Source organism: Streptomyces sp. S186, assembly GCF_051603415.1.
GTDB lineage: Bacteria > Actinomycetota > Actinomycetes > Streptomycetales > Streptomycetaceae > Streptomyces.
The window spans coordinates 624,056-680,750 of record NZ_CP193932.1 but is presented as its reverse complement, the minus strand read 5'-3'; the positions used below and the strand labels follow the sequence as shown (position 1 = coordinate 680,750).

Genomic DNA, 56,695 nt, shown 5'->3' with positions numbered 1-56,695 from the left:
GACCTCGTCCACACCGCGTTCTCCGGCACCCACCAGGACGCCATCAGCAAGGGCTTCGCCCACCACGCCCGGCGCGCCGCCGAGTTGGGCGTCCCCGAGGCCGAGGCGCCCTGGGACGTGCCGTACCTGCCCGTCGACCCGGCCGACCTCGGGCGCACTTACGAGGCGGTCATCCGCGTCAACAGCCAGTCCGGCAAGGGCGGGATCGCCCACCTCCTGCACGCACACCACGGGCTGGACCTGCCCGCCGGCCTGCGGCCGGACTTCTCCCGCGCCGTGCAGCGCGCGACCGACGACAGCGGGCAGGAGGTCACCCCGAAGGACCTGTGGGAGCTGTTCCGCGCCACCTATCTCGACCCGGGCGTGGACGGGCCGCTGACCCTCGGTGCCTGGAGCGCCGGCGAGCCGTCGCCGGGGGAGCACCTCGTCCGCTGCGAACTGGGCACGGTGGAGGACCTGCGGACGTACGAGGGGCGCGGCAACGGGCCGCTGGCCGCGTTCGCCGACGCGCTGGCCACGGCCGGCCACCGGGTGGACATCACCGCCTACGCCGAACACGCCACCGCCACCGGGCCGGACAGCGCCGCCGTCGCCTACGTCCGCTGCCGGATCGGACGGGACACCTACTGGGGCGCGGGCCAGGACACCTCCGTGCTGACCGCGTCGGTGCGGGCCGTCCTGGCGGCCGTCAACCGGGCGGCGCGCCGGTAGCGCCACCAGGCCCGCGAGGCCGTCCGACGGTGCGGTCGGGCGGCCTGGCGCGGTGGCCGAAATGCGCCGTACCCGTACAACCTCCGGGTCAACAGGAGCGTCTCGTCTACGCCCTATGGTGGGATTTCGGTCGAGTGCGGGCCCCCGGTCCGCCCCGGGCGCACCACGGCACCCCCTGTATCGCCACCCGGGAAACGGCCCTGCGCACGTACCAGGGGCATGGGCCCGGGGCGCGGGACATCCGGGGCGGAAGGAGCCTTCCGGGGCCGGTGGGCAGGACGGCTGAAACGGCCGAACCTCGTAGTGCCGCGTCCGCAACCGCGGAGATTTCTGCGAGCCTGGGCGGCACACCGGAGTTCCGGCTGGTCACACAGGCCGCCGGGGCAGCGTCGCACCGGGCGCGCGGCCTCGTTAGCGGGGTGTTAGTGCCTCGTTAGCGGACCGGCAGTGCCCGGGAGCACGCTGGAAGAGCAACGGACGGACCGTACGCACCCACCTATACGAGGGTACCCACCTACCAGACGAGGGGGACTCATGTCGCTCACCAGCAAGACCCTCGGCCGCGGCCGCCGTGTCGCCGCCGGATCGCTCATCGCCGTCACGGCGCTGACGCTCTCCGCCTGCCAGAACGGCACGGACAGCGCTTCGTCGTCCCGCTCCTCGTCGGCCGCCGCGCCCGCCACGTCCGGCGCCAACGGCGCGCCGTCGAACGGAGGCGGCAGCGCGCAGTCGGCGGGGAACGCTCCCCGGCCGTCCGGCGTCGCCAAGCCCTCCGCCGGCCGTTCCGGCGTCCCCAACGCCAACCAGGCCAACCCCTCGGCCATGACCGCCTCGGACCGCTGCACCGCGGACAACATGTCGCTGCGCCTGGGCCGCACCGACATCGGCGCGGGCAACATCCGGGTGCCGCTGGTCTTCACCAACAAGGGCAAGAAGACGTGCTCGCTGCGCGGCTTCCCCGGTGTCTCGCTGATCCAGCGCGACGGCTCCGCGGTCGGCACGCCCGCCTCCCGCGAGGGCGGCGCCGGCGGCAGCGTGCGGCTGAAGCCCGGACAGAGCGCGCACGCCGTGCTGCACACCGTCAACGAGGGCGTCTCCGACATCCCGTGCTGGAAGAACTCGCAGCTCGTCTTCGTCTACCCGCCCGGCTCCAAGGAGTCGATGACCACCAACAGCGGCGGGCTGCGGGTGTGCGGCGGCACGTTCACCGTCACCGCCGTGGAGACCGGGGTGCCGTCCTGACGGCGGCTCCTCCTCGGGCCGTGGGGCCGTTCCGGTGCTGGTGCGTCACCGGAACGGCCCTTGTCGGCTCTCCTCGCCTCCCCGGCGGTGTTACGAAGAGGGATGGACGCCCGGCCGAACGTTTCGGCTGCCCACCTCCCCGAGGAGGCCCCACCCCATGGATGCCGCACCCGCCACCGCGACCGGGGACTCGCCGCCCGCCGCGAAGGACGAAGAGCCCCCGATCCACGTCCTCTGGATCAACGCCGGCCTGAGCTGCGACGGCGACTCGGTGGCGCTGACCGCCGCGACCCAGCCGAGTATCGAGGAGATCGCGCTCAGCGTGCTCCCGGGCCTGCCCAAGGTCCAGGTCCACTGGCCGCTCATCGACTTCGAATGCGGCCCGGTTCAGGGCGCCGACACGTTCATCGAGTGGTTCTTCAAGGGCGAACGCGGCGAGATCGACCCGTTCGTCCTGGTCATCGAGGGTTCCGTCCCCAACGAGGCGATCAAGCCGGAGGGCTACTGGTGCGGCTTCGGCGACGACCCCGCCACCGGGCAGCCGATCACCACCAGTGAGTGGATCGACCGGCTGGCGCCCAAGGCGCTCGCCGTCGTCGCCATCGGCACCTGCGCCACCTACGGCGGCATCCACGCCATGGCCGGCAACCCCACCGGCGCCATGGGCGTGCCCGACTACCTGGGGTGGGACTGGAAGTCCAGGGCGGGCATCCCGATCGTGTGCGTGCCGGGCTGCCCGATCAAGCCGGACAACTTCGCCGAGACGCTGGTCTACCTGCTCTACCAGGCGGCCGGCGCGGCCCCGATGATCCCGCTGGACGACCAGCTGCGGCCCACCTGGCTCTTCGGCGAGACCGTGCACGAGGGCTGCGACCGGGCCGGCTACTACGAACAGGGCGAGTTCGCCACCAGTTACGACTCGCCCACGTGTCTGGTGAAGGTCGGCTGCTGGGGTCCCGTGGTCAAATGCAATGTGCCCAAGCGGGGCTGGATGGACGGCATCGGTGGCTGTCCGAACGTCGGCGGGATCTGCATCGCCTGCACCATGCCCGGCTTCCCCGACAAGTTCATGCCGTTCATGGACGAGCCGCCCGGCGCCAAGCTCTCCAGCACCGCCAGCTCCGCGTACGGCACCGTCGTCCGCCGACTGCGCGACATCACGGCCCGCACCGTCGACCACGAACCCCGGTGGCGGCACCGCGGCGAGAAGCTGACCACCGGCTACCGCCGCCCCTGGTGACCACACCGCTCCTTGACGCTCCGTCAGATCACCGCTCCGGCAAGCGAAGAAGGGCATGGCACAGACAATGGCAGCGAAGACCAAGACGGCCGGCGACGGCAGCGGTCTGACGGAGATGTCCTGGGACCCGATCACCCGGATCGTGGGCAGCCTGGGCATCCACACCAAGATCGACTTCAGGCAGAAGCGGGTCGCGGAGTGCTACAGCACCTCGTCCGTCTTCCGCGGCTACAGCGTCTTCATGCGCGGAAAGGACCCGCGCGACGCGCACTTCATCACCAGCCGGATCTGCGGCATCTGCGGCGACAACCACGCCACCTGCTCCGTCTACACCCAGAACATGGCCTACGGGGTGAAGCCCCCGCACCTCGGCGAATGGATCATCAACCTCGGCGAGTCCGCGGAGTACATGTTCGACCACAACATCTTCCAGGAGAACCTGGTCGGGGTCGACTACTGCGAGAAGATGGTCCGCGAGACCAACCCGGGCGTCTGGGAGCTGGCACAGCGCACCGAGGCCCCGCACGCCGGCGACCACGGCTACCGCACCATCGCCGACATCATGACCGCCCTCAACCCCATCGAGGGAGAGTTCTACCGCGAGGCCCTCCAGGTCAGCCGCTACACCCGGGAGATGTTCTGCCTGATGGAGGGCCGCCATGTGCACCCCTCCACGCTCTACGCGGGCGGCGTCGGCACCGTCGCCAGCGTCCAGCTCTTCACCGACTACCTCAGCCGGCTGATGCGCTACGTCGAGTTCATGAAGCGCGTGGTGCCGCTCCACGACGACCTCTTCGACTTCTTCTACGAGGCGCTGCCCGGCTACGAGGAGGTCGGCCGGCGCCGGGTGCTGCTCGGCTGCTGGGGCGCCCTCAACGACCCCGAGCACTGCGACTTCACCTACCGCAACATGTCGGACTGGGGCCGGAAGATGTTCGTCACCCCGGGCATCATCGTCGACGGCAAGCTCGTCACCAACGACCTCACCGAGATCAACCTCGGCATCCGCATCCTGCTCGGCAGCTCCTACTACCAGGACTGGGAGGGCCAGGAGAAGTTCGTCACCCACGACCCGCTCGGCAACCCCGTCGACGCCCGCCACCCCTGGAACCAGCACACCATCCCCGCCCCGCAGAAGCGGGACTTCAACGACAAGTACAGCTGGGTGATGTCGCCGCGCTGGTTCGACGGCAAGGAGCACCTGGCGCTGGACACCGGCGGCGGCCCGCTCGCCCGCCTGTGGTCCACCGCGCTCAACGGCCTGGTCGACACCCCGTACGTCAAGGCCACCGGCAACAGCGTCGTCATCGACCTCCCGCGCAGCATGACCAGGCCCGAGACCCGCTTCGAATGGCAGATCCCGAAGTGGAGCAACGCCCTGGAACGCAACCGCGCCCGCACCTACTTCCAGGCGTACGCGGCGGCCATGGCGCTGCACTTCGCCGAGCAGGGACTGGAGGAGGTCCGCGCCGGGCGCACCCAGACCTGGGAGAAGTTCGAGGTGCCCGACGAGTCCATCGGCTGCGGCTTCACCGAGGCGGTGCGCGGCGTCCTCTCCCACCACATGGTCATCCGCGACGGGAAGATCGCCAACTACCACCCGTACCCGCCGACGCCCTGGAACGCCAGCACCCGTGACTCCTACGACACCCCCGGCCCCTACGAGGACGCCGTCCAGAACACCCCGATCTTCGAGGAGAACACCCCGGAGAACTTCAAGGGCATCGACATCATGCGGACGGTGCGCAGCTTCGACCCGTGCCTGCCCTGCGGCGTCCACATGTACGGCGGCGGCCGGACCCTGAAGACCCTGCACGTCCCCACCGGGCTGAGCGGGCTGGCCGGATGACCGCGCCGGACGCTGCCCCGGACGCCGAACTGACCGGCCGCCGGGTCGAGGAACTGCTGGCCCGGCTCACCGAGCACGGCGACGCCGCCACCGCCGCGGCCGCCGAGGAACTCGTCCGGGTCCTGATGGACTTCTACGGCGCGGGACTCACCCGCATCATGCACCTGGTCGAACGGCGCACCGGCACCGAGGGGCCACGCCCGGCGCTGCTGGGCGACGCGCTGGTCAGCAGCCTGCTGGTGCTGCACGACCTGCACCCGGAGGACGCCGCCACCCGCGTCGGGCGGGCCCTGGCGAGCGTTCGGGCCCAGGACGCCGTCGAGGTCGCGGAGTTCGCGCCGGATACCGGGGCGCTGCGGCTGCGGGAGAGCGGATCCGGCGGCTGCTGCGGCGGCGGTGCCACCGACCGGCGCGCGGTGGAGGGCGCGCTGTCCTGCTTCGCGCCGGAGGTGACCTCCGTCGAGTGGGAGGCGTACCGCGCCGCGCCGGCGCCGCCGCTGCTGCAGATCTCCCGCCGACCGCCGACCGCCGCCACGGCCTCGTGAACGCCCGGCCGCCCGCCGCCGCCCACCGCGGCCTGCGGCGCTTCCGGGCCCCCGCGCCCCCGCCGCCCGAACGCTGCGAACTGTGCGGCACCGAACTCACCGGCCGGCACCGGCACCTGGTCGACACCAGGAACCGCGGGCTGGCCTGCGCCTGCCCGCCCTGCGCGCTGCTCTTCGAGCGGCCCGGTGCCGGCGCCGGGCAGTTCCGCACCGTCCCCGACCGCTGTCTGACCGACCCCGGCCACCGCCTCGACGACGCGATCTGGGACCGGCTGCGGATCCCCGTGGGCGTCGCCTTCCTGCTGGACAACTCCGCGCTGGGCCGGGTGGTGGCGCTCTACCCCAGCCCGGCCGGCGCCACCGAGAGCGAACTCGACCCGGCCGCCTGGCAGTCCGTGCGCGACGCCACCCGCCTGGCCGGGCTGCTCGCCCCCGACGTCGAGGCCCTGCTGCTGCACCGCGGCGCCGGCCGCACCGACTGCCACCTGATCCCGGTCGACCTCGCCTACGAACTCACCGGCCGGCTGCGGCTGTTGTGGCGCGGCTTCGACGGCGGCGCCGAGGCCCGCGCGGCGCTCGCGGACTTCTTCGCCGAGATCGCCCGCCGCGCCCGGGAACCCCGGGAGGAGGCCCACCGGCCGTGACCGAGCTGTCCTTCGTCTGCACCGGCGTCCGCGCCGACCGCTACGCCGCCGCCCCCACCCTCCTGTTCCGGCTGCGGATCACCGCCGCCGACCGGGCCAGGGTGCACGCCCTGGCACTCCGCTGCCAGCTGCGCATCGAACCGGCCCGGCGCGACCACGACCCCGAGGAGGCCGCCGCGCTGGCCGACCTCTTCGGCGCCCGGTCCCGCTGGGGCAGCACCCTCAAACCCCTGCAGTTCGCCCAGGTCTCGCTCGTCGTCCCCGGTTTCACCGGCGAGACCGAGGTGGACCTGCCGGTGCCGTGCGGCTACGACCTGGAGGTGGCCGCCGGCCGCTATCTCCACGCGCTGCGCGACGGCGAGGTGCCGCTGCTGCTGCTCTTCTCCGGCACCGTCTTCGCCGGCCCGGGCGGCTTCCAGGTCTTCCCGGTGCCCTGGCACAAGGAGGCCGAGTGCCGGCTCCCGACCGCCGTGTGGCGGGAGATGACCGACACCCACTTCCCCGGCTGCGGCTGGCTGCGGCTCCCACGGGAGACCCTGGACGCCCTGCTGGCGTTCCGCTCCCGGCACGCCCTGCCGTCCTGGGAAGCCACCGTCCGGGCGCTGCTGGCCGCCGCGGACGGCACAGGCCCCGCCGCCCGGGGCTTCCCCGCCGTCGCCCGCCCCGCCACCGAGAGGACCGCGCCGTGACGACGCCCGCGCCCACCGACATCCTGACGGAACGGTTCGCCGCCGCCCGGCAGGTCGCGGACGCCGTGCTGTTCGAGGGCTACGTCCTCTACCCCTACCGGGCCTCGGCCGCCAAGAACCGGCTGCGCTGGCAGTTCGGCGTCCTCGTCCCGCCCCGCTGGGGCGCCGACCGCGCCGAGCACTCCCACCAGCGCACCGAATGCCTCATGGAGCCCCGCTCCGGCGCCCGGCTCACCGCCGAACTGCGGTTCCTGCGCACCCGGCGCCGCACCGTCCAACTCCTCGGCCCCGACGGGGAGTTCACGACCGTAGCGGAACTGGAACTGCCCGACCGGGTGCTGGTCCCCTGGGACGAGGGCACCGAGGAGCGCTGCCCGGTCGACGTCCCCGTGGCCGAGCTGGCGGGCGACGGCGTCACCGTCCCGTTCACCCGGCCCGCCGGCGAGGAGACCGAGCCGGTGCACGACGCGGACGGGCGGCCGGTGGGCCGGCTGGTGCGCCGCCGCGAGGAGATCAGCGGCGAACTCCGGCTGACCGCACGGGAGATCGACGGCCCGTACACGGTGCTGAAACTGACAGCGACGGTGGAGAACACCAGCACCTGGACCCCGGACCCGGCGGCCGCCGACCGGGACGCGGCCCTGCCCCGCTCACTGGTCGGCGCGCACCTCCTCCTCGGCCTGAGCGCCGGCCGGTTCCTCTCCCAGGCCGACCCGCCCGAATGGGCCCGGGGCGCGGTCGCCGGCTGCCGCAACGAGCACACCTGGCCGGTACTGGCCGGCCCGCCCGGCAACGCCGAGGTGGTGCTGTCCGCCCCGATCATCCTGGAGGACCACCCCGCCCTCGCCCCCGAGAGCCCCGGCGCCCTCTACGACGCCCTGGAGATCGACGAGATCCTCGCCCTGCGCACCGCCACCCTCACCGACCGGGAAAAGCGCGAGGCCCGCGGCACCGACCCCCGGGCCGCCGAGGTGATCGACCTCGCCGACGGGATGCCCCCCGAGGTGCTGGAGCGGCTGCACGGCGCCGTACGGGCCCTGCGCGAGGTCACCGGCCCGGACCCGGAACCGGCCCGTCCCGACACCCCCTGGTGGGACCCGGGCGGCGACCGTGACGTGGACCCGCTGACCGACCGGATCACCCTCGACGGCCGCCCGGTCGGCGCCGGCAGCCGGGTGGCCCTGCGCCCCGGCCGCCGCCGCACCGACGCCCAGGACCTCTTCCTGCACGGACGCACCGCCGTCGTCGAGGCCGTGCTGCACGACGTCGACGGCGGGGTGCACCTCGCGGTCACCGTCGAGGGCGACCCGGGCGCCGACATCCGGCGCGAACAGGGCCGCTTCCTCTACTTCCAACCCGACGAACTCGCGCCCCTGGAGGACGAGTGAGCAGCCAGCCGCCCGGCCGCACAGTGCTTTTCCCGCCCGGCCCCCTTGTGTCTCTCCCGCCCGACCGCACTGTGTCTCTCCCACCCGACCGCACCCTGATTGCCGGCGTCGGCAACGTTTTCCTCGGCGACGACGGCTTCGGCGTCGAGACCGTCCGCGCGCTCGGGGCGCACCCCCTGCCCGACCGCGTGGAACTGGTCGACGCCGGCGTCCGCGGCGTCCACCTCGCCTACCGGATGCTGGACGGCTATACGACGGTGCTGCTGGTGGACGCCGCGGCGCGCGGCGGCGAACCCGGCTCGCTCTACCTCCTCGACGCCACCGACCCCGCCGACGCCACCGCCCGCCCCGGCAACACCCCGATCGACGCCCACCACATGACCCCGGACGCCGTCCTGGCCCTGCTGGACACGCTCAGCGCCGGCACCGGCGCCCGCCGCCCGGAACGCGTCCTGGTCGTCGGCTGCGAACCCGCCGACACCACCGAGGGCATGGGCCTGAGCGCACCCGTCGCCGCCGCCGTCGACGAGGCCGTCCGGCTCGTGCTGCGGCTGGTCGGCGCGGACGCACCCGAGCCGGCCGCCGCCGGCCCGTCACCCGCCACCAGTGAGAGGAACCCGACATCATGTTGAAGCTCGTCCTCGGCGGCGCCCTGGCCGCCGCCCTCGCCCTCGCCCTGCGCAACCTGCCCGACCTCAGGCGCTATCTGCGGATGCGCGCCATGTGACGCGCCGCCCCAAGGGCGGCCATGGGCGGCGGGCGCGCTGCACCGAACGTGTACGCCGCCGTGCCGCCCCGGCGAGGCACCCCGGACGCCCCGGTGCCGCCCCGTCTAATGAAGCCAGCGGCAACCGGTCGTCACACCCGAGAGAGACGGACCGATGCACGAGATGTCCATCGCGCTGGCGGTCATCGACCAGGTGGAGAGCGCGGTCCGGCCGGCCGGCGCGACCGCGGTCCGCAGCGTCCGCCTGGAGATCGGCGAACTGGCCGGCGTGGTCCCCGACGCCCTGGCCTTCTCCTTCCGGCTCGCCTGCGAGGGCACAGCGCTGGCCGGCGCCGAGCTGCGCACCGAACCCGTCCCGGCCCGCGCCCGCTGCGGATCCTGCGAGGGCACCTGGCCGACGGGCATGCCGCCGAGCCTGAGCTGCCCCGGGTGCGGCGGGGCGGGCGTCGAGCTGCTCTCCGGCCGCGAACTGCGGATCGCCGACGTCAGCTGGCACGACGACGCCCCGGTACCCACACCGACGCACGAGGAGCGCTGATCCCATGTGCCGTGTCCTTGACCTGCAGCAGGCGGTGCTCGCCAAGAACGACGCCTGCGCCCACACCCTGCGCGAGGAACTGGCGGCCCGCGGCACCGCGGTCGTCAACCTGCTCTCCAGCCCCGGCAGCGGCAAGACCGCCTTACTGGAACGGGAGTTGACGCTGGCGCGGGAGCGCGGGGTGCCGGTCGCGGCGCTCACCGCCGACCTGGCCACCGAGAACGACGCGGTACGGCTGGCCCGCTCCGGAGTCCCCGTCAAACAGGTGCTCACCGACGGGCTGTGCCACCTGGAGGCCGAGATGCTCGGCGGCCATCTGGACGGCTGGCTCCCCACCGGCACCCGGCTGCTGTTCGTCGAGAACGTCGGGAACCTCGTCTGCCCGGCCTCCTACGACCTGGGGGAGACCCTGCGGGTGGTGCTGGCCTCGGTGACCGAGGGCGAGGACAAACCGCTGAAGTACCCCACCGCGTTCGGGCTGGCCCACCTGGTCCTGATCACCAAGTCCGACATCGCCGCGGCGGTGGACTTCGACGAGGCGGCGTTCCGCGGCAACGTGGAACGCGTCAACCCCGGCGCCGAGGTCGTCCGCACCTCGGTCCGCGGCGGCGAGGGCGTCGGCGCGCTGCTGGACCGGGCGCTGGCGGCCCGGGAGGGCGGGCCGGCGCACATCCCGGTGATGACCCGCCGGTCGCACCACGTCCACGACGGCCCGGCGGACCGGGCCGGCGACCGCGGCACGGTGGGGTCGAGCCGCTCATGACCGGCGGGCAGCCCGGTGCCGGCGCCGCTCCGCACGCCGAGGAGGCGCCGACCGCCACCGCGGACCCCGCAACGGCCCCCGGACCGGACGGTGCCCGCCGCCGGATCACCGTCCGCGGCATCGTCCAGGGCGTGGGCTTCCGCCCGTTCGTCCACGCCCTCGCCACGGAGTCGGGCCTGTCCGGACACGTCAGCAACACCGGCGAGGGCGTGGTCACCGAGGTCGAGGGGCCGCCCGCCGCACTGCGCCGCTTCGAGGCGCGGCTGAGTGCCGAGGCGCCGCCGCTGGCGGTCGTGGAGACGGTGGACGGCGAGGACATCCCGGTCGCCGGCGGCACCGGCTTCACCATCCTGCCCTCCCGCACCGGCGGCCCCGCCCGCACCCTGGTCGCCCCGGACGCCGCCACCTGCGACGCCTGCGTGGCCGAGCTGACCGACCCCGCCGACCGCCGCTACCGCCACCCCTTCATCACCTGCACGCACTGCGGACCGCGCTTCACCATCGTCCGCGCGCTGCCCTACGACCGCGCCCACACCACCATGGCCGGCTTCCCGATGTGCCCGCGCTGCGCGGCCGAGTACGCCGACCCGGCCGACCGGCGGTTCCACGCCCAGCCCGTCGCCTGCCACGACTGCGGGCCCCGGCTGCGCCTGCTGGCCGACGACCCGGACGCGCCCGGCGGTCCGCCGCGCCCGGTGCCCGGCGACCCGGTGGCCGGCGCCCGGCGGCTGCTCGCCGCGGGCGCGATCGTCGCCGTCAAGGGGCTCGGCGGCTACCACCTGGTGTGCGACGCCGGCGACGACCGCGCGGTGGCCGAGCTGCGCCGCCGGAAGGCCCGCGGCGAGCAGCCGTTCGCGCTGATGGCCCGTCAACTCGACGAGGTGGCAGGGCTGGTGGAGATCGGACCGGCGGAGCGGGCGCTGCTCACCGGTCCGGTGCGGCCGATCGTGCTGCTGCGCCGGCGGCCCGGTGGGCCCGGGCCCGGGGCGCCCACCGTCTCCGAGGCCGTCGCCCCCGGCTGCCCCGACCTGGGGGTGATGCTGCCCTACACCCCGCTGCACCACCTGCTCTTCGGCCTGCCGGGCGACCCCGAGGGCCCCCGGCTGCTGGTGATGACCAGCGGCAACGTGTCCGGCGACCCGCTCGTCACCGACGACACGGACGCCCTTACGCGGCTGGCGCACCTGACGGACGCCTGGCTCGCCCACGACCGGGCGATCGAGGTGCCCTGCGACGACTCGGTGGTCCGGGTCAGCGACGGCGAACCGCTGTACGTCCGGCGCTCGCGCGGCTGCGCCCCGTACCCGGTGCCGCTGCCGGTGCCGGTCCGGCCCGCGCTGGCCACCGGCGGCGACCTGAAGACCGTGCTGTGCCTGGGGGAGGGGCGCCGGGCCTGGCTCTCGGCGCACATCGGCGACATGGACGACCTGGCCACCCAGCTGGCGTTCGAGCGGGCCGGCGAACACCTGGAGACCCTCACCGGAGTCCGGCCGCGGCTGCTCGCCACCGACCGGCACCCCGGCTACCGCACCGGCCAGTGGGCCCGCCGGCACACCCGCGGCCGGCCGCTGGTCCGGGTCCAGCACCACCACGCGCATATCGCCGCCGCCATGGCCGAACACGGCCTGGACGGCCGGCAGCCGGTGATCGGCGTCGCCTTCGACGGCACCGGCTACGGCGACGACGGCGCCATCTGGGGCGGCGAGGTCCTGCTCGCCGACTACGCCGGCTACCGCCGCTTCGCCCACCTCGGCTACGTCCCGCTGCCCGGCGGCGACACCTCCGTCCGCCGTCCCTACCGGATGGCCCTGGCCCACCTGCGCGCCGCGGGCCTCCCCTGGACCGCCGAGCTGCCCCCCGTCGCCGCCTGCCCGCCCGACGAACTTCGGCTGCTGGCACGGCAGTTGGAGCGCGACATCAACTGCGCGCCGACCTCCAGCATGGGCCGGCTCTTCGACGCGGTCTCCTCGCTCGCCGGGATCTGCCACCACGCCGGCTACGAGGCCCAGGCCGCCGCCGCGCTGGAGGCCGCCGCCCGCGCCGGCGGCGACCACGGGCCCGGCTACGCCTTCGCGGTGCGCACCGACGCCCCCACCGCCGGCGGCGCGCTGGTCGCCGACCCCGCACCCGTCCTGGCCGCGGCCGCCGAGGACGTCCGCGCCGGCGCCCGCCCGGAACGGGTCGCGGCCCGGTTCCACGCCGCGGTCGCCGGGCTGGTCCGGCGGGTGTGCGGACTGGCCCGGGAGCGCACCGGCCTGTCGACCGTGGCGCTGACCGGCGGGGTCTTCGTCAACACCCTGCTGGCCGAGTCCGCCGCCCGGACGCTGCGCGAGGACGGCTTCACCGTGCTGCGGCACCGCCTGGTCCCGCCCAACGACGGCGGACTGGCCCTCGGTCAGCTGCTGGTCGCGGCGCGGAGGCGCGGCGCCTGACCCCCGTATCCACCCGAACCCGCATCCGCACGACGAGGAGGAGCCATGTGCCTGGCGGTGCCCGGCAAAGTGATGGAGATCGAGGAACGGGAGGGCACCCGGATGGCCACCGTCGACTTCGGCGGGGTGGTCAAGGAGGTGTGCCTGGAATACCTGCCGGACCTCGCGGTCGGCGAGTACGCCATCGTCCACGTGGGCTTCGCGCTGCAGCGGCTCGACGAGGAGTCGGCCCGCCGGACCCTGGCCCTCTTCGAGGAACTCGGGCTGCTCCAGGAGGAGTTCGGCGACCCGTGGGAAGCGGCCGCCGACCAGGACCGACCGCAGGTACAGGAGGCCCGGCGGTGAAGTACATCGAGGAGTTCCAGAACCCGGAGCTGGCCCGCCGGCTGCTGGACGACATCCGCGCCACGGTGACCCGGCCGTGGGCGCTGATGGAGGTCTGCGGCGGCCAGACGCACAGCATCATCCGGCACGGCATCGACCAACTCCTGCCCGAGGAGGTCGAGTTGATCCACGGGCCGGGCTGCCCGGTGTGCGTCACACCGCTGGAGGTCATCGACAAGGCACTGGAGATCGCCTCCCGGCCCGGGGTGATCTTCTGCTCGTTCGGCGACATGCTGCGGGTCCCCGGCACCGACCGCGACCTGTTCAGGGTACGCGGGGAGGGCGGCGACGTCCGCGTCGTCTACTCCCCGCTGGACGCGCTGAAGACCGCCCAGCAGAACCCGGACCGTGAGGTGGTCTTCTTCGGCATCGGCTTCGAGACCACCGCCCCGCCCAACGCCATGACGGTCCATCAGGCCCACCGGCTGGGCGTCCGCAACTTCAGCATGCTGGTCTCGCACGTCCGGGTGCCTCCCGCCATCGAGGCGATCATGTCCTCGCCGAGCTGCCGGGTCCAGGGCTTCCTCGCCGCCGGCCACGTGTGCAGCGTGATGGGCACCGACGAGTACCCGGCGCTCGCCGACCGCTTCCGGGTGCCGATCGTCGTCACCGGCTTCGAGCCGCTGGACATCCTGGAGGGCATCCGCCGCACCGTCCGCCAGCTGGAGCGCGGCGAGCACACCGTCGACAACGCCTATCCGCGCGCCGTCCGCGCCGCCGGCAACCCGGCCGCCCGGGCCATGCTGGCCGACGTCTTCGAGATCACCGACCGGGCCTGGCGGGGCATCGGCACCATCCCGGCCAGCGGCTGGCGGCTCGCCGACCGCTACCGCGACCACGACGCCGAACACCGCTTCCCGGTCGGGGACATCGCCACCCGCGAGCCGGCCGCCTGCCGCAGCGGCGAGGTCCTGCAGGGGCTGCTCAAACCCCACGAGTGCGAGGCGTTCGGCACCACCTGCACCCCGCGCACCCCGCTCGGCGCCACCATGGTCTCCAGCGAGGGCGCCTGCGCCGCCTACTACCTGTACCGCCGGCTCGGCAGCACGCCGACCCCCTTGGAGGCGACCCCCGTTGTCTGACATCACCTCCCCGACCCCCGCCGCCGCCCAGGGCCCCCGCGGCCTGCCCACCGTCGACATCTCCGGCTGGACCTGTCCGACCCCGCTGCGCGAGACCCCCCGCGTCGTCATGGGCCACGGCGGGGGCGGGGTGCTCTCCGCCGAACTCGTCCAGCAGATCTTCGCGCCGGCCTTCGGCGGCGAACTCCTCGCCCAGCTCGGCGACTCCGCGGTCTTCTCGCTAGGCGGGCAGCGCCTGGCGTTCTCCACCGACTCCTACGTCGTGCGGCCGCTGTTCTTCCCCGGCGGCAGCATCGGCGACCTCGCCGTCAACGGCACCGTCAACGACCTCGCCATGAGCGGCGCCCGGGCCGCCTACCTCTCCTGCGGCTTCATCCTGGAGGAGGGCGTGGAGATGCCGGTGGTCGCCGGCGTCGCCGACGCGATGGGTGCCGCGGCCCGCGCCGCCGGCGTGGAGGTGGCCACCGGCGACACCAAGGTCGTCGAGGCCGGCCGCGGCGACGGCGTCTATCTCAACACCGCCGGCATCGGCGTGATCCCGCCCGGCGTCGATCTGCGGCCGCAGCGAGTGGTGCCCGGCGACGTGGTGATCGTCAGCGGCGACATCGGTGTCCACGGAGTGGCCATCATGAGCGTCCGCGAGGGCCTGGAGTTCGGCGCGGAGATCGAGAGCGACTGCGCGGCGCTGGGCGGCCTCGTCCAGACGATGCTCGCGGTCACCCCCGACCTGCATGTGCTGCGCGACCCCACCCGCGGCGGGCTGGCCGCCGCGCTCAACGAGATCGCCACCGCCTCCGCCACCGGCGTGGTCATCGACGAGCGCGCCGTCCCCGTCCCACCGGTCGTCGCCAACGCCTGCGCCATCCTCGGCCTCGACCCGATGTACGTCGCCAACGAGGGCAAGCTGGTGGCGTTCGTCCCCCGCGAGCACGCCGACGCGGTGCTGGACGCGATGCGCGCCCACCCGCTGGGCGCCGGGGCCACGGTGATCGGCGAGGCGGTCGCCGCCCACCCCGGCATGGTGGTGGCCCGCACCTCGCTCGGCGGTACGCGGGTGGTCGATCTGCCGATGGGCGAGCAGCTGCCCCGCATCTGCTGAGCCGGCCACGGCGCCGGTCCGGGCGCCGGCCGCCGGGACGCGGGCGCGCCCTCCGGCGACCGGTGCCGTCCGGGCCCCTGACCTCCGCGCCCGGCGCCGCTACGGTGCGCACATGAGCCGGTTGACGATCGCGGTGCACCATGTGCGGGCGGCGCTGGGCGGGGCACGGCGGCTGGGCATCGACCCCGTGCCGCTGCTCCAGGGCGCGGGGATCCCTCCGCTGCTGCTCGCCGACGACCGGGCCCGGGTCACCGGGGAGCAGTTCGCCCGCCTGATCCGGGCCCTGCACCGGGCCACCGACGACGAGTTCCTGGGCCTGGGCCCGGCACCCAGCCGCCGCGGCACCTTCGCCATGATGTGCCAGACCTGCCTGGGCTGTCCGGACCTCGGCGCCGCCCTGGACCGGGCCACCCGCTTCTACCGGCTCTTCCCCGGCGGCCCCGACCTCGCCGTGGCGGCCGGCCCGGACGACGGGCTCGCCGTCCTCACCGTCCGCAGCGAGCTGCACCGCCACGACGAGGCCGTCTTCCTCGCCGCCTGCCTGCTGCTCATCTGGCACCGGCTCGCCGGCTGGCTGATCGGGCGCCGGATCCCGCTGCACTGGGTGCGGTTCGCCCACCCGGCCCCCGCGCACGCCGACGAGTACCCCGCCCTGTTCGGCTGCCCGGTCCGCTTCGGCGCCCCGCACACCGCGGCCGGCTGGGACGCCCACTGGCTCACCGCGCCGGTCGTCCGCGACCAGCCCGCGCTGGCCGCGCTGTTACGACGGGCCCCGGCCGACCTGCTGGCCCGCCGCGACTACGGCACCACCGTCGCCGAGCAGGTGCGCCGCGCCCTCGCCCAGGCGCTGCGGGCCCCGGCGCCGGCCCGGCTGCCGGAAGCCGCCGAGATCGCCGCCCGGCTGGCGGTCAGCCCGGCCACCCTGCGGCGCCGGCTGCGCGCCGAGGGCACCTCGTACCAGCGGCTCAAGGACGCGGTGCGCCGGGACGCCGCGCTCACCGCGCTGGCCGCCGGACAGGAGCCGATCGCCGCGCTCGCCGCCCGGATCGGCTTCTCCGAGGACACCGCCTTCCACCGCGCCTTCCGCCGCTGGACCGGCACCACGCCCGGCGCCTACCGCCTGGCCGGCGCCGCCCCGCCGCCCGGCGGCATCCCGCCGGCCGTCCCGCGCGGCCAGCAAAGCTGAGCGTTCCGGTCAGCGCCCGCCCCGCCCGGCGGTCACTACGGTCACCCCAACCACTCCTGCCCACCGGCAAGTTGGGAGAGCCGCATGCACCTTCGCGCCACCGCCCTGGGCACCGCCGCCGCGCTGGCCCTGACGCTCGGCACCGCCGGCGCCGCCACCGCGGGCCCGCCGCCGGCCGCGGCCGGCCGCCCCGGCGACATCGTCGCCGCCACCCCCACCGCGTTCCACCCCCTGCCCGGCCAGCCGACCCGCACCCGGGCCTGGCACCTCACCTACCGCTCCACCACCGCCAAGGGCACCCCCAACACCGTCTCCGGCACCGTCATCGTGCCCGACGACGGCCGCACCGGCCCCCGCCCGCTCGTCACCTACGCCGTCGGCACCGTCGGCCTCGCCGACTCCTGCGCCCCCTCGGCCGGCTTCCCCAAGGGCACCACCATGGAAGCCAACCTCATCCAGCAACTCACCGCCCGCGGCTGGGCAGTTGCGGTCACCGACTACGAGGGACTGGGCACCCCCGGCGACCACACCTACACCGTCGGACGCGCCGAGGGGCAGGCCGTCCTGGACGCCGCCCGGGCCGCCGAACGGCTCCCCGAAGCGGCCGCCGCGGGCGTCACCGCGGACTCCCCGGTCGGCATCATGGGCTACTCCCAGGGCGGCCAGGCCACCAGCTGGGCCGCCGAACTCCACCGTAGCTACGCCCCCGAACTCAAGGTCAGGGGCACCGCCACCGGCGGCGTCCCGGCCGATCTGCGCAAGGTCGCGGACGCCAACAACGGCAACATCGGCGCCGGACTGATCCTGATGGCCGCCATCGGCCAGAACGCCGCCTTCCCCGAACTGCGCCTGGACGACTACCTCAACGACCGCGGCCGGCACTACGTCTCCTACCTGCGCGAGCACTGCGTCGTCGTCGACGTCGCCGCCGGGCTCTTCAAGCGGATCTCCGACGTGACCGTCCGCAACCCGCTGGACCAGCCCGACTGGCAGGCCCGGCTACGGGAGTCCACCCTCGGCACCCGCGCCCCGGACGCGCCCGTGTACCTCTACCACGGCACCGCCGACGAGCTGATCCCGTACGCCGTCGGCCGGCAGCTGCGCGCCGACTGGTGCGCCCGGGGCGCCCGCGTCCAGTGGTCCTCGATCCCGCTCGGCGAACACGTCCTCGGCGCGATCGCCGGCGCCACCCCGGCCGCCGAGTGGCTCGCCGCCCGCTTCGCCGGCCGTCCGGCACCCGACAACTGCACCTGACCGAAGGAGGGTTGACGCACCGGGCCCGCGCCTCCGCCCCGCGGCGGCGCGGACCCGAGCGTGCGCGCGCCATGGCATGGACGTGCCCACCCGGCGTCTTCCGGCACCGGCGGGCACATCCTCGTGGGTCCCAGCGGGCCCTAGCGGGTGTCCCGCATCAGCCGGGAGCCGAACCAGTCGTCCTCGTCCCGGACGCCGGGCGGGACGAAGAAGTAGCCGCCGCCCTCGGGGGTGACGAAGCGGGACAGCGGTTCGTGCCGCAGCCGGCGCTGCACGGTGGCGAACTGCCGCTGCACGTTCTGCTGGTAGCCGCAGAAGACCAGCCCGAGATTCATCCGGCCCTGCCGGTCGTATCCCTGGTCGTAGTTGTAACTCCGGCGCAGGAAACGGGAACTGTCGGAGCGCGGGGTCCGCGGGTTGGCGAGCCGCATGTGCGAGTCGAGGGGGATGATCCGGCCGTCGGGGTCGTTGCCGTAGTCCGGTGCCTCGTCCTCCCGGTCGCCGCCCAGGGGCGCGCCGCCGGCCTTGCGCCGGCCGAAGATCCGCTCCTGGTGGTGCACCGGTACGTCGTCCCAGGCATCGCTGTCGAAGCGGATCAGCCGCAGCACCTGGTAAGTGCCGCCCTCGGCCCAGCGCGGCTCCCCGCACGGCGGGGTCACCCAGATCAGCCGGTCCATCTCCGCGTCCGAGTCGGTGTCGGGGTTGACGATGCCGTCCTTGAAGCCCAGGAAGTTCCGCGGCGCCCCCGAGGGCCGGGACGGGTTCATGAACGCGTCCATCCGCCACCGCGGCCGGATCATCCCGTGCGTCGCCCGGCCCAGGTCGCGCAGTACGTGCACGATCGCGTCCGGGTGCTCCGCGCAGACCTGGACCGACAAATCGCCGTGGCAGCGCGCCGGGTCCAGCCGGTCGTCGGGGAACGCCGGCATCGCCTTCAGATGCCGCGGCTTGTGCCCGGCCAGCCCGAACCGGTCGTCGAAGAGGGACGCCCCGAGGCCCACCGTGACGGTCAGCGAGTCCGGGGTCTGCGGCTCCGAGGCCGTCCGCTCGTCCTTCGGCTTCACCCCGGCGGACAGCACCCGGGACCGGTCGGTCAGCCTCTGCAACAGCCGGATCAGGCCCGCCCGGTCCTGCACCAGTACGTCGAACGCGGCGAAGCCGGCGAAGAGCTGCTGCGGGGTGAGGATGCCGGCCTGGTGGCGGCCGTGGAACGGGACCCGGTCCGGCGGCAGGTGCCGGCCGTCGGCGGACGGAGCCGGGGAGCGCTCCGGCGTCCGGCCCGCCGGGACGGCCGCCGCGGTGCCGCCGCCCAGTCCGGTGCCGGCCGCCGCCCCCGCGATCCCCGCCGCGTACTTGAGGAACCCCCGGCGCCCGCCGTCCTGCGCCGAGCCCGCCTCGTCGCCGGTCCGCTCAGATCTCATCGCCCAGCCATCCCCACTGCGGCCTCGACCGCCGGTGTCCGTGCCCTGCCTGCGCGATCCTCGCCGCCCGCCCGGCGCCGCCGGGGAACAACACGGCCGGGCCCACCGAAATCACGCCTGGGGAGGCCGCCCGGCCGCCGAACGGCGCAGGCCGCCGAGCCGCCGCCCCCGGCCGCTCCTAGCGTCGGCCGTGTGACCCGCCCGCCCCAGGAAGCCGCCGCGGAGGTGCCGCTGCGCATCGTCCGGGGGAGTGCCGAGCCCGAGGAGCTGGCCGCGCTCACCGTCGTCGTGTGCGGCCGGCTCGCCCTGGCCCGGGCGCTGGCCGACGGCAGCCACGAGGGGAACGGCGCCGACGGGCTCACCAAGCTCCAGCTGCGCAACCACCGTGCCCGCTCCGCGTGCTGGGCGGGTTGCTGGACCTGCGGGTGAGGACGTCCGGCGCATCGCAGCGGCCGGTCTCTCGTACGGCACACGGGGGGTGTGCGGCCGCGGATCGTGGGCAGGCGGCAGGCGGGAACGATCACGAATCGTGAGGAGCACCGTATGACCTTGCCGTGGCGGGAGGACGAGAGCTGGCGCCGCCGCTATCCGCAGCCCGGCCCCGACTGGACCGGCGGGATGCCGCAGGGCTCCACCGAGCCGCTGACGCCGATGGGGCGGATCGAGCAGTACGGGCGGATGGGCGGCGCCCTGCGGGGTGGCTGGATGGCGCCCTGGCAGCGGAAGGTGATCACCGCGTTCGTGGTCGGCGCGGTGGCGGTCGCGGTGGTCGCGGCCGGGCTGATCGCCTTCGGGTGAGGCCGGGCCCGGCGGCCGGCCGGGCCCGGCTCCGGGACGGGCCCTACGCGTCCGGACCGGGCGTCCGGCCCGCCCGCGGGGCCCAGCGCGCCGCGAGCAGGAACCCGGCGGCCCCGAGCAGCCCCGAGAAGTGGACGCCCGGCACCAGCCCGCCGGCCGTCAGCGTGCCGAAGACCGCGACACCGAGGACGCTGCCCAGCTGACGGGCGGCGCTGGAGACCGCGGGCGGTCGGTTGCGGGTAGGCGGCCCGCAGCAGCGCCAGCGACGCGGGCACCAGCCGGGCCGGCACCGCATCGCGACCGACAGCGTGAGCGCGCACCCGGCCGAGGCCGCCACGGTCACGGCCGGTCCGGCCAAGGTCCGCTGCGCGGGGCTGTTGGGTGCGGTGCCGGGCCTCCGGGGCAGGGGGTGTGTCCGGACTGCTGTCGCTTTACGTCCGGACACACCCCCTGCCCCTCCGACCCGTCCCCTCCCGTGAGTTGGGTGGATTCAACCCCGTTGCGACTGCACGCCCGGTGGGCCCCTGCGACCTCCGGACTGATGGGTGACCGTCTGCCGACGGGCGACGCCCACTTGATGAGCAACCGTCAGGGGACCACTCACATCAGCCCCCACTCACCGTGTCTATGACCACTCACGGGAGGGGACGGGTCGGAGGGACAGGGGTGTTCCGGACGTAAAGCGAAGCAGTCCGGAACACCCCTGCCCCGGAGGCCCGGCACCGCGGCCGAACAGCCCCGCGCAGCGGACCGGCCCGCCGCCAGGCGCCACGGCGCCGCATTCGGCTACGTATGACCAGGCCCCGCGCCGGCCGCGCGGGCCTCGCCGAGACCTTCGGACTCAGCCCCGGGCAGCTCGGTTAGGGCCTGCGTCGGAAGGCTCTTGCACCGCCGCCGCACTCTTCATACTGTCGCAACATTCGGCCACCCTCTGGCGCGAACCCGTCGAGTAGGGTCCTGACCAGCGCAGACAGCGAGTCGAGGAGGCCGTTCCGTGGCGGAGCGACAGAGGGCGGACGAGCCCGCCGGGGGCGCCGCGCCCGAAGTGCGGGCGCAGGAGCGCCGGTTGCGGCGCGACCTGGGGTTCTGGGGGCTGACGGGGATCGGCTTCTCCAACATCGTCGGCTCCGGCTGGCTGTTCGCCGCGATGTACGCCGCGCAGACCGCCGGCCCGGCCTCGCTGCTGTCCTGGGTGGGGGCGGGCCTGCTGTGCGGGCTGGTCGCCCTGGTCATGATCGAGCTGGGCGCGTCCCGGCCGGAGGGCGGCGGCACCGTCCGCTGGCCGCTGCTGGCCAACGGCCGGCTGGTCGGCACCCTCGTCGGCTGGTCGACGCTGCTGTCCGTGGGCGGCACCGCCGCCGAGATCAGCGCGATCATGCAGTACACCGCGCACTACATCCCGGGCCTCTACAACGGCCACACCCTCACCCTCGGCGGACTCGGCCTGGCCGCCGGGCTCAGCGTGCTGCTGACCGCGCTGAACTGGTTCGCGGTGCGGATGTTCGCGCGGATGAACAACCTGATCTCGATCTTCAAGATCGCGGTCCCGATCGTCACCGTCCTCGCGCTGCTGGCCTCCGGCTGGCACTCCGGCCGGCTCACCGACCACGGCGGCTTCGCCCCGTACGGCTATGTGGCCTGCCTGACCGCGCTGGCCGGCGGCGGCATCGTCTACTCCGTCAACGGCTTCCAGGCCGCGTTGGACTTCTCCGCCGAGACCCGCCACCCCCGCCGCACCCTCCCCTGGGCCGTCCTGGCCGGCATCGGCCTGGCCCTGCTGATGTACCTGGCGCTCCAGGTCGCGTACCTCTTCACCGTCCCCGAGCAGCTGCTCGGCGGCGGCTGGAAGGGCGTCTCCTTCGACTCGCCCTTCGGGCAGCTGGCGCTGATCCTCAACCTGCACTGGCTCTCCAGCCTGCTCTACGCCGACGCGGTGCTCTCGCCCGGCGGTTCGGCCTACGTCGGCGTGGCGATCGACGCCCGGCACACCTACGCGCTGGCCAAGAACGGCACCATCCCGCGCTACTTCATGAAGGTCGACGAGGGCTCCGGCATGCCGCGCCGGGCACTGGTGATCAACCTCGTGGTGATCGTGCTGTTCCTGCTGCCGTTCGGCGGCTGGCAGGACATCGTGAGCGTGATGGGCGACATGTACCTGCTGATCTACGCCGCGTCCGCGGTCGCCGTCGCGGTCTTCCGCACCGGAGCGGGCGGCGGGACCGCCGGCTGGGTCCGCGGGCTGCGCTGGATCGCCCCGCTGAGCTTCGTGGTGGCCAGCGAGTTCGTCTACTGGTCGGGCTGGCACGACCTGCGGCTGGCACTGCCGCTGGTCCTCGTCGGACTGCTGCTGTTCCTGGCAATGCGCCGGCCCGGCGCCCGGGCCGCGGAGAGCGACGGCGCCGGCCCCCGCCGCCCGCTCGCGGCCGAACTCCGCACCGGCGCCTGGCTGGTGGTCTACCTGCTCGCGCTCCTCGCGCTGTCCTGGCTGGGCACCTTCAAGGGCTCCGGGCAGCTGCCCGCCCCCTACGACTCGCTCGCCGTGGCCGCCGTCGCGCTGGCGGTCTTCTTCTGGGCGGTGCGCTCCGGCGTCGGCCACCTGACCGCGGCCCGGCAGCCGGCCGGCTAGGGCGTGTCCGATGGGTCATGGCCCGCCCCGGCGTCGTCAAGCGGATGCCGGACCCCCGAAATATGATGGGCCCATGCTTCGGCGTCGTCCCCCGCGGGCGGCGAGCGCCGACGATCTGCTCACCACGCTCGGGCGGCTGACCGCCCAGGCGCGGGAAGGCGCGGAGCTCCAGCGGGCCAGAGTGGAGCTGGCCGAGGTCCTGCAGCGCGAGATGCTGCCGGGCGCCCTGCCGGAGCTGCCCGGTCTGCGCACCGCCGCCACCTACGCCCCCGCCCGGCACGGCCTCGCCATCGGGGGCGACTGGTACGACGGGTTCCCGCTGCCGGACGGGGCGCTGGCCTTCTCCGTCGGCGACGTCCAGGGCCACGACGTCGAGGCGGCCGCGTTCATGGGGCAGATCCGGATCGGGCTGCGGGCCGTCGCCGCCCATGCCGCCGACCCCGGCGAGGTCCTCAGCCGCGCCAACGACCTGCTGCTGTCCATCGACTGCGAACTCTTCGCGACCTGCACCTTCGTCCGCTTCGACCCGCGGTCCTGGGAGTTGGCCAGCGCCCGCGCCGGACACGTCCCCGGTGTCTGGGCCACCACCGACCGGCGCTGGGGCCTGGCGGAGGACCCCGGCGGCATCCCGCTGGGCGTGCTGCCCGGTCAGCGGTATCCGGTCACCCGCCGTCGGCTCACCGCGGCGGGTGCGTTCGTGCTGCTCACCGACGGGGTGATCGAGGGCCCGAAGTTCCCCATCGAGGACGGGCTGGCGCAGGTGGTCCGGCTGGTCAGCGCCCAGGCCGGGGACGACCCGGACGAGATCGCCGGCGCGGTGATGTGCGTCGCCGAGCTGACCGGCCACACCGACGACGCCGCGGTGCTCGTGCTGAGCCACGACGCGGCAGGGCGCGGGGCCGGGTGAAGCGCGGGCCGGCCGCGCGTGTCGCGTCCGGCGGCCGGCCGGCGGCATTGTCTGATGGCGGATGTGGTGCGCACCGGGCAAATCCGTCGGCCGGCGTCGGCTGTCCTGGGGAACCTCGCGCTCGCCGCCGTCTACTACGGGGCCGCGAAGGTCGGTCTGCTGGAGCAGGTGGTGATCGCGGGTGCGGTGGTCACCCCCCTGTGGCCGCCCACGGGCATCGCCCTGAGCTGTCTGCTCTTGCTGGGCCTGTGGCTGTGGCCGGGCATCGCGCTCGGCACCGTACTGGTCATCTGGACGCTCACCAGGCCGGACCTGGCGGGCATCGGCGTGGTCGCGGGCAACACCCTCGCGCCGGTCTGCGCCTGCCTGATGCTCCGGCGGGTCGGCTTCCGCACCGAACTGGACCGGCTGCGCGACGGGGTCGCCCTGGTCACCCTCGGCGCCTTCGCCGCGATGGTGATCAGCGCGACGTTGGGCAGCGGCACCCAGGTCCTCACCGGGGCGCTGCCCGCCGGGGACTTCTGGCGGGCCTGGGCGGCCTGGTGGGTGGGCGACGCGATGGGCGTCCTGGTGATCGCCCCGCTGCTGCTCGCCTGCCGGACGATCCGGCCGCCGCGGGACGTGCCGCTGTACCGGTGGGCCGAGGCGGCGGCGCTGCTGGCGGTCACGGTGGTGGTCTCGCTGGTGAGCACCCGGACCTCGCTGTCGGTGCTGTTCCTGGTCTTCCCGCTGATCGTGTGGGCGGCGCTGCGGTTCCAGCTGGCGGGGGCGGCGCCCTGCGTGCTGGTGCTGTCGGTGTGCGCGATCAGCGCGGCGACCGGCCGCTACGGCCCGTTCACCGGGCACAGCCTGCTGGAGGCGATGGTCAACCTCCAGGCCCTCAACGCCTCCGCCGCGCTCACCGCGCTGCTGCTCTCGGCGATCGTCACCGAGCAGAACACCATCCGCCGGAGGATCGAGCAGGTCTGCCGGGAACTCGCCGAGGTGGTGGACCGGCTGGCACCGGGGGAGAGCCGGCGCCACTGGCCGCCCGAGCACTGACGGCCGGCCCGCCTGGCCCGGTCAGTCGCCCAGCAGCTCGCCCAGGTCGTAGCCGACCGGCTCCTCCAGCTGTGCGTAGGTGCAGCTCTCCGGTGTGCGGTCGGGCCGCCAGCGGCGGAACTGCGCGGTGTGCCGGAACCGGCTGCCCTCCATGTGGTCGTAGCCCACCTCGCACACCAACTCCGGGCGCAGCGGCACCCACGACAGGTCCTTGCCGCCGCTCCAGCGGCTCGGCCCGCCCGGCATCCGGCGCGCCGCGTGCGCCGCCTCGTCGGCCCAGGCGCCCCAGGGGTGGCCGGCGGTCTCGTCCGCGGACATCCGCAGCGGCGCCAGCTCCGCGACGAGGGCGCGCCGCCGCGCCATCGGGAACGAGGCGCACACCCCGACGTGCTGGAGGTGCCCGGCCTCGTCGTGCAGCCCGAGCAGCAGCGAGCCGACCACCGGCCCGCTCTTGTGCAGCCGGTAGCCCGCGACCACGCAGTCGGCGGTACGGGCGTGCTTGACCTTGTACATCACACGCTCGCCCGGCCGGTACGGCAGGTCGAGCGGCTTGGCGATCACCCCGTCCAGCCCGGCCCCCTCGAACTGCGCGAACCACCGCCGCGCCACCTCCCGGTCGGTGGTGGCCGGCGCGGTGTGCACCGGCGGCCGGGCCGGCCGCAGCGCCTCGACCAGGGCCTCCCGACGGGCCGTCTGCACCTCGCCCAGCAGCGACGCGGAGTCCAGCGCCAGCAGGTCGAAGGCGACCAGCGAGGCGGGGGTGCGGGCGGCCAGCGTCCGCACCCGGGAGTCGGCCGGGTGGATCCGCTCCAGCAGCTCCTCGAAGTGCAGCCGGCCGTCGTGCGCGATGACGATCTCGCCGTCCAGCACGCAGCGCGGCGGCAGTTGGGCCCGCGCCGCCGCCAGCACCTCGGGGAAGTAGCGGCTGAGCGACTTGGTGGTGCGGCTGGCGATCTCGACCTCGTCGCCGTCCCGGAACACGATGACGCGGAAGCCGTCCCACTTGGCCTCGTACTGCATGCCGTCGGGGATCTTCGCCACCGGCTTGGCGAGCATGGGGGAGACCGGGGGCATCACGGGCAGGTCCATGGTCCCGATCCTGCGGGCCGTCGCCCGTTCCCGCGCGCCGGAACCGGCCGGTCCACCGCCGGCACGCCCGGCGCGCGGGGTCCTCCGGCGGAACCTAGCGTGGAGGCATGGCCGGAGCCCGAGTTGTGGAGCTGGATGTCGCGGGGCGCACGGTGCGCGTCTCGAACCCGGACAAGACGTACTACCCCGAGCGCGGTTTCACCAAGCTGGACGTCGCCCAGTACTACCTCGACGTCGCGGACGGGGTGCTGCGCGGCCTGCGGGACCGGCCGACCACCATGCAGCGGTTCCCCGACGGCGTCGAGGGCGAGTTCTTCTACCAGAAGCGGGCGCCCAAGGGACTGCCGGACTGGCTGCCCACCGCCCGGATCACCTTCCCAAGTGGGCGATTCGCGGACGAGATCTGTCCGAACGAACCCGCCGCCGTGGTCTGGGCGGCCAACCTCGGCTGTCTGACCTTCCACCCCTGGCCGGTCCGCCGCACGGACACCGAGCACCCCGACGAACTGCGCATCGACCTCGATCCGCAGCCCGGCACCGGCTTCGCCGACGCCGTCGCGGTCGCCCACGAACTGCGCGCGCTGCTGGGCGAGTACGGGCTGCGCGGCTGGCCGAAGACCTCCGGCGGCCGCGGCGTGCACGTCTATGTGCCGATCCGCCCGCACTGGACGTTCACCGAGGTCAGACGGGCCGCGATCGCCGTGGCGCGGACGCTGGAGCGGCGGCTGCCGCAGCGGGTGACGGCCGCGTGGTGGAAGGAGGAGCGCGGGGAGAAGGTGTTCGTGGACTACAACCAGATGGCCCGCGACCGCACCATCGCCTCGCCCTACTCGCTGCGCGCCCGCCCCCGGGCGACCGTCTCCGCCCCGCTGCGCTGGGAGGAGCTGTCCGCCGTCGAGCCCGAGGACTTCGACCTGCGCACCGTGCCCCCGCGGTTCGCCGAACTCGGCGACCCGCACGCCGACATGGCGGACCACGCCTTCGGCCTGGAGCCCCTGCTGGAACTCGCCGACCGGTACGCCGCCGAGGAGGGGCTGGGCGATCTGCCGTATCCGCCGGACCACCCGAAGATGCCCGGCGAGCCCGCCCGGGTCCAGCCGAGCCGGGCCCGCAAGCACTGAGGGCGCTGCCTCTATCGGCGCAAATGCGGGGGCCGTTGGAGTGGCCGCCCACGGTGTCGGCGAGGAACCCGTCGCCGCGCGGTACCCATCGTCTTGTCCGATTTCCTGCCAAACGGGAGAAGCGCATGCGTAAGTACATAGGACGTACCCTGGCCGCCGCGGCACTCGCCGCCGCGATGGTCGTCCCGGCAGCCGGTATGGCGCAGGCGGCCCCTCAGGGGCAGACCGTCGCGATGAGCGGCGATCACGGCCGTGGTCACCACGGTCGCTGGCATCACCATCACCACTGGGACGACGACTGCGGTTTCGGCCGATTCGGCAATGAGGGCCGTTTCGGTCGCGAGGGCCACCATGGCCGCGGGCATTTTGGGCGGGAGGGCTGCGAGGTCCATGACGTCGGGCTTCTCGGGCGCATTCTCCGTGATCTGCTCGGTTGGCTGATCTGACCGCACGCAGCCCGGCGGGCCGCCGCAGTACGTGACTGCGGCGGCCCGCTTTCGCCGGTCCGGGGCGCGCCGGGACCGGCCGGCCGGATCAGGCCGTGGCGCCCGACTCCTCGGCGCGGCGCCGGAGTTCCTTCTTGTCCGGCTTGCCCACGTCGGTCAGCGGCAGCGCCTCCGTGAAGGTGATGCGGGCCGGCTCGTACATCGCGCCGCGGACCTCGCGCACCATCGCGCACAGCTGCTCCGCGTCGACATCGCCGTCAGGGGTCCGCACCACCGTCGCGTGCACCCGCTCCATCCGGTCCGCGTCGCGGACGCCGTAGACGGCGCTCTGGAGTACCTGCGGGTGCGAGTTCAGCAGGTCCTCCAGCTCGGTGGTGTACACGTGGCCGCCGACCACGACGATCATGTCCTTGATCCGGTCGACGATGGTGAGGTAGCCCTCCTCGTCGACGAAGCCGACGTCACCGGTGTGCAGCCAGCCGTCCCGCAGCACCTCGGCGGTGAGCTCCGGCTGCTTCCAGTAGCCCTGCATGATCATGGCGGAGCGGACGCAGATCTCGCCGTGCTCGCCGGGGGGCAGATCGCGCCCGGACTCGTCGCGGATCGCCACCTCGACGTCGGGCAGCACCTTGCCGGCCGAGCGCAGCCGGTCGGGGCGCGCGGGGTCGTGGTCGTCCTGGGTGAGCACGCTGATGCCGCCCGCCTCGTTCTGCCCGTAGAACTGCAGCAGCACCGGCCCGAACGCCCGGACCGCGTCGACCAGTCGGGCCGGCGACGCCTGGCACCCGCCATAGGTCAGCGAGCGCAGGCTGGAGGTGTCGGTGCGCGGCCGGTCGGGGTGGTCCATCAGCTGGTAGAGCAGCGGGGGCAGCAGGAAGAGGGCCGTGATCCGCTCGCGCTCGATGGCGGCGAGCACCTCCGCGGGATCGAAGTCGTCGAGCAGCACGACCGTGCCGCCCGAGCGCAGCACGACGTCGGCCAGGTGGCCCGCCGCGTGCGCGAGGGTGGTGCACACCAGCTGCCGGTGCTCCACGTCCTCGTACTCCGGGAGCACCCCGTTGAACGACCGCACCTGCTCGAAGGTGGTGCAGATGCCCTTGGGGTGGCCGGTGGTGCCGCCGGTGTGCCGGATGGTGCAGATGTCGTCCGGCCGGGCGTCGGTGGCGAACGGCTCGTCGCTCTGACCGGCCGCCAGCTCCAGCAGGTCGGTGCCCAACTTGGCCGGCCCCAGCACCAGGACGTCCGGGACGGGCGCCGACTCGACCAGTTCCGCGGCCCGTTCGGCCAGCCGCGGGTCGACGATCAGGGCGCGGGTCTCGACGTCGCGGACGATCGCGGCCTGGGAGTCGGCGGAGAGCTTGTTGTAGAGGTGGTTGACCCGCGCACCGACGAGGTTGGCGGCGTAGCGGGCGGCGATGGTCTCGGGAAGGTTGCCGCTCAGCAGCGTGACGGTGGTGCCGCGTTCGACGCCCCGCTCGCGCAGCGCGCGGGCCATCCGCAGGACCAGCGCGCGGAACTCGCCGGCGGTGACCCGGCGGCCCTGGTGGACCAGGGCCTCGTGGCCCGGGTCGAGGTTAAGTGCATCGAGGTTCTCCTCCACATATGTGCGGAACGGCTGGTCGGATATCGGCATCGAGGGTTTCCTCCTGTACCCCGGCGGCGTACGGGGGTACGCCGGTGGCGCGAAATTCTTTTATTGGTTGCCTCCAGCAACTAATGCAGGGTAGTCCCAAGAGATCGACATCTCCAAGTCGGGTGCCTTTACGTGGGCGTTGTCCAGCCACCGCCCAGTCGATCAATATCGTCAACCAGGTCGCCCGGTCGGGGGACGGCGGCCCATAATGCTCCCTCCGGCACGGGCCCCGCCCCCGGTGGACCCCGCTCTGCCTGCGGGTCCGTCCGGTGTCGAGAGATGATGGAGGGCAGCGGCAGCACGGCACGACCTGGCCGTGCACGGAGCGCCACGGCTGTCGGTCTCGAAGACCGGCGGAAGGAGTGCCTGCATGGGTGCGACCGACGCGTTCCCGGAGAGTGCTGCCCAGTCCGGGGCCGGGCCGACGCACCCCGGCGGCCTGCTGGACGTACTGGGCGTGGCCGCCGTCATGCTCGACGCCAAGGGCCGGATCACGCTGTGGAGCCCCCAGGCCGAGGAACTCTTCGGCTGGACCGCCGAGGAGGCGCTCGGCCGGTCCGCCGTCCGGCTGCTGGTCCCGCCCGAGCACGTCGATCTCGTCCTGCGGCTGTTCGCCGAGGTGATGTCCGGCGGGGAGAGCTGGGCCGGGGTCTTCCCCGTCCGGCACAAGGACGGCAGCACCCGCCTGGTCGAATTCCGCAACATGCGCCTCCAGGACGAGCACGGCGCCGCCTACGCCCTGGGCATCGCCACCGACCAGGCGGTGCTGCGCGAGGTGGAGCGGGACCTGGCGCTGTCGGTGCGGCTGGTGGCGCAGTCGCCGATCGGGCTGGCGGTGCTCGACGCCGATCTGCGGTTCGTGATGGTCAACCCGGCACTGGAGCGGATCAACGACCTCTCCGCGGAGCAGCACATCGGCCGGCACGTCCGGGACGCCTTGTCCTTCCTGGAGACCGACACGATCGAGGAGCGGATGCGCTCGGTGCTGGCCACCGGCCGGCCACTGCTCGACCAGTTCTCCGTCGGCCCCACCGCCACCCACCCCGATGCCGACCAGGCGTGGTCGGTCTCGTACTACCGGCTGGAGGACGCCAACGGCCGGGTGCTGGGCGTGGCCACCTCGGTCGTGGACGTCACCGAGCAGCACCGGGCCGCGACCGAGGCGGCCCGGGCCCGCCGGCGGCTGGCGGTCATCGCGGACGCCTCGGCGACCGTCGGCACCACCCTCGACGTCGGCCGCACCGCGCAGGAGCTGGCCGACGTCATCGTGCCCGAACTCGCCGACCTGGCCGCCGTCGACGTCCTCGACGCCGTGCTGGACGGCCGCCGGCCCGGCGCCCGCGGCGGACCGGCCCGCTTCCGGGCGCTGGCGGTCGCGGCGGCCGGGGAGACGCCCGCCGTCGGTGCCGCCGACCCCACCGGGCAGCTCGCCGCCTACGAGACCGAGCGGCTGATCACCCGCTGCGTCACCGAGGCCCGGCCGGTGCTGGTCGGCGAGGTGGGCCCGGAGGAGCGCCGGCACATCGCCGCCGACGCGCAGGGCGCGGAGCTGCTGCGGGAGGCCGGGCTGCACTCGTATCTGGCGGTGCCGCTGATCGCCCGCGGCGAGGTGCTGGGCGCGCTGTCGCTCTACCGCACGGACAACCCGCTGTCCTTCGACGAGGACGACGCGGTGCTCGCCGTCGAACTGGCCGCCCGGGCGGCGGTCTGCATCGACAACGCCCGCTCCTACCAGAGCGAGCGGCGCACCGCGCTCACCCTCCAGCGGCACCTGATGAACCACCGGCCGCCGCGGCCCACCACGATGGACATCGCCTACCGCTACCAGCCCGCGCAGGCGGCCAGCGAGGTGGGCGGCGACTGGTTCGACGTCATCCCGGTCGCCGGAGACAAGACCGCGCTCGTCGTCGGCGACGTCATGGGCAGCGGCATCAACGCGGCCGCCACCATGGGCCAGTTGCGCACCACCACCCGCGCGCTGGCCGACCTCGACCTCGCGCCCGCCGAGGTGCTCGATCACCTCGACCACATCGCCGGCGGCCTCGACCCGGCCTTCGCGACCTGCCTCTACGCCGTCCATGACCCGCACCGGGAGGAGTGCCGGATCGCCGTCGCGGGCCACCTCCCGCCGGTCGTGGTGCGGCCCGGCGGGCCGCCGGAGCTGCTCGACCTGCCGACCGGCGCACCGCTCGGCGTCGGTGGCGTGGCCTTCGAGCAGACCACCGTCCCGCTGCGCGCCGGCGACCAACTCGTGCTCTACACCGATGGCCTGATCGAGACCCGCGACCAGGCCATCGACACCCGCCTGGACCTCCTCCTCGGGCTGCTCGCCGAGCCCGAACGGCCGCTGGAGGAACTCTGTGACCGCCTTCTGGGCGAGCTGCGGCACGGCAACGACCACGACGACGTCGCGCTGCTGATCGCCCGCGTCCGGGACCCCGACGGCTGATTTCCGCCCGCCGGCGGGACGCTTGGCGAAAGTCGCCGGGCCGCCCGGCCGATGAATCCGCAGCCCGCCAAAGCCCCGCGGAATCCGTGTACCCAGCGCCTGGATGGCATGGATAACGATTGCGAAAGCGGCGGAGGCTACGGATTTCGTTGTCTCGCACTCTTAACAAACCCTTGACGGGAGTGTCCGGCGGAGGTTGTATTCCGGTCACCGAAGCGGCCCCGCAGTGCATCTGGTGCGACCGCTCGCGGCACTCGCCCCCGTGACGTGCCGCCCCTCCTGCCCGCCAGCATCGATGGGACCCGGATGACCGATATGCCCACCACGCCAGTTGCCACCGCCGTCCCGGCACCGAAGACCCGGACCGCGACACCGGCGGACAGCCCCCAACTCACCCGGTCGATCGGTGTGGTCGGCGGCACCCTGCTCACCCTGTCCTGCCTGACCCCGGCGTCCTCGCTGTTCGTCATCGTGCCGGACTCGTTCGCCGGCCTGGGCACCGGTACGGCACTGACCATCGCCATCGCGGCGGTGCTGTGCGTGGGGGTGGCCTTCGCCTACTCCGAGCTGGGCACCCTGATCCCCAGCTCCGGCGGCGAGTACGCCATGGTCGGCACCCTGATGGGCCGGCTCGCGGGTTGGCTGGTCTTCGTGCTCTCCCTGATCGTCGTCATGATCGTGCCGCCCATCATCGCTCTGGGCACCGCCGACTACCTGGCCCCCCTCGTGCACCTGGACAAGCAGCCGACCGCCGCCGCGGTGTTGCTGCTGGCGACCGCCATGGGCCTGCTCGACCTGCGCGCCAACGCCTGGATCACCGGCATCTTCCTGGTGCTGGAGGTGATCGCCGCGGCCGTCGTGGCGTTCCTCGGCTTCAGCCACCCCCACCGCTCCGCGGCCACCCTGATCCACCCGGTCATGGACGCCGGACACGGCACCAGTACCGCGGTCACCGGCGGGCTCATCGTCACCGGGCTCGCCACCGCGCTCTTCATCCTCCAGGGCTTCTCCACCGCGGTGTACCTCGCCGAGGAGATGGAGAACCCGCGGCGCAACGTCTCCCGCACCGTGCTGTGGACGCTCGCCATCGGCGCCGCCGTGGTCCTCGTCCCGGTCGTCGCGATCACCCTCGGCGCCCCCGACCTGAAGACCCTCGGCGCGGGCGACGTCGCCGGCATGGTCCAGGGCTGGAGCAACTCCGCCGTCGGCACCTTCGTCAGCCTCTGCATCGCCCTGGCGATCGTCAACGCGGCGATCGTGATGGTGATCCAGAACTCCCGGGTGGTCTTCTCCTCGGCCCGCGACGCCGCCTGGCCCACCCCGGTCAACCGGATCTTCTCGCACGTCGGCCGGCGCTTCGGCGCACCCTGGGCGGCCACCCTCGCGGTCGGCGTCCCCGGCGCCGCGCTGTGCTTCGTCACCCTCGACACCCTCAACGAGGTCACCGGCGTCGCCGTCGCCGGCATGTACGTCTTCGTCGCGCTGGGCGCGCTGGTCTCCCGCCGCGGCGCGCACAGGCACCGGCTCGCCTGGCGGATGCCGCTGTGGCCGGTGGTCCCCGCGCTGATCGTCCTCGTCCTGGCCTGGGTGCTGTGCCAGCAGAGCGCCGAAAGCCTGCTGATCACCGGCGCGGTGGTCGCGGTGGCCGCCGTCTACTGGGCCGTCTACCTCCGCCCGCGACAGGACAGCCACTGGGTCATCTCGGTCCCCGAGGACGAACTGGCGGCCGCCGAAACGCCCTAGGCCTGGCCGCTCACCGGCCGTCCGGCCGGGCCAGCGCGAGCGCGTCCAGCAGCAGACACACGTGGTCGACGGCGTCCCGCCCCGCGGGGCCGTCGGCCACGTCCGGGTCGTCCAGCAGCCCGGCGGTGTCCCGCAGCAGTGCCGGCAGCCCCGCGCCGTCCGCTGCCATCGGCCCGGATTCCGCGAGGGCGGCGCGGATCTGCTCGCCGGAGAGCGGCAGCCCCGTCTCCAGGAAGCGGAACAGCGCGACGGCGGTCCCGCGGTCCGCGTCGTCCGGCTGCCACGCCCCGCGCGCATGGTGGTCGATGAGCACCGCCGCCCGGGCGCGGATCTCCTCTGCTGCAACATGCATGCCCACGAACGTCTCATACGCGCCCGGCGGCCCCCCGAGCGCCCCCGGCCGCCCGCCGGGCGCCCCCACGCCCCGCCCGACTCCCCGGTAAGCACCGCTGACCAGGCACATTGCGCGCCGCGCCGGAGGCGCCCGGCAGATCGGCGGTCCGTCCGCAACCGTCCCGGGCTGTGGGAAGAGTTACACGCACCCGGCCGGGGAGTGCACGCCCGTAGCCGGGAAACATACCGAGAGGTTTTACTGGCGCTGCCGCGGCGCATGCTCTCCGGCGCCGCTGCGCTGCGCAGTACGCGGCTCGCCCACCGTATGCGGGAGGTGTAGAAAGAGGACATGGCCGGACGCTACGGCCGCCCGCGTTCGGTTCTGAGGATGCGAACTGTCGCTGGCCAGGTCTTTCTCCTGCAAGTGGCGATCGTCGTCTTGCTCGTCGCCGCCGCCATCGCGGCCCTGGTGCTGCAGTCCGGGACCGACTCGGAACGGGAGGCCCGAAACCGCTCGGTCGCCGTGGCCCAGACCTTCGCCAACGCCCCCGGCATCGAAACGGCCCTCAAGAGCCCTGACCCCACCGCCGTGCTCCAGCCCCGCGCGGAAGCCGCCCGCAGGAGCTCCGAGGTCGACTTCATCGTCGTCATGAACACCCACGGCATCCGCTACACCCACCCGCTCACCAACCGCATCGGCAAGAAGTTCGTCGGCACCATCGGGCCCGCGCTCGCCGGCGGAGTCGTCACCGAGAAGATCACCGGCACCATCGGCCCCCTCGTCCAGGCTGTGGTGCCCGTCTTCGGCCAGGACGGCAAGGTCGTCGGCCTGGTCTCCGCCGGCGTCACCCTCAGCAGGGTCAGCGGCGTCGTCGACGACCAGTTCCCGCTGCTGTTCGGCGCCGCGGCCGCCGTGCTGCTGCTCACCACCGGCGGCACCGCCCTGGTCAGCCGCCGGCTGCGGCGCCAGACCCACGGGCTGGGGCCGGAGGAGATGACGCGGATGTACGAGCACCACGACGCGGTGCTGCACGCGGTCCGGGAAGGCGTGATCATCGTGCGCGGCGACGGCCGGCTGGTGCTCGCCAACGACGAGGCCCGGCGGCTGCTCGCCCTGCCGCCCGACGTCGAGGGCCGCCGGGTCGCCGACCTGGGACTCGATCCGGACACCGCGGCGCTGCTGGAGTCCGGCCGGGTCGTCACCGACGAGGTGCACCCGGTGGGGGAGCGACTGCTCGCGGTCAACCAGCGCTCCACGGAACGGGCCGGCGGCCCGCCCGGCAGCGTCACCACCCTCCGCGACACCACCGAACTCCGGGCCCTGACCGGCCGCGCCGACATCGCCCGCGGCCGGCTGAAACTCCTCTACGACGCCGGCGCCGAGATCGGCACCACCCTCGACGTGGTGCACACCTGCGAGGAGCTGGCCCGCTTCGGCGCCGAGCGGTTCAGCGACCTCGTCACCGTCGACCTGGCCGTCTCCGTCCTCAACGGCGAGGAACCCGAGGCCGCCGGACCGGCCATAGAGATGCGCCGCACGGCCGTCGCCGGCGAGGTGCCCGACGGGTCGCTCCACCCGGTCGGCCAGCCGATGCGGTTCGCGCCCACCACCGCGCTCGGCAGCCGGCTGCCGTCCGGCGAACCGGTCCTGGAGGCCGACCTGGCCGCGTTCTCCGGCTGGCAGCGGCAGGACCCCGAACGCGCCCGGCAGATCGTCGCCCAGGGCATCCACTCGCTGATCGCCGTCCCGCTGCGGGCCCGCGGCGTCATCCTCGGCGTGGTCCTCTTCTGGCGTTCGCGCACCCCCGAGCCGTTCGACGAGGAGGACCTCTCGCTCGCTGAGGAGCTGGTCGCCCGGGCCGCGGTGAGCATCGACAACGCCCGCCGCTACACCCGCGAGCACACCATGGCGGTCACGCTCCAGCGCAGCCTGCTGCCGCGCGCCCTGCCCGATCAGAACGCCGTCGAGGCCGCCTTCCGCTATCTGCCCGCGCATGCCGGACTCGGCGGGCTGGGCGGCGTCGGCGGCGACTGGTTCGACATCATCCCGCTGCCCGGCACCCGGGTCGCCCTGGTCGTCGGCGACGTCGTCGGGCACGGCCTGCACGCCGCCGCCACCATGGGCCGGCTGCGCACCGCGATCCACAACTTCGCCAACCTCGACGTCCCGCCCGACGAGCTGCTGTGGCACCTCGACGAGCTGGTCACCCGCATCGACCAGGACGAGGGCGCGGCCGGCGGCGGTAACGGCCCCAAGGCCCCGGTCACCGGCGCCACCTGCCTCTACGCCATCTACGACCCGGTGACCGGCGCCTGCACCATGGCCCGCGCCGGGCACGTCCAGCCGCTGGTGCTGCGGCCCGACGGCAGCGCGGAGTTCGCCGAGGTGCCCGGCGGCCCGCCGCTCGGCCTCGGCGGCATGCCCTTCGACACCTGCCGGCTGGAACTTCCCGAGGGCAGCCGCCTGGTGTTCTACACCGACGGGCTCGTCGAGGACCGCGAGCGCGACATCGACACCGGTATGGCGCTGCTGCGCGAGACGCTGGGCGGCCGCCCCGAACGGACCCCGGAGGAGACCTGCGAGGCGGCGCTCGGCGCGCTGCTGCCGGACCGCCCGGCCGACGACATCGCCCTGCTGGTCGCCCGCACCCGCCGCCTGGACGCCGGGTGCGTCGCCGAGTGGGACGTCGCCGCCGACCCGTCCGCGGTCGCGCCGGTGCGCGCCGCGGCGGTCCGCAAACTGACCGAATGGGGGCTTGCCGAGGAGGCGTTCACCACCGAGCTGATCCTCAGCGAACTGGTCACCAACGCCATCCGGTACGCCGTCGGCCCGATCCGCGTCCGGCTGATCCACGACCGCTCGCTGATCTGCGAGGTCGCCGACCACAGCAGCACCTCCCCGCACCTGCGGCACGCCGCGACCACCGACGAGGGCGGCCGCGGCCTCTTCCTGATCGCGCAGATGGCCGAGCGGTGGGGCACCCGCTACACCGGCGACGGCAAGGTGATCTGGACCGAACAGGCCCTGCCCGACGCGGACCGGGGGCCGCGGGAACCCGCTCGTCACGACCCCTGACCGCACAACTCCCGCCTGCTACCCTCCCGTTGCAAGATCGCCGCGCCCTCGCGCGGCGGGAAACGGCAGCACGCGGAGGGGGAGGGTGCAGTCATGACCCAGGGGGCGATACCGGCCAAGCGCTGGGTCTATGTCATCCCGGTCGCCGCGATCATGTACATGCTGGCGTATCTCGACCGCAACAACGTCTCCGTCGTCCTCCCCTTCATGCACGGCGACCTGGCCCTCTCCAACGCCGACAAGGGCCTGGCCGGCGGCATCTTCTTCCTCGGCTACGTCTTCCTGCAGATCCCCGCGGCGGTCCTCGCCCAGCGCTGGAGCGCCCGGAAGACCGTCCTGATCCTGATGGTCGCCTGGGGCCTGTCCGCGGTGCTCTCCGGCCTGGTGCAGACCAGGGCCCAGTTCTACGCCGCGCGGTTCGTGCTGGGCTTCTTCGAGGGCGGCGTCTGGCCGGCCGTCCTCATCCTGCTGGCCTCGTGGTTCCCGCTGCGCGAGCGCGCCCGCGCCAACGCCCTGTGGATGGCCTGCCTGCCGCTGTCGTCGGTGCTGATGGCGCCGCTGTCCGGCTGGATGCTGGACCACGCGAGCTGGCGCTGGGTGCTCGTCCTCCAGGGAGTGCCCCCGCTGGTGTGGGCGGTGGTCTGGTGGTTCGCCGTCGCCGACCACCCCGCCCGGGCCCGCTGGATCTCCGCCGCCGAGGCCGACCACCTGGCCCGGGCGATCGCCGCCGACGAGGCCGCCAAGCCCCCGGCGGGCGGCGGCTCCTACCTCGGCGCGGTCCGCCGGCGCTCCGTCCTGGTCCTCATCGGCGTCTACTTCTTCTGGATCACCGGCTTCTACGGCTTCAGCCTGTGGCTGCCGTCGGTCATCAAGGAGCTGACCCACGACGGCTCCGCCACCGAGGTCGGGCTGCTGACCGCGGTCCCGTTCACCGTCGCACTGGTGGCGATGATCGCCAACGCCGCCTGGTCGGACCGCACCGGCCGCCGCCGGCAGGCGGTCGCCATCCCTCTGGCCGTGGGCATCGTCGCCCTCCTGCTGGGCCAGGCGGTGCACGGCGCGCTGCCGCGGATGCTGCTGCTGTGCGTCACGGCCGCCGCGGTCTACGCCCCCTACGGCCCCTTCTGGGCGATCCCCGGCCAGCTGCTCCGCTTCGAGGTGGTCGCGGTGGCGATGGGCCTGGTCAACGCGCTCGGCAACCTTGGCGGCTTCGCCGGCCCGTATCTGGTGGGGTGGCTCACCGATGCCACGGGCACCAGCGTGACCGGCTTCGCGGTGCTCGCCGGGTTTTTGGCGGTGGCCGTGCTTCTGGTACTGGTCGGCCTGTCCGCTGCGCTTGGCCGGCGTCCCACGTAGCTGGCTTTCCCGCCGTAGGGGTTCGCGTTTTTGCGCCTGGCGGCGCGGGCCACGTCGTACGTTGTCGGGTTCCCCGCCGTGGCCGCCTGGCGGCGGGCTTGGTCCGCTGCGCGGGGCTGTTGGGTGCGGTGACGGGCCTCCGGGGCAGGGGGTGTGTCCGGACTGCTGTCGCTTTACGTCCGGACACACCCCCTGCCCCTCCGACCCGTCCCCTCCCGTGGGGGATGGATGACAGGTGAGTTGGGGCGCATGTCCGGTGGGCCGGTGCAGGTTCTGGACTGATGGGCGACCGGCAATTGGTGAGCGAGCCGGCACGGGACCACTCACGCACGCCCCCACTCACCGTCTTTCATGACCACCCACGGGAGGGGGCGGGTCTCCGGGGTAGGGGTGTGCCGGACGTAAAGCGACAGCAGTCCGGCACACCCCTACCCCGGAGACCCGTCACCGCACCCAACAGCCCCGCGCAGCGGACAACAAGCCCGCGAAGCGGGCCGGGAAACGCGCCGCCAGGCGCAAACGGCTGAGGGGGGTGGGGGGGTCACCCCTGTTCATCCCGCGGCAGCGGGCACCGCAGGACGTAGCCACCGACCACCACCGCCACCGCGACAATGCACGCGGCGAAGGCGAGCCCCGCGTCCCGCAGGCCCAGCGCCATGGTGAGTGCGCCGACGCCCACCACCGGCAGTGAGAGACCGAGGTAGGCGACGAGGAAGAAGGCGGAGAGGGTGCCGCCGCGGTGCTCCGGTGGGGCCGCGGCGCTCACCGCGGTGAGCGCGGCGCGGAACGCCAGGCCCTGGCCGGTGCCGCCGCAGAGCGCGCCGGCGGCCAGCACCGGCAGCGCGCTCGCGGCCAGCGAACCGGCGACCAGCAGCAGCCCCAGCACCAGGAACAGACAGCCGGCCGGCAGGGCGGTGCGCAGGCCGAACCGGCCGGTCAGGGCCTGGCCGAGCGTCGAGCCGGTGAAGACCGCGCAGACGACCGCCCCGGAGACCGCGAGATTGTGCTCGCCGAGGGTCTGCGCGACGAAGCTCGGCGCGATCGAGGTGAACAGCCCGAGCAGGGCGAAGCCGGCGAACGCGGCGACGGCGGCGGGAGCGAACACCCCGCGGACGGCCGGCGGCACCCGGACGCCCTGGGGGCGCAGCGAGTTGAGCCGGTGCGGGTTTGTGACGGTCTCCGGCAGCCGCCAGGTCATTACCGTGGCGAGGGCCAGCAGGAGCAGATGGACGAGGAAGGGGAGGGCCAGCGGCCGGGGCGCGTACTGGGCGAGCAGGCCGGACAGGAGGGGGCCGCAGCCCAGGCCGCCCATGTTGGCGGCAGTGGCGGCGAAGCCGGCCCGGGACTCCCGGCCGGGGCGGGCCAGTTCGAGGACGGCGGCGGTGGCGGTGCCGCTGAACAGCCCCGCGGCGGAACCGGACAGCAACCGCCCGAGCAGCAGCGGCGGCAGCCCGTCTTCCAGCAGGAAGCACAGGTCGCTGGCCGCGGACAGGCCCAGTGCGGCGAACAGCACCGGGCGCCGGCCGGTCTCGTCGGAGACGTCGCCGGCGCCGAACAGGACCGCGATCACCCCGAGGGCGTAGGTGGCGAAGACCACCGTCACCATCAGCTCGGAGAAGCCCAGTTGGTGGCGGTAGAGCCCGTAGAGCGGGGTGGGCAGGGTCGTCCCCGCCATGCCGATCGCGAAGACGCCCGCCGCGGCGGGGCTGCCGGGGCGGCGCCGCCGGCCGGTGCGCACGGTCATGGCGTCAACGTAGGCGGCGGTCCCCGGCCGGGCCGGGAGGCGGTGCCCCGCGCGTGGCGGGGGCACCGCTCCGACCGGTGCGACGCGGGGGCCGGCGCCGGGTCAGCGCCGGGGCGCGTTGGCGGCGGTGACGTTGACCGCCGCCCAGGCACGGTCGACCGTCCGGTACGCCGTGCTGCCCGCGCCGTAGAGGTCCTTGGCGGCCTGGAGGGTGGCGGTGCGGGCGTCGTGGAAGTCGGTCGTGGAGACCATGTAGCGGGTGAGCGCCCGGTAGAAGATCGCGACGGCCTTGTCCCGGCCGATGCCGGTCACCTTGGCGCCGTCGTAGGTGGGGGAGTCGTAGGCGACGCCGCCGGCGGTCCGGCTGCCGCTGCCCTCGGCCAGCAGGTAGAAGGCGTGCGAGGAGACGCCGGAGCCGGCGTGCACCTCGGTGTCGTGGGTGTCCTTCGACCAGTAGTCGACGGCCCCTTCGAGCTTGTCCAGGGACGGCTTGTCCAGGCGTCGCAGGAACTTCTGGGGCAGGCCGAGCTTCTCGCCGATGAGGTAGTTCGGCGGGTTCTTCGGGTTGTTCGCGGCGAATTCCACCGCGCTGCCGAAGATGTCGGCCAGGGACTCGTTGAGCGCGCCCGGTTCGCCGTACTGGCGGCCCTCGTCGTCGACGCGGGTGGGCTGGAGGTTGGCGGTGGCGTCGACCACGCCGTGGGTCAGCTCGTGGCCGGTGACGTCCAGGACGACCAGCGGCTTGCCGAACAGCTTGCCGTCCCCGTCGCCGTAGAGCATGCAGCCGCAGTCCGAGGACCAGTAGGCGTTGCCGACGTTGGTGCCGAAGTGGACCAGGGCGTGTGCGCCGGCGCCGTCGTTCTTGATGCCCTTGCGGCCGAAGGTCTTCTTGTAGAAGTCCAGGGTGCTGGTGATGCCGAACTGCGCGTCGACCGCGGCCGTGGCCCGGTCGGCGGTGGTGCCGTTGCCCCAGCGGTTGGTGCCGCTGGTCAGGGGCTTGCCGGCGAGGAACGAGTTGAGTTCCTTGCCGCCGGCGTCGCGGGTCTCGGTGTTGCCGCGGGAGGCGTCCCGGAGGACGTAGGCGTTCTTGGCGGTCTGCGTGGTGGACAGCGGCACCGCGCCGACGAAGAGGGAGGCACCGGTGCCGGTCGCCGGGGCCGGGTAGCGGCCGGTGGCGGGCCGGTGCGGGGCGGGCGGGGTGGCGGCCGCCGCGGTGCGCGGGGTGAGGCGTTCGCCGCGCTGCTGGAGCGTGTGCAGGACGGACGGCGACAGGAACGGCTCGTTGACCGGGACGTTGCTGAGGACCTGGCCCGTGGTGGCGTCGACGACGACGGTCCGGGCGCCGCCGGCCGCGTCGGCGCGGCTGCCGTCCACCTGCACCTCGTAGGCCAGGGTGCTCCGGCCGTCGCGGGCGTCGACGACGAGGCGGGGCTCGCCGGCCGTGCCCTGCGCCGCCGAGGCGGCCTTGGCGGCGGCCTGACGGCCCGACAGCTTCGGGCCGGTGGCGGATGGCTCGACCTGGTGGCGGGCGGCCCGGGTCACGCCCTGGTACGAGGAGTCGGCGCCGAGGTGGAGGACGAGGTCGCCGCCGAGCACCGGCATACCGCGATGGGTCCGGACGAACCGCACATGCCGGCTGCCGTCGGGGTCGATCAGGGTGTCGGTGGCCTTGAGGGTGTCCTGCGCGCCGACGCCGGTGGTGGCCGAGTGGGCGTAGGCGGCGGCGCGGGCCGCGTCCACGGGCGAGGGGGCGGCGGCCGAGGGGGCGGTGGGGGAGGAGGGGGCCGCGACGGCGGAGCCGGCGGCGAGGGTGGCGGCCGTGGTCACGGCCAGGGCTATCGCCAGGTGGCGGCTGCGTATGTGGGGTCTACGCACAGTTCTGCGTCCTTATGTGCTGTGAGCGGCGGACTGCGCCAACCGCCCGTACACGCGGTGGCGTTGCACACCGCGGGGGCCGTCCGGCCCCGCACAGACCCTGGTCTGCCTGACATGGGCATGTAAAGGGAAATGATCGATTTTCGGCGCTAGGTAGCCAAAAATTGATAATTGATCAGCTTTAGGTAGTCGGAAGATGACCAATCGTGTTCCGACGGGAGAGACTCACAAGAGGGCGAGGAGGTTGCTCCGGTGCGCAGCGTTCGTGCCTACCGGCGGCGCTTCCCGGTCAAGGTGAAACCGTGTTCCCTCGCGGGAAACGCCAGGTCCTCGTTGAGGGACATGCTGAGGGTGCCCGGTTCGGCCCAGTAGGAGTAGTTGAGCGACTTCCGCAGGGTCGCGAGGACGCTCGCCTCCTCTTTCATGATCTCGGCGCCGCAGGTGCGCCGTGTCGTCAGCGCCGCATTGCTGAAGTAGAGGTGGGTGCCGGCGAAGGTGACCTTGGCGGTGACGTCGTTGCAGCCGAGTTTCCCGCTCACCGAGCCGTCCTCGTGGAAGTCGAGGTACATCCGAGCGCCGGCAGTGAAGGCCGGGCCGTGCTCGTCGTAGAAGGTGGTGTCGACCAGCTGCCACCTGATCCCGAAGAAGTCCTCACCCCTGGCCTGCGCGAGCTGGATGTCGTCGCCCCGCCGGTTCCTGACATGCAGTTCGAGGGGGTGGCCGCTGGACTGTCGCGTGCCGAGCGAAAGCTCTCCGCCGAAGGCGGCCCGCACCTTCTTCTCGAAGTCCGCCAGCGCCGGTGCGCCGGCCACGTCGTCGGGACGGCAGGGGCCCGGTCCGTCCGTCGGCGGGGCGGGGGAGAGGGAGGGGGCGGGGAGGGGAGCCACCTCCTCGCCCAGTGTCAGGTGCGTCGCCGTCACCTCGGCCTTCCGGTGGAACGGTGTGCATCCGTAACTCCCGGACGCCGTACCGTCGTTGCCCAGCGCGATCCACCCCCGGACCTCGGGCGGCAGGTTCTCCGTACGGCCGCCGACGTCGACCTTCCGGATCGCCCAGACGCCGCCCGACAGCAGTCCGCCGGCACCCGCCGGTCTCGGCCTCGCCGGTGACGGGGAAGCCGGGGCGCCGCCGTCCTGCGTGCCGTCGCACGCCGCCAGCGCGAGGAGCGCCGTCATCCCGGCGGCAAGGAAGCGGAGCGGGACTCTTCGAGGTGTGGGCATGGGGAGGGAGACGCAAGATCGCCGAACGCGGTTCCGGAGCCGGAGCCGGCGCTAGCCGGTGCGGAAGAGTTCCTCCAGGGAGGCGTGGGCCTTCTCGCCGCCGCGGACGGCCTCGACGACGGCCTGGTGGAAGGCGCGGCTGTCCGCTTCGGAGTGGCAGGGAACCGGGCTGCCGACCATGGTGTACCAGTCCGAGGAGCCGGTGTACTGGACGGCGACGTGCGCCTCGTCCTCCGACCACGTGGTGTGAATGGTGAGGTCCCCCTGCATCGGGCCGATCTCCTCGGTCTCCACCGCGCCGGGGCGGGCGTGGATCCCCACCGTGGTCCAAGATGCCCAGGTCATGTCGTTCCCCTCGGTCACAAGGGCTCCGGCCGGCGGCCGGGCGCGGTTGCTTCAAGTCTGGCACTCGACGTGCGCCGGCGCACCGCATCGACCGGCCGACACGACGCCCCCGCGTGCTGTCACCCTCCTCGCCATCCCGCCCTCACCCGCTCGTCACGCCATCGTCACGACGTCGTCACGCAGGGTGTCGGTCGGCCGCTCCGCGATGCCCGGGCGGCTGGCGGCTGCGGGGCACCGCGGTGCTCCGTGACGACGGCTCGCCGCGCGCACGGGAGCGGCCCGGCGGCGTCTCCTGCGCCGCCTACGACGAGCGGCGGGGCGAGGTCGGGTGGCGTTGGTCGTGCCCGCGGACGGTAGCGCGCCCGGCCCCGGGGAACTGACCGAGTGGGCCCGCGCACGGCTGGCCGGGAGTGAAGGGAGGAGCGGCGGATGAGACCGACCGACGAGCAGGAGGAACTGCGGGCTGCCGTACGGCAGTTGCTGGCCAGGCAGCCCGGACCGGATGCCTGGGGGCCGCTCACCGGGCAGATCGGCGCGGCCGGGCTGGCGGTGCCGGAGGAGTACGGCGGGGCCGGCTGCGGTCCGCTCGAAGTCCATGTGGTGATGGAGGAGTTGGGGCGCGCACTGGCCCCCGTGCCGTACCTGGGTTCCGCGGTGCTGACCACCCAGGCCCTGCTCGCCTGCGGCGACACCGCACCGCTCCCCGCGCTCGCCCAGGGAACCGCGGTGGGCGCGCTGGCCTGGGCCGAGAACGGCTCCTGGGAGCCGGCCGCCGTCCGCGCCACGGCCTGCCGGACCCCGGACGGTGACTGGCGGCTGACCGGCGTCAAGGACCACGTCCTGGACGGCGCCGACGCCGACCTGCTGGTGGTGGCCGCCCGGACCGACGCCGGGGTCTCGCTCTTCCGGGTCCCGGTGGACGGGCCCGGCGTCCGCCGGGAGTCACTGGTGCCGATGGACGCCACCCGCCCCCAGGCACGCGTGGTGCTGGACGGCGCCACGGGCCGGCTGCTGGGCGCGGACGGGGACGGCGGCCGGGTGCTGGCCCGGGTGCGGGACCTGGGGTGCCTGGCGCTCGCCGCCGAGCAGGTCGGCGCGGCCGAACGCTGCCTGGAACTGACCGTCGCCCACGCCCGCGAGCGGGTCCAGTTCGGCCGCCCCATCGGATCCTTCCAGGCCGTCAAGCACCGGCTGGCGGACGCCTATGTGCGGGTGGAGGCGGCCCGGTCGATCGCGCTGGGTGCCGCGCACGCCGCCGCGGCGGGCGCGCCGGACCTGCCCCGGTTCGCCGCGGCCGCCAAGTCCGCCTGTTCGGAGGCGTTCTCGGCGGTCGCCGGGGAGACGATCCAGCTGCACGGCGGGATCGGCATCACCTGGGAGCACGACGCCCACCGCTACTTCAAACGGGCGCATGGCAGCGCCCAGCTTCTCGGGACGCCGGCCGAACATCGACGGCGACTGGCGGATGCGCTGGAGCTGGTACCCCTCGTCAAGTAACTTGAGATGTAAGAGGTTTGACATGCAGGAAAGTAGATTTCGTGGTCCCGTACCCCGGAGGTGACCGGAGGTGCGGGCCGTGGTGCCCGGATGGTGACGGGCGGAGTGCGGCGGCGGGTCACCCGGCCAGGACCCGGGCCCGGCACTCGGCGGGGGTGCCCCAGGCGTCCCGCAGGGGGCGGGCCTTGCGGATCCAGAGGGAGAGGTCCGGCTCGTCGGTGTAGCCGACCGCGCCGTGCAGTTGGAGGGCGGTGCGTGCGGCGGCGTAGCACGCCTCGCCGGCCGCCGCCTTCGCCGCCGCGGCCTCCGCCCCGGCCGACGGGGCGTCCGCGGCCAGCGCCAGGGCCGCCGCGTGGACCAGCGGCTGGGCGAACTCCAGCCCGATCAGGGTGTCCGCCAGCCGGTGCTTGACCGCCTGGAACGAGCCGATCGCCCGCCCGAACTGGGTGCGCCGCTTGACGTGGTCGACGGTGCCGGCCAGCAGGGCCCGGCCCAGACCGACTGCCTGGGCGGCGGTGAGCAGCCGGGCGAGGTCGGTGGCGTGGTGAGCGGCCGCGGTGACCGCCGGGCCGCGGGCGAGGACGGTGCCGCCCAGCGGGCGGGCGAGCCGCCGGGCCGGATCGAGGGTGGGCTGGACCGGGCCGTGGGCCTCGGTCCGGCACACCGTGTCGTCCCGGACGACCAGGACGGCGTCGGCGGCGTCGGCGTCCAGGGCGAACGGGGCGCCGTCCGGGCACACGCCGACGAGCGCGTCACCGGCGGCGATCCGCGGCAGCCAGGCGGCGGCCGCCTCGGCGTCGCCCAGGCGGTGCAGGAAGGCCGCCGCGGCGGCGGTCTCGACCAGCGGGCCCGGTACCGCGTGGCGCCCCAATTCGATGAAGGCCAGGGAGAGTTCGAGAGGGAGCGGGCCCATGCCGTGGTGCTCCTCGGGGACCGCGAGGGCGAACACCCCGGTCTTCGCGAGCCGGGCCCACAGCTCCCGGCCCGGCTGGTGCTTCCCGGCGGCCCAGGACCGGACGGCGGCCGGGGTGCCGACCGTGCCCAGCAGGGAGTCCAGCGTACGGGCGAAGTCCCGTTGCTCGTCGGTCAGCAGGAAGCGCATCGACGGTTCCCTTCCCGCGGTACGGGCCGCGCCGTCCCGACCCGGTGCGTACAGGCGCTCATCGCCTGACCTCCCGATGCGTGCCGGCGCTCATCCCCTGACCTCCCGATGCGTGCGGATCCTCATCCCCTGGCCTCCTTCGGCAGCCCGAGCAGTCGCTCGGCGACGATGTTGCGCTGGATCTCGTTGGTGCCGGCGTAGACGGGGCCGGCGAGGGAGAAGGTGTAGCCGTCGGCCCAACTGCCGTGGGCGGGCGCGTCGTCGGCGTCGTCGGCGAGCGCGCCGTAGGGGCCTAGCAGGTCCAGGGCGGTCTCGTGGAGGGCGAGGTCCAGCTCCGACCAGAAGACCTTGTTGAGGCTGGACTCGGCGCCCAGGACGCCTCCGGCGGCGATCCGGGAGGCGTTGGCGTAGGTGAACAGCTGGTAGGCGCGGGCGCCGATCACCGCGTCGGCCACCCGGTCGCGCAGTGCGGTGTCGGCCGGGTCGGCGGTCTCCCGCCACAGTGCGGTGAGCCGCTCGGCGGCGGCGCTGAAGCGGCCGGGGCTGCGCAGGGTCAGCCCGCGTTCGTTGCCGGCGGTGCTCATCGCCACCCGCCAGCCCTGGCCGGGGTCGCCGATGACGTCCGCGTCCGGGACGAAGACGTCGTCGAGGAACACTTCGGCGAAGGCGGGCTTGCCGTCCAGCCGGCCGATCGGACGCACCGTCACCCCCCGTGCGTCCAGCGGGAACATCAGGTACGTCAGTCCCTGGTGCGGGCGCGGGGTGCCGGGCTCGCTGCGGAACAGGCCGAACGCGCGGTCGGCGAAGGCGGCCCGGGACGACCAGGTCTTCTGGCCGCGCAGCAGCCAGCCGCCGTCGGCGCGTACCGCCGTCGAGCGCAGCGACGCCAGGTCGGAGCCGGCCTCCGGCTCGGACCATGCCTGGGCCCAGACCACCTCGCCGGCCGCCATCGGGGCGAGAACGCGGGCGCGCTGCTCCGGGGTGCCGTGCTCGAAGAGGGTGGGGGCGAGGAGGCTGATGCCGTTCTGGCCGACCCGGCCGGGGGCGCCCGCGGCGTAGTACTCCTCCTCGAAGATCAGCCACTGGAAGAGGGAGGCGTCCCGGCCGCCGTACTCGGCCGGCCAGGAGACCACCGACCAGCGGTCCGCGGCGAGTTGCCGCTCCCAGTCACGGTGGGCGGCGAAGCCCTCGCGGGTCTCCAGCGACGGCAGCGGCGTCGCGGGGACGTGCGCGGCGAGCCAGGCACGGGCCTCGGCCCGGAACGCGGCATCGGCACCGCTTGCGTCCAGGTCCATCAGGAACCGGCCTCCTTCATCCTGGCGAGGTCCATCCCGCCGAGCGGGTCCCGGGCGGTCTCGGCGTTGTGGGCGTGGGCGAGGTGGTGCAGGCCGAAGACCGAGTCCAGGCCGGGGTGCAGGCCCTGGAGGTCCTCCGCCTGGTTGACGGCGCGCTTGGTCAGGGCCAGGCCCATCCGCGGCATCCCGGCGATGCGTTCCGCCAACTCCCTCGTCCGTTCGGCGAGTTCGTCGCGCGGGACGACGCGGTTGACCATGCCCAGTTCGTACGCCCGCTGCGCCGGCATGCGGTCGCCGGTGTAGAGGAACTCCTTGGCGATCCGCGGCGGCATCACCCAGGGGTGGGCGAAGTACTCCACGCCGGGGATGCCCATCCGTACGACCGGGTCGGCGAAGAAGGCGTCGTCGGCGGCGACGATCAGATCGCAGATCCAGGCGAGCATCAACCCGCCCGCCACACAGGCGCCCTGGACCGCGGCGATCACCGGTTTGGGCAGCTCCCGCCAGCGGCGGCACATCCCCAGGTAGACCTCCGACTCGCGGGCGTAGCGGCGCTCCGCGCCGGCCTTGTCCGAGTGGTCCCACCACAGTCCGGCCCTGCGGTCGAAGGGGAGATCGGCGTCCCGGCCCGGGCTGCCGATGTCGTGGCCCGCGGAGAAGTGCCGGCCTTCGCCGGCCAGCACCACGACCTTGACCTCGTCGTCGTCCGCGGCGCGGTAGAAGGCGCGGTCCAGGGCGTAGGTCATCGCGGAGTTCTGGGCGTTGCGGTACTCCGGGCGGTTCAGCGTGACGGTGGCGACCGGGCCCTGCCGGGCGTAGCGCACCACGGACGTTTCCTGGCCGGCGGTCATCGGCGGACTCCTTCCCTAACAATTGTTTGGTAGGTTAACGTGCGGGCATGAGCAGCGTCGAGGCCCACGTCACCGTCGACAGCTTCCGCACCGAGGTCCGCGGCTGGCTGCGGGCCAATCTCACCGGGGAGTTCGCGGCCCTGCGCGGCCGCGGCGGACCCGGCCGGGAGCACGAGGCGTTCGCCGAACGCCTGGCCTGGGAGCGGCACATGGCCGCCGCGGGCTGGACCTGCGTCGGCTGGCCCGTCGAGTACGGCGGGCGCGGCGCGACGCTGGAGCAACAGGTCGCCTTCCATGAGGAGTACGCGCTCGCCGACGCGCCCGCCCGGGTCAACCACATCGCCGAGCAGCTGCTCGGCCCCACCCTGATCGCCTTCGGCACCGAGGAACAGCGGGCCCGCTTCCTGCCGGAGATCACCGCCGTACGGGAACTGTGGTGCCAGGGCTACAGCGAGCCGGACGCCGGCTCCGACCTGGCCGGCGTCCGGACCCGGGCGGCCTTCGACGAGGAGCGCGGCGACTGGGTCGTCGACGGCCAGAAGACCTGGACCTCGCTCGCCAAGGAGTCCCAGTGGTGCTTCGTCGTCGCCCGCACCGAACCGGGGTCGGTCCGCCACCGGGGCCTGTCCTACCTCCTCGTCCCGCTCGGCCAGCCCGGCGTCGACATCCGGCCGATCACCCAGCTCACCGGCACCGCCGAGTTCAACGAGGTGTTCTTCGACGGTGCCCGGGCCCCGCACGTGGTCGGCGCGCCCGGCGACGGCTGGCGGGTCGCGATGGCCACCCTGGGCTTCGAGCGCGGGGTCTCCACCCTCGGCCAGCAGATCGGCTTCCAAAGGGAGTTGGCGGCGCTGATGGACCTGGCGCGACGGAACGGGGCGGTCGACGACCCGCTGATCCGCGACCGGCTCACCCGGGCCTGGATCGGCCTGGAGACCATCCGCTGCAACGCCCTGCGGATGCTGGCGGACGTCGCCGCCGGCGCCCCCGGACCCGAGGCGTCCATCGGGAAGATCTACTGGGCGACCTGGCACCGCGAGCTGGGCGAACTCGCCATGGACGTCTGCGGGGCGGGCGGCATGCTCGCCGCCGGCGAGCCGTACGATCTCGACGACTGGCAGCGGCTCTTCCTCTTCTCCCGCGCCGACACCCTCTATGCGGGCTCCAACGAGATCCAGCGGAACATCATCGCCGAGCGGGTGCTCGGCCTTCCCAAGGAGGCGAAGGCATGACGGCGCCGGCCTACGTGCCCGGTCACGATCTGCTCGCCGGACGCACCGCGGTGATCACCGCCGCCGCCGGCGCCGGGATCGGCGGGGCCACCGCCCGGCGGTTCCTGGAGGAGGGCGCCCGGATCGTCGTGGGGGACGCGCACGCCCGGCGGCTGGCCGCGAGCACGGCCGCGCTGGCCGAGGAGTTCGGCGCCGACCGGGTCGCCGGACTGCCGTGCGACGTGACCGACGAGGCGCAGGTGGCGGCGCTGTACGCGCTCGCCGAGGAGCGGCACGGCCGGCTCGACATCGTGGTCAACAACGCCGGGCTCGGCGGCACCGCCGACCTCGTCGAGATGACCGACGACCAGTGGGCGAAGGTCATCGACGTCACCCTGGGCGGCACCTTCCGCTGCACCCGCGCCGCGCTGCGCCGGATGCGGGCCACGGGCGCCGGCGGCGTGATCGTCAACAACGCCTCCGTGGTGGGCTGGCGCGCCCAGCGAGGCCAGGCGCACTACGCCGCCGCCAAGGCCGGGGTGATGGCGCTGACCCGCTGCGCCGCGATCGAGGCCGCCGCGTACGGGGTGCGGGTCAACGCGGTCTCGCCCAGCCTGGCCATGCACCCGCACCTGGTGAAGGTCACCACCCCCGAGCTGCTGGCCGAGCTGACCGACAAGGAGGCGTTCGGCCGCCACGCCGAGCCCTGGGAGGTGGCCAACGTGATCGTCTTCCTGGCCGGCGACTACGCCTCGTACATGACGGGGGAGACCGTCTCGGTCAGCTCGCAGCATGCCTGAGGAGCGGCGCGGCGAACCCCTGGCCACCGCCGCCGGGGTGCTCGCCGCGCAGGGCCACCACGCGACCACCGTCCGCCGGAGCGCGGACGCCGCCGGGATGCCGGGACGCCTTGCGGGACCGACCGGCTCGTCCGCAGAATCTGACCAGGGACCGAGGAGTTCACCATGTCCGAGGCGTACCTCGTCGATGCCGTCCGCACCCCGGTGGGGAAGAAGGGCGGCGGGCTGTCCGCCGTCCACCCCGCCGACCTCGGCGCACACGTGCTGACCGCGCTGATGGCGCGCACCGGGGTCGATCCGGCCGCCGTGGAGGACGTCGTCTTCGGCTGCCTGGACACCGTCGGACCGCAGGCCGGCGACATCGCCCGGACCTGCTGGCTGGCCGCCGGGCTGCCGGAGGAGGTGCCCGGCGTCACCGTCGACCGGCAGTGCGGCTCCTCGCAGCAGGCCCTGCACTTCGCCGCCCAGGGCGTGCTCTCCGGCACCCAGGACCTGGTCGTGGCGGGCGGGGTGCAGAACATGTCGCAGATCCCGATCGCCTTCGCCGGCCGGCAGGCGGCCGAGCCGCTGGGGCTCACCCAGGGCCCGTACGCCGGCTCCGAGGGCTGGCGGGCCCGCTACGGCGACCAGCCGGTCAGCCAGTTCCACGGCGCCGAGCTGATCGCCACCCGGTGGGACATCTCCCGCCGGGAGATGGAGGAGTTCGCGCTCCGCTCCCACCAGCGGGCGGTGCGGGCCATCGACGAGGGCCGCTTCGACCGGGAGATCGTCGCGTACGGTGAGGTCACCGCCGACGAGGGGCCGCGCCGGAACACCTCGCTGGAGAAGATGGCGGCACTGGCGCCGGTCGTCGCGGGCGGCCGGCTGACCGCCGCGGTCTCCTCGCAGATCTCCGACGGGGCCGCCGCGATGCTGCTGGCCTCCGAGCGGGCGGTGGCCGAGCACGGGCTGACGCCGCGCGCCCGGATCCACCACCTCTCGGTCCGCGGCGAGGACCCGATCCGGATGCTGTCCGCCCCGATCCCCGCCACCGCCCACGCACTGAAGAAGGCCGGGATGACGCTCGACGAGATCGACCTGGTCGAGATCAACGAGGCGTTCGCGCCGGTGGTGCTGGCCTGGCTGAAGGAGACCGGCGCCGATCCGGAGCGGGTCAACGTCAACGGCGGCGCCATCGCCCTCGGCCACCCGCTGGGCGCCACCGGTGTCCGGCTGATGACCACGCTGCTGAACGAACTGGAGCGCACCGGCGGCCGGTTCGGCCTGCAGACCATGTGCGAGGGCGGCGGCCAGGCCAACGTCACCGTCATCGAACGACTGTGAAGCCACGCAACGCCGGAACGCCGGGGCGCGGGCTCGTCCCGGCCCGCACCCGGGCGGCCGGTCAGCGGGGCAGGCCCGCCAGCGTCCGGTGTGCCTCGGCCATGATCCGGTCGATCAGGCCGGCACATGACGGAAGGTCCTCGATGACCCCGGCGACCTGCCCGGAGGCCATCACGCCGAGGTCGGTACGGCCGTCCACCATCGACGCCTTCAGCAGCATCGGGGTGGTGGCCGCCAGCAGTACCTGACTCCACGTCAGGTCCCGGCCGCGCTTCGCCGCCAGCCCGTCGCGCACCATCCCGGCCCAGCTCAGACCGGACAGCCTCCGGAACGACGCGGCGTGCCGCACCGCCCTGACCAGCGCCGCGGCCCGCCCGGACCGCTCCAGCGACCGGACCAGCTCGCTGCGCAGCATCCGGTGCGGCAGCCCGTCCACCTTGGTGGTGACGACGACATCGCCGACCGCGGCCGCCAGATAGCGGTCCTGGACGGCCGGCGGCACGGTGCTGTCGGAGGTCAGCAGGAAGCGGGTGCCCATGGCGATCCCGGCCGCGCCGTAGGCGAGCGCGGCCACCAGACCCCGGCCGTCGAAGAACCCGCCCGCGGCGATCACCGGGATGTCGACCGCGTCCACCACCTGCGGCAGCAGCACGGTGGTGGCCACGCTCCCGGTGTGGCCGCCGCCCTCGCCACCCTGGACGATCACCGCGTCCGCGCCCCAGGCGGCGACCTTCTCGGCGTGCCGCCGGGCCCCGACGGACGGGATCACCACCACCCCGGCGTCCTTGAGCCGGGCGATCAACTCCCGTGAGGGCGCCAGCGCGAAGGAGGCGACCCGGACGCCCTCGTCGACGATGATCCGCACCCGCTCGGCCGCGTCCCCGGCGTCCGCCCGCAGATTGACCCCGAACGGCCGCTCCGTACGGGACTTCACCTCGCGGACCGCCGCCCGCAGCCGGTCCGTCGTCATGGTGGCGGAGGCCAGGATGCCCAGCGCGCCGGCGTCGGCGGCGGCGGACACCAGGCGGGGGCCGGCCACCCAGCCCATCCCGGTCTGCACGATCGGATGCCGCACCCCGGTCAGCTCGGTCAGCGGGGTGGGCAGGAGCGGGGTGCCCCCGGCGGCCGGGGCGCGGTCACCGGCCCGGGCGGCGCCGGCGTTCACGACGGCACCTCGCGGTCGCGCAGCCCCTGCGGATCGATCACCTCACGGATCAACCGCAGCTCCTCGGCGGTGGGTTCCCGGGTGTACGGGACCTCGTCGGCACGGGCCAGTGGGAAGCCGGTGGCGTCCTGCACCTCCTTGACGGTGACGCCCGGGTGCCGCGACACCAGTCGCATGGTGTGGTCCGGGGTGGCGAAGTCGAGGACGCCGAGGTTGCTGACCACCCGCGGGATGCGGTGGTAGCGGGTGGCGGACGGACCGGCCGCGGCCGCACGGTCGTAGCCGACCCCGCAGACCACATCGACCCGCTCGACGAAGACCCGCCGGGAGTGCCTGGGAACCCAGTAACTCGTCGGATTGTTCAGGGTGTTGACGGGCGCGCCGCGCACGCCGAGCAGCTGTCTGGCGGGCCGCTCCCAGTCACCGATGCAGGAGATGTTCTGGTTGCCGAAGCGGTCGAGCTGACTGGCGCCCATCATCACATGCCGCCGGCCGCCGGTGACCATGGCCAGGTGCTGGCGGTAGGGCAGCCAGCCCTCGGCCCGCCCGTCGAGGCCGACCAGCAGCGCCTCGCCGTCGGTGAGCAGCAGATCGGGGGCGAAGGTGCGCTTGGCGAGCCGCGCGCCGACGGACGGCACGACGCCCATCGGACTGGCGAGCACCTCCCCGTCGTCGCGCCAGGCATCGGCGCAGGCGACCACGCAGTATTCGGCGCGGCTGGTCATCGCCTCTCCTCCTGCCACGCCTGGACGGCCGACTGGTAGTCCTTCTCGTCCCCGTACAGGAACCGCGCGGCGAACTCCGGCCAGGGCGTGGTCGCATAGAGCTTCTGGAACGCCTCGTCGCGGCCGTAGTCCGGGACGCACGAGGTGAAGTGCGCGCCACGCGGCGTCTCCACCACACCGGTCACGGTGTGCCGCTTGACCAGGAGGCTCTGCGGGACGGCGGCCGCCCCGAACCCGTCCACCAACTCCTCGCACGAGACATACGCGCGCTCCGCCGCCTCGCAGAACAGGTCGTCGAAGTACGGGTCGGGGCCCAGGTATTGGCCGTTGCCGAGCCGGTCGGCGCGGTTGACGTGGACCAGCGCCGCGTCCATCCGCAGCGCCGGCATCGCGACGAAGGTCTCCCCGTCCCCGTACGGCGAGGTGACCGTCCGCAGCCCGGGGTTGACCCGCATCACGTCCGAGCCCAGGCCGGCCCGGACCGGGAGGAACGGCAGCCGGTTGGCGGCGGCCCGCAGCCCCCACATGAACATCGCCTCGTCGATCTCGCTCAGCTCGAATCCGCCTGACTGGCGGGCCGTCCGGTAGTGCGGCTCCAGGGGGATCGAGTCGAGGGTGACGAACGCGGTGACCAGTTTGCGGATCTTCCCGGCGGCGGCCAGCAGCCCCACGTCCGGGCCGCCGTAGGAGACCACGGTCAGATCGGTGACGTCGGAGCGGAGCAGCGCCCGCACCAGTGCCATCGGCTTGCGGCGGGAGCCCCAGCCGCCGATGCCCAGGGTCATCCCGCTGCGCAGCCGCGCGACGACCTCCTCGGGGGTCATGGTCTTGTCGGTCACGCTCGCTCCTCCTTGACATCCCCTTTGCCGTCCCCGGCGTTCCGGCTCCCGAAGGTCTCGCGGACCCGGTCCGCGACCCCGCTGAGACCGGCCTCGAAGGTGAAGCCCTGCTCGAAGCGGTAGCTGCGGCGCACGTCGACCGGGTCGATACCGTTGAGGGCGGCCTTGGCCAGCCGCAGCAGATGGCCGTCCTTGCGAGCGATCTCCCGCGCCAACTCAACTGCCACAGCCGTCAGTTCGGCGCGCGATACGACCTTCCAGACCGAGCCGTGCGCATGCAGCTCCCGCGCGGTGGCGGTCCGCGAGGTGTAGTACAGCGCCCGCATCAGGTGCTGGGGGACCAGCCGGGCCAGGTGGGTGGCGGCGCCGAGCGCGCCGCGGTCCAGCTCCGGCAGGCCGAAGGTGGCCTCGTCGCTCGCCACGATCGCGTCCGCGTTGCCCACCAGGCCGATCCCGCCGCCCAGGCAGAAGCCGTGCACCGCGGCGACCACCGGCACCTCGCACTCGTAGACCGCGGCGAACGCCTCGGCGCAGCCGCGGTTGGCGCCGATCAGTGCCCCGTGGCCGCCGGCCGCGGTGTCCCGCTGCAGCTCCTTGATGTCGACGCCGGCGTTGAACCCGCGGCCCGCGGCGGCGAGCACCACACAGCGGACGCCGGGGTCGCGGCCCGCCGCCCGCACGGCGTCGGCGAGGTCGTACCAGCCCTGCACGGGAAGGGCGTTGACCGGCGGGAAGTCCATGGTGACGACCGTGACGCCCTGGTCGGGTGCGGAGGTGGAGACACCCATGAGCAGATCAGCTACCTTTCCACCAAGCGTTTGTTAGGTAGCGAAGTTAGCAGCCGATCGCCCGCCGCGGGAGGTACCCGTTGTCCCTGGACCTCGATCTGACCGGACGGGTCGCCGTCGTCACCGGCGGCACCCGGGGCGTCGGCGCCGGCATCGCCCGCGCCTTCCTCCAGGCCGGCGCGGAGGTCGTGATCTGCGCCCGACGTCCCCCCGACACCCCGGTCACCGCCGACGGCCGCACCGCCCGCTTCCACCCCCTCGACCTACGCGAACCGGACGACGTCCGGCGCTTCTTCGGCACCGTCGCGACCGACCACGGCCGCCTGGACTGCCTGGTCAACAACGCCGGCGGCACCCCCTACCGACTGCTGCACGAGACCGCCGCGCAACGCCACGCCCGGGTCGTCGAACTCAATCTCATCGCCCCGATGACCGCCTCGCTCGCCGCCTACGAGGTGATGCGCGGCCGGCCGGACGGCGGCTCGGTGATCATGATCGGCAGCGTCAGCGGCACCCGGCCCTCGCCCGGCACCGCCGCCTACGGCGCCGCCAAGGCCGGCCTGGACCACCTCGCCCGCTCGATGGCCGTCGAATGGGCGCCGCACGTCCGCGTCAACACCGTCGTCCCCGGCATGGTCCGCACCGAACTGAGCGCTCTCCACTACGGGGACGAGGCCGGCGTCGCCGCGGTCGGTGCCACCGTCCCGCTCGGCCGGCTCGCCGAACCCGGCGAGATCGGCGACGCCTGCGTCTTCCTCGCCTCCGGCCGTGCCGGCTACGTCAGCGGCGCCAGCCTGCTCGTCCACGGCGGCGGGGAACGCCCCGCCTTCCTCGACGCCGCCACCGTCAACCACCCCGAGGAGTCATGAGATGACCGGAATCTGCACCGGACGCGTCGCCGTCGTCACCGGGGCCGGCCGGGGCCTGGGGCGCGCCCACGCCCTCGCGCTGGCCGCCGAGGGAGCCGCCGTCGTGGTCAACGACCTCGGCGTGGCGGCCGACGGCGCCGGCGGCTCCGCCGGGCCCGCCCGGCAGGTCGTCGAGGAGATCCGGGCGCACGGCGGACGGGCCGTCGCCCACACCGGCGACATCACCACCGACGACGGCGCCCGCTCCCTCGTCACCACCGCCCTGGACACCTTCGGCCGCCTGGACGCGCTGGTCAACAACGCCGGCTTCCTGCGCGACCGGATGCTGGTCAACCTCGCCGAGGACGACTGGGACGCCGTGATGCGGGTCCACCTCAAAGGCCACTTCCTGCCCCTCAGGCACGCCGCCGCGCACTGGCGGGCCGAGACCAAGGCCGGGCGGACGCCCGACGCCCGGGTCGTCAACACCAGCTCCGGCGCCGGCCTGTTGGGCAGCGTCGGCCAGGCCAACTACTCGGCCGCCAAGGCCGGCGTCCTCGGCCTGACCCTCGTCGCCGCCGCCGAACTGGCCCGCTACGGCGTCCAGGTCAACGCCCTCGCCCCGGCGGCCCGCACCCGGATGACGGAGCGGACGTTCGCGTCGACGATGGCGCCCGTGGAGGGCGCCTTCGACGCGATGGCCCCGGAGAACGTCTCCCCGCTCGTCGTCTGGCTCGCCGCCGCGGACAGCGCCGGCGTCACCGGCCGGGTCTTCGAGGCGGAGGGGGGCCGCATCACGGTGATGGAAGGGTGGCGGCCGGGGCCGACCCTTGACAAGGGCGCCCGTTGGTCCCCAACGGAGGCGGGCGAGGCGGCCCGCGGATTGCTTGCAGCGGCGGAGCCGGCGCGCCCTGTATATGGCGCGAGTTGATCGCCCCCACGTTGTCGGCCTTCCGGCCGTGGGGCGCTTGCCTGTTGCGCCTGCGGCGCGGATCCGCTGCGCGGGGCTGTTCGGCCGCGGTGGCGGGTCTCCGGGGCAGGGGTGTGCCGGACTGCTGTCGCTTCACGTCCGGCACACCCCTGCCCCGGAGACCCGCCCCCTCCCGTGGGTGGTCATGAAAGACGGTGGGTGGGGGCGTGCGTGAGTGGTCCCGTGCGGGTCGTCGCCCATCAATTGACGATCACCTGACAGTCGCCGGTCACCCATCAGTCCGGGGCCTGCACCGGCCCACCGGGCAGGAACCCCAACTCACCT

General features: G+C 73.9%; 51 protein-coding genes (1 of these 51 only partly in view). 35 read left to right on the top strand and 16 right to left on the bottom strand.

All coding sequences use genetic code 11. The features are described 5' to 3' along the window. The 18 genes from leuA to ACRAS8_RS02890 all read left to right on the top strand — a co-directional run. Nucleotides 1-711 carry the 3' end of a 2-isopropylmalate synthase gene (leuA, locus tag ACRAS8_RS02975; RefSeq protein WP_438484175.1) on the top strand. Its footprint begins 1,068 nt before the window's first position, so only the last 711 of its 1,779 coding nucleotides appear in the window; its start codon lies off the left edge, out of view; its stop codon occupies nt 709-711. Between the two features lie 534 nt (nt 712-1,245). Beyond that, complete coding sequence (locus ACRAS8_RS02970) at nt 1,246-1,953, top strand: DUF4232 domain-containing protein (RefSeq protein ID WP_438484173.1); 708 nt, start codon at nt 1,246-1,248, stop codon at nt 1,951-1,953. A gap of 157 nt (nt 1,954-2,110) precedes the next feature. Next, the gene (locus ACRAS8_RS02965; RefSeq protein WP_438484172.1) at nt 2,111-3,193 is read left to right on the top strand and encodes a hydrogenase expression protein HypE; all 1,083 of its coding nucleotides are present in this window, start codon (nt 2,111-2,113) and stop codon (nt 3,191-3,193) included. Nucleotides 3,194-3,260: 67 nt separating this feature from the next. After that, nucleotides 3,261-5,042: a nickel-dependent hydrogenase large subunit gene (locus tag ACRAS8_RS02960; RefSeq protein WP_438490333.1), complete on the top strand. Its 1,782-nt coding sequence runs from the start codon at nt 3,261-3,263 to the stop codon at nt 5,040-5,042. Then, a complete protein-coding gene (locus ACRAS8_RS02955) occupies nt 5,039-5,587 on the top strand; it encodes a hypothetical protein (protein WP_438484171.1) in 549 nt (182 codons plus the stop codon). The genes ACRAS8_RS02960 and ACRAS8_RS02955 overlap by 4 nt, the downstream gene beginning before the upstream one ends. Beyond that, a complete protein-coding gene (locus ACRAS8_RS02950) occupies nt 5,584-6,231 on the top strand; it encodes a DUF5947 family protein (RefSeq protein WP_438484169.1) in 648 nt (215 codons plus the stop codon). Before ACRAS8_RS02955 ends, ACRAS8_RS02950 begins: the two co-directional genes overlap by 4 nt. Further along, a complete protein-coding gene (locus tag ACRAS8_RS02945) occupies nt 6,228-6,920 on the top strand; it encodes a DUF6084 family protein (protein ID WP_438484168.1) in 693 nt (230 codons plus the stop codon). Before ACRAS8_RS02950 ends, ACRAS8_RS02945 begins: the two co-directional genes overlap by 4 nt. Next, nucleotides 6,917-8,308, top strand: a complete 1,392-nt coding sequence (locus ACRAS8_RS02940; protein ID WP_438484167.1) for a hypothetical protein — start codon at nt 6,917-6,919, stop codon at nt 8,306-8,308. Before ACRAS8_RS02945 ends, ACRAS8_RS02940 begins: the two co-directional genes overlap by 4 nt. A gap of 71 nt (nt 8,309-8,379) precedes the next feature. Continuing rightward, on the top strand, nt 8,380-8,940 hold the full coding sequence (locus tag ACRAS8_RS02935) for a hydrogenase maturation protease (protein ID WP_438484166.1): 561 nt from the start codon (nt 8,380-8,382) through the stop codon (nt 8,938-8,940). Beyond that, a complete protein-coding gene (locus tag ACRAS8_RS02930; protein ID WP_438484164.1) occupies nt 8,934-9,035 on the top strand; it encodes a DUF6893 family small protein in 102 nt (33 codons plus the stop codon). The genes ACRAS8_RS02935 and ACRAS8_RS02930 overlap by 7 nt, the downstream gene beginning before the upstream one ends. A 154-nt stretch (nt 9,036-9,189) precedes the next feature. Beyond that, nucleotides 9,190-9,573: a hydrogenase maturation nickel metallochaperone HypA/HybF gene (locus ACRAS8_RS02925; protein WP_438484163.1), complete on the top strand. Its 384-nt coding sequence runs from the start codon at nt 9,190-9,192 to the stop codon at nt 9,571-9,573. Nucleotides 9,574-9,577: 4 nt separating this feature from the next. Further along, nucleotides 9,578-10,336: a hydrogenase nickel incorporation protein HypB gene (gene hypB / locus ACRAS8_RS02920; protein ID WP_438484161.1), complete on the top strand. Its 759-nt coding sequence runs from the start codon at nt 9,578-9,580 to the stop codon at nt 10,334-10,336. Beyond that, complete coding sequence (gene hypF / locus ACRAS8_RS02915) at nt 10,333-12,768, top strand: carbamoyltransferase HypF (RefSeq protein WP_438484160.1); 2,436 nt, start codon at nt 10,333-10,335, stop codon at nt 12,766-12,768. The genes hypB and hypF overlap by 4 nt, the downstream gene beginning before the upstream one ends. A gap of 45 nt (nt 12,769-12,813) precedes the next feature. Continuing rightward, complete coding sequence (locus ACRAS8_RS02910; RefSeq protein ID WP_438484158.1) at nt 12,814-13,113, top strand: HypC/HybG/HupF family hydrogenase formation chaperone; 300 nt, start codon at nt 12,814-12,816, stop codon at nt 13,111-13,113. Further along, nucleotides 13,110-14,234 (top strand): hydrogenase formation protein HypD, encoded by a 1,125-nt coding sequence (gene hypD, locus ACRAS8_RS02905; RefSeq protein ID WP_438484157.1) that lies wholly within the window; start codon nt 13,110-13,112, stop codon nt 14,232-14,234. Before ACRAS8_RS02910 ends, hypD begins: the two co-directional genes overlap by 4 nt. 1 nt (nt 14,235) lies before the next feature. Next, complete coding sequence (gene hypE / locus ACRAS8_RS02900) at nt 14,236-15,333, top strand: hydrogenase expression/formation protein HypE (RefSeq protein ID WP_438490332.1); 1,098 nt, start codon at nt 14,236-14,238, stop codon at nt 15,331-15,333. Nucleotides 15,334-15,445: 112 nt separating this feature from the next. Continuing rightward, nucleotides 15,446-16,519 (top strand): AraC family transcriptional regulator, encoded by a 1,074-nt coding sequence (locus ACRAS8_RS02895; protein WP_438484156.1) that lies wholly within the window; start codon nt 15,446-15,448, stop codon nt 16,517-16,519. A gap of 84 nt (nt 16,520-16,603) precedes the next feature. Beyond that, nucleotides 16,604-17,773: a lipase family protein gene (locus ACRAS8_RS02890; RefSeq protein WP_438484155.1), complete on the top strand. Its 1,170-nt coding sequence runs from the start codon at nt 16,604-16,606 to the stop codon at nt 17,771-17,773. A gap of 140 nt (nt 17,774-17,913) precedes the next feature. On the opposite strand, the gene ACRAS8_RS02885 is transcribed toward ACRAS8_RS02890, so the two are convergent. Then, nucleotides 17,914-19,194: a Dyp-type peroxidase gene (locus tag ACRAS8_RS02885; protein ID WP_438484154.1), complete on the bottom strand. Its 1,281-nt coding sequence runs from the start codon at nt 19,192-19,194 to the stop codon at nt 17,914-17,916. 192 nt (nt 19,195-19,386) lie between these two features. Here ACRAS8_RS02885 and ACRAS8_RS02880 point away from each other — a divergent pair, with 192 nt between their 5' ends. Next, on the top strand, nt 19,387-19,623 hold the full coding sequence (locus ACRAS8_RS02880) for an acyl-CoA carboxylase subunit epsilon (RefSeq protein WP_438484153.1): 237 nt from the start codon (nt 19,387-19,389) through the stop codon (nt 19,621-19,623). A 114-nt stretch (nt 19,624-19,737) separates the two neighbouring features. Further along, nucleotides 19,738-19,992, top strand: a complete 255-nt coding sequence (locus ACRAS8_RS02875; RefSeq protein ID WP_438484152.1) for a hypothetical protein — start codon at nt 19,738-19,740, stop codon at nt 19,990-19,992. A gap of 43 nt (nt 19,993-20,035) precedes the next feature. Here ACRAS8_RS02875 and ACRAS8_RS02870 read toward each other — a convergent pair whose 3' ends face one another. Continuing rightward, nucleotides 20,036-20,335: a hypothetical protein gene (locus tag ACRAS8_RS02870; RefSeq protein WP_438484151.1), complete on the bottom strand. Its 300-nt coding sequence runs from the start codon at nt 20,333-20,335 to the stop codon at nt 20,036-20,038. 723 nt (nt 20,336-21,058) lie between these two features. On the opposite strand from ACRAS8_RS02870, the gene ACRAS8_RS02865 reads away from it, so the two are divergent. From ACRAS8_RS02865 to ACRAS8_RS02855, 3 genes are all read left to right on the top strand, one after another. Further along, on the top strand, nt 21,059-22,618 hold the full coding sequence (locus tag ACRAS8_RS02865) for an APC family permease (RefSeq protein ID WP_438490331.1): 1,560 nt from the start codon (nt 21,059-21,061) through the stop codon (nt 22,616-22,618). 73 nt (nt 22,619-22,691) lie between these two features. After that, on the top strand, nt 22,692-23,525 hold the full coding sequence (locus tag ACRAS8_RS02860) for a PP2C family protein-serine/threonine phosphatase (RefSeq protein ID WP_438484150.1): 834 nt from the start codon (nt 22,692-22,694) through the stop codon (nt 23,523-23,525). A 63-nt stretch (nt 23,526-23,588) separates the two neighbouring features. Then, on the top strand, nt 23,589-24,566 hold the full coding sequence (locus ACRAS8_RS02855; protein WP_438490330.1) for an MASE1 domain-containing protein: 978 nt from the start codon (nt 23,589-23,591) through the stop codon (nt 24,564-24,566). 21 nt (nt 24,567-24,587) lie between these two features. Here the strand turns inward: ACRAS8_RS02855 and ACRAS8_RS02850 are convergent, their stop codons facing one another. After that, nucleotides 24,588-25,655, bottom strand: coding sequence for an ATP-dependent DNA ligase (locus ACRAS8_RS02850; protein ID WP_438484149.1), 1,068 nt, complete (start codon nt 25,653-25,655; stop codon nt 24,588-24,590). Nucleotides 25,656-25,762: 107 nt separating this feature from the next. Here ACRAS8_RS02850 and ligD point away from each other — a divergent pair, with 107 nt between their 5' ends. After that, complete coding sequence (gene ligD / locus ACRAS8_RS02845; protein WP_438484148.1) at nt 25,763-26,776, top strand: non-homologous end-joining DNA ligase; 1,014 nt, start codon at nt 25,763-25,765, stop codon at nt 26,774-26,776. A gap of 125 nt (nt 26,777-26,901) precedes the next feature. Further along, nucleotides 26,902-27,222 (top strand): hypothetical protein, encoded by a 321-nt coding sequence (locus ACRAS8_RS02840; protein ID WP_438484147.1) that lies wholly within the window; start codon nt 26,902-26,904, stop codon nt 27,220-27,222. Nucleotides 27,223-27,310: 88 nt separating this feature from the next. On the opposite strand, the gene ACRAS8_RS02835 is transcribed toward ACRAS8_RS02840, so the two are convergent. Then, the gene (locus ACRAS8_RS02835) at nt 27,311-28,855 is read right to left on the bottom strand and encodes an AMP-binding protein (RefSeq protein ID WP_438484146.1); all 1,545 of its coding nucleotides are present in this window, start codon (nt 28,853-28,855) and stop codon (nt 27,311-27,313) included. A 370-nt stretch (nt 28,856-29,225) separates the two neighbouring features. Here ACRAS8_RS02835 and ACRAS8_RS02830 point away from each other — a divergent pair, with 370 nt between their 5' ends. Continuing rightward, on the top strand, nt 29,226-31,304 hold the full coding sequence (locus tag ACRAS8_RS02830; protein ID WP_438484145.1) for a SpoIIE family protein phosphatase: 2,079 nt from the start codon (nt 29,226-29,228) through the stop codon (nt 31,302-31,304). Nucleotides 31,305-31,610: 306 nt separating this feature from the next. Then, entirely contained in the window at nt 31,611-33,047 is a 1,437-nt protein-coding gene (locus tag ACRAS8_RS02825; protein ID WP_438484144.1) for an APC family permease, read from the top strand. A gap of 10 nt (nt 33,048-33,057) precedes the next feature. On the opposite strand, the gene ACRAS8_RS02820 is transcribed toward ACRAS8_RS02825, so the two are convergent. Beyond that, a complete protein-coding gene (locus tag ACRAS8_RS02820; RefSeq protein WP_438484143.1) occupies nt 33,058-33,399 on the bottom strand; it encodes a hypothetical protein in 342 nt (113 codons plus the stop codon). Nucleotides 33,400-33,729: 330 nt separating this feature from the next. Between ACRAS8_RS02820 and ACRAS8_RS02815 the strand changes: the two genes are divergently transcribed. Both ACRAS8_RS02815 and ACRAS8_RS02810 read left to right on the top strand, forming a co-directional pair. Continuing rightward, nucleotides 33,730-36,456 (top strand): SpoIIE family protein phosphatase, encoded by a 2,727-nt coding sequence (locus ACRAS8_RS02815; RefSeq protein WP_438484142.1) that lies wholly within the window; start codon nt 33,730-33,732, stop codon nt 36,454-36,456. Nucleotides 36,457-36,549: 93 nt separating this feature from the next. Further along, the gene (locus tag ACRAS8_RS02810; RefSeq protein WP_438484141.1) at nt 36,550-37,812 is read left to right on the top strand and encodes an MFS transporter; all 1,263 of its coding nucleotides are present in this window, start codon (nt 36,550-36,552) and stop codon (nt 37,810-37,812) included. Nucleotides 37,813-38,353: 541 nt separating this feature from the next. Here the strand turns inward: ACRAS8_RS02810 and ACRAS8_RS02805 are convergent. The 4 genes from ACRAS8_RS02805 to ACRAS8_RS02790 all read right to left on the bottom strand — a co-directional run bounded on the left by ACRAS8_RS02805 (nt 38,354) and on the right by ACRAS8_RS02790 (nt 42,996). After that, complete coding sequence (locus ACRAS8_RS02805; protein ID WP_438484140.1) at nt 38,354-39,556, bottom strand: MFS transporter; 1,203 nt, start codon at nt 39,554-39,556, stop codon at nt 38,354-38,356. 102 nt (nt 39,557-39,658) lie between these two features. Continuing rightward, nucleotides 39,659-41,431 (bottom strand): M4 family metallopeptidase, encoded by a 1,773-nt coding sequence (locus ACRAS8_RS02800; RefSeq protein WP_438484139.1) that lies wholly within the window; start codon nt 41,429-41,431, stop codon nt 39,659-39,661. A gap of 269 nt (nt 41,432-41,700) precedes the next feature. Next, on the bottom strand, nt 41,701-42,651 hold the full coding sequence (locus ACRAS8_RS02795) for an META domain-containing protein (RefSeq protein WP_438484138.1): 951 nt from the start codon (nt 42,649-42,651) through the stop codon (nt 41,701-41,703). Nucleotides 42,652-42,702: 51 nt separating this feature from the next. Beyond that, nucleotides 42,703-42,996, bottom strand: a complete 294-nt coding sequence (locus ACRAS8_RS02790) for a hypothetical protein (protein ID WP_438484137.1) — start codon at nt 42,994-42,996, stop codon at nt 42,703-42,705. Between the two features lie 429 nt (nt 42,997-43,425). Between ACRAS8_RS02790 and ACRAS8_RS02785 the strand changes: the two genes are divergently transcribed. Then, entirely contained in the window at nt 43,426-44,493 is a 1,068-nt protein-coding gene (locus ACRAS8_RS02785) for an acyl-CoA dehydrogenase family protein (protein WP_438484136.1), read from the top strand. 118 nt (nt 44,494-44,611) lie between these two features. Here the strand turns inward: ACRAS8_RS02785 and ACRAS8_RS02780 are convergent, their stop codons facing one another. The 3 genes from ACRAS8_RS02780 to ACRAS8_RS02770 all read right to left on the bottom strand — a co-directional run bounded on the left by ACRAS8_RS02780 (nt 44,612) and on the right by ACRAS8_RS02770 (nt 47,741). Then, entirely contained in the window at nt 44,612-45,595 is a 984-nt protein-coding gene (locus tag ACRAS8_RS02780; protein ID WP_438484135.1) for an acyl-CoA dehydrogenase family protein, read from the bottom strand. A gap of 122 nt (nt 45,596-45,717) precedes the next feature. Beyond that, nucleotides 45,718-46,890: an acyl-CoA dehydrogenase family protein gene (locus ACRAS8_RS02775; RefSeq protein WP_438484134.1), complete on the bottom strand. Its 1,173-nt coding sequence runs from the start codon at nt 46,888-46,890 to the stop codon at nt 45,718-45,720. Beyond that, a complete protein-coding gene (locus ACRAS8_RS02770) occupies nt 46,890-47,741 on the bottom strand; it encodes an enoyl-CoA hydratase (RefSeq protein ID WP_438484133.1) in 852 nt (283 codons plus the stop codon). Before ACRAS8_RS02770 ends, ACRAS8_RS02775 begins: the two co-directional genes overlap by 1 nt. A gap of 47 nt (nt 47,742-47,788) precedes the next feature. On the opposite strand from ACRAS8_RS02770, the gene ACRAS8_RS02765 reads away from it, so the two are divergent. The 3 genes from ACRAS8_RS02765 to ACRAS8_RS02755 all read left to right on the top strand — a co-directional run bounded on the left by ACRAS8_RS02765 (nt 47,789) and on the right by ACRAS8_RS02755 (nt 51,075). Next, nucleotides 47,789-48,973, top strand: coding sequence for an acyl-CoA dehydrogenase family protein (locus ACRAS8_RS02765; protein WP_438484132.1), 1,185 nt, complete (start codon nt 47,789-47,791; stop codon nt 48,971-48,973). Then, on the top strand, nt 48,970-49,752 hold the full coding sequence (locus ACRAS8_RS02760; protein ID WP_438484131.1) for an SDR family oxidoreductase: 783 nt from the start codon (nt 48,970-48,972) through the stop codon (nt 49,750-49,752). Before ACRAS8_RS02765 ends, ACRAS8_RS02760 begins: the two co-directional genes overlap by 4 nt. 165 nt (nt 49,753-49,917) lie before the next feature. Then, nucleotides 49,918-51,075 (top strand): acetyl-CoA C-acetyltransferase, encoded by a 1,158-nt coding sequence (locus ACRAS8_RS02755; protein WP_438484130.1) that lies wholly within the window; start codon nt 49,918-49,920, stop codon nt 51,073-51,075. A gap of 61 nt (nt 51,076-51,136) precedes the next feature. Here the strand turns inward: ACRAS8_RS02755 and ACRAS8_RS02750 are convergent, their stop codons facing one another. Genes ACRAS8_RS02750 through ACRAS8_RS02735 form a run of 4 tightly spaced genes read right to left on the bottom strand, consistent with a single transcriptional unit; the run spans nt 51,137 to nt 54,592 of the window. Then, nucleotides 51,137-52,180, bottom strand: a complete 1,044-nt coding sequence (locus ACRAS8_RS02750; RefSeq protein ID WP_438490329.1) for an NAD(P)H-dependent flavin oxidoreductase — start codon at nt 52,178-52,180, stop codon at nt 51,137-51,139. Nucleotides 52,181-52,236: 56 nt separating this feature from the next. Then, a complete protein-coding gene (locus ACRAS8_RS02745) occupies nt 52,237-52,965 on the bottom strand; it encodes a CoA-transferase subunit beta (RefSeq protein WP_438484129.1) in 729 nt (242 codons plus the stop codon). Then, nucleotides 52,962-53,804, bottom strand: a complete 843-nt coding sequence (locus tag ACRAS8_RS02740; RefSeq protein ID WP_438484128.1) for a CoA transferase subunit A — start codon at nt 53,802-53,804, stop codon at nt 52,962-52,964. The genes ACRAS8_RS02745 and ACRAS8_RS02740 overlap by 4 nt, the downstream gene beginning before the upstream one ends. Continuing rightward, nucleotides 53,801-54,592, bottom strand: a complete 792-nt coding sequence (locus tag ACRAS8_RS02735) for an enoyl-CoA hydratase family protein (protein ID WP_438484127.1) — start codon at nt 54,590-54,592, stop codon at nt 53,801-53,803. The genes ACRAS8_RS02740 and ACRAS8_RS02735 overlap by 4 nt, the downstream gene beginning before the upstream one ends. 80 nt (nt 54,593-54,672) lie before the next feature. Here ACRAS8_RS02735 and ACRAS8_RS02730 point away from each other — a divergent pair, with 80 nt between their 5' ends. Together ACRAS8_RS02730 and ACRAS8_RS02725 are read left to right on the top strand one after the other, a co-directional pair. Then, the gene (locus ACRAS8_RS02730) at nt 54,673-55,461 is read left to right on the top strand and encodes an SDR family oxidoreductase (RefSeq protein WP_438484126.1); all 789 of its coding nucleotides are present in this window, start codon (nt 54,673-54,675) and stop codon (nt 55,459-55,461) included. A 1-nt stretch (nt 55,462) separates the two neighbouring features. Next, nucleotides 55,463-56,371, top strand: a complete 909-nt coding sequence (locus ACRAS8_RS02725) for an SDR family oxidoreductase (protein WP_438484125.1) — start codon at nt 55,463-55,465, stop codon at nt 56,369-56,371. The last annotated feature ends 324 nt before the right edge of the window (nt 56,372-56,695 follow it).

Coding starts and splice junctions, on each gene's coding strand:
- ACRAS8_RS02970 (WP_438484173.1), top strand. CDS start 1,246: ATGTCGCTCACCAGCAAGACCCTCGGCCGCGGCCGCCGTGTCGCCGCC.
- ACRAS8_RS02910 (WP_438484158.1), top strand. CDS start 12,814: ATGTGCCTGGCGGTGCCCGGCAAAGTGATGGAGATCGAGGAACGGGAG.
- ACRAS8_RS02735 (WP_438484127.1), bottom strand. CDS start 54,592: ATGGGTGTCTCCACCTCCGCACCCGACCAGGGCGTCACGGTCGTCACC.
- ACRAS8_RS02805 (WP_438484140.1), bottom strand. CDS start 39,556: ATGACCGTGCGCACCGGCCGGCGGCGCCGCCCCGGCAGCCCCGCCGCG.
- ACRAS8_RS02835 (WP_438484146.1), bottom strand. CDS start 28,855: ATGCCGATATCCGACCAGCCGTTCCGCACATATGTGGAGGAGAACCTC.
- hypF (WP_438484160.1), top strand. CDS start 10,333: ATGACCGGCGGGCAGCCCGGTGCCGGCGCCGCTCCGCACGCCGAGGAG.
- ACRAS8_RS02955 (WP_438484171.1), top strand. CDS start 5,039: ATGACCGCGCCGGACGCTGCCCCGGACGCCGAACTGACCGGCCGCCGG.
- ACRAS8_RS02875 (WP_438484152.1), top strand. CDS start 19,738: ATGACCTTGCCGTGGCGGGAGGACGAGAGCTGGCGCCGCCGCTATCCG.
- ACRAS8_RS02745 (WP_438484129.1), bottom strand. CDS start 52,965: ATGACCAGCCGCGCCGAATACTGCGTGGTCGCCTGCGCCGATGCCTGG.
- ACRAS8_RS02760 (WP_438484131.1), top strand. CDS start 48,970: ATGACGGCGCCGGCCTACGTGCCCGGTCACGATCTGCTCGCCGGACGC.
- ACRAS8_RS02885 (WP_438484154.1), bottom strand. CDS start 19,194: ATGAGATCTGAGCGGACCGGCGACGAGGCGGGCTCGGCGCAGGACGGC.
- ACRAS8_RS02830 (WP_438484145.1), top strand. CDS start 29,226: ATGGGTGCGACCGACGCGTTCCCGGAGAGTGCTGCCCAGTCCGGGGCC.
- ACRAS8_RS02840 (WP_438484147.1), top strand. CDS start 26,902: ATGCGTAAGTACATAGGACGTACCCTGGCCGCCGCGGCACTCGCCGCC.
- ACRAS8_RS02755 (WP_438484130.1), top strand. CDS start 49,918: ATGTCCGAGGCGTACCTCGTCGATGCCGTCCGCACCCCGGTGGGGAAG.
- ACRAS8_RS02930 (WP_438484164.1), top strand. CDS start 8,934: ATGTTGAAGCTCGTCCTCGGCGGCGCCCTGGCCGCCGCCCTCGCCCTC.
- ACRAS8_RS02775 (WP_438484134.1), bottom strand. CDS start 46,890: ATGGACCTGGACGCAAGCGGTGCCGATGCCGCGTTCCGGGCCGAGGCC.
- ACRAS8_RS02810 (WP_438484141.1), top strand. CDS start 36,550: ATGACCCAGGGGGCGATACCGGCCAAGCGCTGGGTCTATGTCATCCCG.
- ACRAS8_RS02780 (WP_438484135.1), bottom strand. CDS start 45,595: ATGCGCTTCCTGCTGACCGACGAGCAACGGGACTTCGCCCGTACGCTG.
- ACRAS8_RS02890 (WP_438484155.1), top strand. CDS start 16,604: ATGCACCTTCGCGCCACCGCCCTGGGCACCGCCGCCGCGCTGGCCCTG.
- ACRAS8_RS02960 (WP_438490333.1), top strand. CDS start 3,261: ATGGCAGCGAAGACCAAGACGGCCGGCGACGGCAGCGGTCTGACGGAG.
- ACRAS8_RS02860 (WP_438484150.1), top strand. CDS start 22,692: ATGCTTCGGCGTCGTCCCCCGCGGGCGGCGAGCGCCGACGATCTGCTC.
- ACRAS8_RS02965 (WP_438484172.1), top strand. CDS start 2,111: ATGGATGCCGCACCCGCCACCGCGACCGGGGACTCGCCGCCCGCCGCG.
- ACRAS8_RS02770 (WP_438484133.1), bottom strand. CDS start 47,741: ATGACCGCCGGCCAGGAAACGTCCGTGGTGCGCTACGCCCGGCAGGGC.
- ACRAS8_RS02765 (WP_438484132.1), top strand. CDS start 47,789: ATGAGCAGCGTCGAGGCCCACGTCACCGTCGACAGCTTCCGCACCGAG.
- ACRAS8_RS02790 (WP_438484137.1), bottom strand. CDS start 42,996: ATGACCTGGGCATCTTGGACCACGGTGGGGATCCACGCCCGCCCCGGC.
- ACRAS8_RS02785 (WP_438484136.1), top strand. CDS start 43,426: ATGAGACCGACCGACGAGCAGGAGGAACTGCGGGCTGCCGTACGGCAG.
- ACRAS8_RS02825 (WP_438484144.1), top strand. CDS start 31,611: ATGACCGATATGCCCACCACGCCAGTTGCCACCGCCGTCCCGGCACCG.
- ACRAS8_RS02725 (WP_438484125.1), top strand. CDS start 55,463: ATGACCGGAATCTGCACCGGACGCGTCGCCGTCGTCACCGGGGCCGGC.
- ligD (WP_438484148.1), top strand. CDS start 25,763: ATGGCCGGAGCCCGAGTTGTGGAGCTGGATGTCGCGGGGCGCACGGTG.
- ACRAS8_RS02795 (WP_438484138.1), bottom strand. CDS start 42,651: ATGCCCACACCTCGAAGAGTCCCGCTCCGCTTCCTTGCCGCCGGGATG.
- ACRAS8_RS02820 (WP_438484143.1), bottom strand. CDS start 33,399: ATGCATGTTGCAGCAGAGGAGATCCGCGCCCGGGCGGCGGTGCTCATC.
- ACRAS8_RS02850 (WP_438484149.1), bottom strand. CDS start 25,655: ATGGACCTGCCCGTGATGCCCCCGGTCTCCCCCATGCTCGCCAAGCCG.
- hypB (WP_438484161.1), top strand. CDS start 9,578: ATGTGCCGTGTCCTTGACCTGCAGCAGGCGGTGCTCGCCAAGAACGAC.
- ACRAS8_RS02925 (WP_438484163.1), top strand. CDS start 9,190: ATGCACGAGATGTCCATCGCGCTGGCGGTCATCGACCAGGTGGAGAGC.
- ACRAS8_RS02895 (WP_438484156.1), top strand. CDS start 15,446: ATGAGCCGGTTGACGATCGCGGTGCACCATGTGCGGGCGGCGCTGGGC.
- ACRAS8_RS02815 (WP_438484142.1), top strand. CDS start 33,730: ATGGCCGGACGCTACGGCCGCCCGCGTTCGGTTCTGAGGATGCGAACT.